The sequence below is a fragment of the Allobosea sp. FBZP-16 genome, assembly GCF_002831785.1.
Classification (GTDB): Bacteria; Pseudomonadota; Alphaproteobacteria; order Rhizobiales; family Beijerinckiaceae; genus Allobosea; species Allobosea lupini.
The window spans coordinates 1-57,127 of record NZ_LNCQ01000029.1; the positions used below are offsets into that span (position 1 = coordinate 1).

Genomic DNA, 57,127 nt, shown 5'->3' on the forward strand with positions numbered 1-57,127 from the left:
CCTTCTCAGGTTGGGCAGACTCTACATCACAGCGAGGGAACTTCCGGGGGGCAGGTCATCATCTGCGACCCGAGCATATTGATTCTCGCCGACCTTCAAGGCGACCTGATGCTCGAGACCGACGACGGTGGGCGGTGCCATATCAGGATCACGTCGATCGGCGCGGACCATCTGACGTTTACAGGGCGTGTGATTGAACGCGTCTGAGGTGAGGTTTCGGCGATAGCCGGTGTCTCAGCTCTGCTGACGATCGGACTGCGGAAGTCACTTAGCGAACGGAACCAGGCAGTGCGCCGTCGTGTGAGCTTGGCAGGCATGATTTCCGAGCCCGGTTCAAAATCGCGCCGCGAATGCAAGGGCTGGGCATATTCGCCAGAGCAGAATTTCGGAACCAGCAATGACCAACGTCATGTCGCAAGCGATTTATCATTGAGTTCCAATATGTTGAAAGCATTCAACGTTGGCGTCTCTGACAGCCCTGCTGCGCCCGTGTTCAAATTGAACGGTCACGCCAAACTTGTAGGCGCCCGCCGATCTCGAAGGCCCGCGAACCGCTTAATCTGCAACCGCCGTGTAACCCTGCCGATTTCACCCGATTTCTCATCCTAATTGTGGCGAGGCGCCCCGCATGTTTCCTTCCTCGGAGAGGTCAATACTCTTGAAGGAAACGCTTCGTGGAACTCCGAGAAAGCGAGAAGCTGATTACCCTGAAGCAGGCATCCGAGGCGCTCGGACTGCCGCTCTTCAAATTTTATCGGGCAGCCAAGGCGGGACAAATTCCGACCTACACGCTCTTCAACTCTCGAAAGTACGTCAAACTTCGTGAGATTAGCGAAATTATCGAGAAGAGTAGGACTTCGGTAGACATCTCAGCGAGCTTATGGAATCCTCCGGATCTGTGGCCTGCTGCCGGTTCTGTGGACGGTCAGCTAAGCTAATCCAACAACGAATGAGGGGAACGGCATTCAATCGATTGTCAGTTCCCGCTGTCTCGGCAAGACTGTCAATGAAAAAAACAATTCCATCATACGCACTTATTCGACTGTTACGGCAAAATTAAATCTCGCGCAGCCCGAACCCCATAATTCTTTTCCGCAAATGTATAAGACATAATTGTCTTTCCCGAGAAAATTCATTTTCGGAATATAATAGTATGTCGTTTCTCCAATTTGCTTGAGCGTGCCATTCGACGGCTGCTTCATGACAACGATCCGATGTAATTCACGCCCATTGAGCATTCGAGAAAACGAGTGCCCGCACCCCTCCTGATCTGTAGTAACAACCATTTCGATCTTGTCGTTCGAATGCATGTACCATTGTATTGGTCCGCTGGCATGGCATTTCGCCGCTGCTCCTGTGGGCAGACTTGTCAGCACGATCAATAATAGGGCAATCAATGCCTGATGGATATTTGCAGCAAAGCGCCGTGAAGACTGTATACTTTTATGGAGTATCATGCAATCATCCGGCGACAAATCGATATTCGACGACCGTGTAACTTTACCGGATTTCAATTACGCTCCAGTAAATTCACAATTGGACGAGTTAATTATCTTGCGTCAGATTCGCAGATTTAACAAGCGAATCCGAGCCCTCTTCTATGCAGCTCCACCTCGATCGCCCGGTGCTCTAGGATCCGGACTCACAACCAGTAGTTGACAGTGGCCGCGATGCAGACGGCTTCGAGGAAGTTGACGGCTTTTCGGTCGTATCGCGTGGCGACGCGTCGGAAGTCCTTGATACGGCAGAACATGCGCTCGATTGCGTTTCGGTCGCGGTAGAGCACGGGCGAGAAGCAGTTCTTCCAGCGGCGGTTCGCCTTGGGCGGGATGTTCGGCATGGTGCCGTTTTCCTCGATCTGTCGGCGGATGGCGTTGCTGTCGTAGTCCTTGTCACCATGCAGGATGCGAGCAGCCGGCATCTGCTCCAACAGGGGCGAACCTGCCGTGCAATCGGCAACCTGGCCGCCGGTGAGCAGGAACGCGATGGGCCGGCAGTCGCAGTCGGTCAGCGCGTGGATCTTGGTCGTGCGGCCGCCACGCGAGCGCCCGATGGCTTGGTTCCGCTCCCCCCTTTTCCGCCCGAGGCCGAGCGGTGCGCCTTCACAGCGGAGGAGTCGATGAGCACCTGGGCGGGAGGACCACCGGCGCTGGCCAGCACATGGAAGAGATCGACCCAGATGCCCTTGGCGGCCCAGCGCACATAGCGATTGTAGAGCGTTTTGCTTGGCCCGTAATCCGGCGGCGCATCGATCCAGCGCCCGCCGGACTTCAGGACATGGACGATGCCGCTGATCACCCGGCGGTCATCAATGCGCGGCTTGCCCCGTGTGTCGATTGGCAAATGCGGCTCGATCCGCGCGAATTGCACATCCGTCAGCCAGAAGCGATCGGGGTTCATCATGACTTCCTTTCGGAAGTCGTGAATCACGCCATGACGGGGGCGCCAACAATTTTATGGGTCCGGACCCTAGCGGGGCGCATTTGAGGAGCCCGGCACGACTTCGAGCCTAACTTGTTACCGCGCGGTAACCACGGGCTTTCGGGGCACTTCGGAAATCGTCGCAAATCCCACAGGCTCAAAAAGCAAAAAGCGCCGGGAACCCCGACGCTTACGTGCCTTGACCTGCCACTGCGTTTTTCCTCCAGGGAGATTTAGAGTCCGGCCTTCTCAAGGACGGACAGATGAAGCGAGCGCGGTTCACGGAAGAGCAGATCATCGCGGTTTTGCGCGAGCATGAGGCCGGCGCGAAGAGCGCCGATCTGGCGCGCAAGCACGGTGTCTCCGAGGCGACCCTCTACAACTGGAAAGCCAAGTTCGGAGGCATGGACGTGTCCGAAGCCAAGCGTCTTAAGCAGCTTGAGGACGAGAACGCCAAGCTGAAGAAGCTGCTGGCCGAGCAGATGCTGGACGTGGCGGCGATGCGGGAGCTTCTGTCAAAAAAATGGTAGGGCCCGCCGTGCAGCGCGACGCTGTCGCGCATCTGCAGGCCGTCATGGGCCTGTGGGAACGTCGGGCCTGCACCATCGTCGGCGCGGATCGCAAGATGGTCCGCTATCGGTCATGTCGGCCTCCCGACACCGAGCTTCGCACCCGGTTGCGCGATTTGGCGAACGAGCGAAGGCGGTTCGGCTATCGGCGGCTGTTCATCCTGCTCAGGCGGGAAGGCGAGCCCTCGGGCGTCAACCGCATCCACCGCCTCTATCGCGAGGAAGGGCTCTCGGTTCGCAAGCGACGTGCCCGCCGCAAGGCCGTCGGCACGCGGGCGCCGATCCTGGTCGAGGCCAGGCCGAATGCGCGATGGTCGACGGACTTTGTGCACGACCAATTCGCGAACGGCCGGCGCTTCCGCATCCTGAACATCGTCGACGACGTCACCAAGCAGTGCCTGGGCGCAATTCCGGACACCTCGATCTCAGGGCGCCGCGTGGCCCGCGAACTGACGGCGATCATCGAGCGGCACGGCAAGCCGGGGATGACCGTCAGCGACCACGGCACGGAGTTCACCTGCAACGCCATGCTCGCCTGGTGCCGCGACAGCGGTATCGACTGGCACTTCATCGCGCCGGGCAAGCCGATGCAGAACGGGTTCGCCGAGAGCTTCAATGGCCGCATGCGCGACGAGCTTCTCAATGAGACGCTGTTCTTCGACCTCGACGACGCCCGCGCGAAGATCGCGGTCTGGATCGCCGACTACAACCAACAGCGCCCGCATTCGTCGCTCGGCTACCTGACGCCTGCGGCCTACGCCGCCAACTTCACCGCAACGAACGATCGGCTGCGCAACCCCGACCAGCTCCGCCGATCGCCCGTTGCTCCCACCGCGCCACACGGCGTAAAACCTGCCGAGGCTCTAATCGCCGCTGGATGACAAACCAGTGGCAGGTCAAATTGTTTCAAGCAGTGAGGGTTTTCGCGAGCCGGCCGAGAGGTCCTGTGCCGCTCCGGATCGTACTTGTAACCGCGAGGTAACCACGGGCTTTTGGAGCCCCTCGGAATTCGCCCCGAACCACTCAGACCCAAAAAGCAAAAAGCGCCGGGAAACCCGACGCTTACGTGCCTCTCAAGCCTTGATATTGTCTGGAGTGGGCGAAGGGATTCGAACCCTCGACCCCAACCTTGGCAAGGGAATTACTATAGTGTTCCTATATTTCACTGGCGTTCATGGCTGTCAATTGGAATTCACGTGGCTCGCTCCTTTGCAAATTACACCGGCGCGACTGGCGTGAACCTGGTAGACGACCGTGGAATAGCGTGGACGCGAAACGCTGCAACCGTGAGGTAACCGCGGGCCTCTTCGGCCCTCTGGCCTCGCGAAAATCCGATTGAGACGGCACGCTGACCGCGATCCCTCTGCTGCGATTCGGCTGTCGACATGACCTCTCATCTGACCCGCCGCCAACTCTACGACCTGCTCTGGTCGCATGAGGTGCCGCAGATTGCGGTGCACCTCAGGCCCACGTCCAATGGTATTACATTGCGCCAGGCAAGCCGATGCAGAACGGCTTTATCGAAAGCTTCAACGGTCGCCTCCGCCTGGCGGTCAATAGCTACCCTCGACGATGCTGATCGTGTCGCATACTCCGATCAGGCCGGTGAACGCATTTCCAACCTGATTCTGATCATAAAGCGACGCGCCGTTGATGAGTATTCGGTAGCTCGGAAACCGGTTGTGACATCCAGAGATCCAGATCTTTTTCTGCACTCGGTTAAGGATGACCGAGAACTGGTAGTCAATATCGGGCATGAACAGCACCGGCGAAGCGGTCTGGCCCTTCGCAATGAACGTGATCCGGGGGCTGCCGAAGGTGACGTTCTTAAGTTCGAATTTGTCGCGCACGCTTCCCCAGTCCCACCCGGGAACGACCTGCGTGACGCCGGTGCTAACAGTGGAACTCGCGCGACTGTTGGCCAAGTCGATGGAGATTGCCTGACGCGATTTTTCCCCTGCCTGCACATGCGGCGGCCGGATCTCCGTGATGATTTCAAGCTTCAGCACCTGCCCACACGCCGGCTGCACTCCCATCAGCAATAGGCCGGCGGCGGGTACTCCAATCCATCCTCCCATATCATCCTCCCGAGTTGCACAAATACCCCGTATTTCGGGTCACGACGAAGCTCTGTTGTTTGGAAGTCTCTGGCGCCTTTTGTTCCGCTTTCGTGCGTTCCGGCGGCGTTGCGGTGGCGGTTTCATGGTTTTGGGGGGGCGTGGATGGCTCCATGGCTCCGCCGGCAGTATTTGCTCAAACAAGAAGCGTGGGCCGCTTTGCGTCATTGTGGGCCTTGAATTGGGCAGCGCCAGCTCATCCGCGGTCGAAGGAAAGCGCTCAGTTTCCTCGAGCGTGAGGCGATAGCGACCGTCATCCTTACCGAGTTTTGGAAGAACAAATCGGGCATACCAACCGCACTTTATTGGTGTCCCCGCAGAGGTGTCGATAAGCCCGCGGAGGACTATGCGTTCGCAGTCGGCTTCGTCTACCGCATCGCGCGGGACGTAGTCGAATGGCAGGGAGGCCGCGGTTCGACCGAACCTCCGGATAGTGAATTGCATCTCGCCGGGCCTGTCGCCGACGTCGCCGCTCGCGAGGGTGTCTTCCGGCCCGTGAACGACGACTTTGTATTCGATATGTTGCTTTGTCTTCCCGTCGGCGGTCCGCAGATAGATGGCAGCGCTCCGGACCTCGACGGTACGCTGCGACGGGGTCTGCGCCCATGTGACGACGGGAGCCGACGCCTCAAGGAAGGGCAGGGCGTGCTTCTGATAGCGAACCAGTCCAAGCCGGACAAAGGGTTCAGCATAGGGCCCAAGGTTGAGTCTCAGATCCACGAACCACTTCTCGCGTTCCACATCGAAGCGGGGCACGAATGTCACCAGCGAAACCAGCAGCGTTTCGCTGCCGCGCTTGAGTGGAGGCGGCTTCTTCGGACCTTGCTCGTCGTCCTCATTCTTGTTTGGCTCGTCATCCTCGGAGGACGCCGGCATCGGGACGGAGCTGACCAGCTTCGGAACCTGCGGGTCGACCGTTGTGGGGCCATCCGGAGCGAAATCGGGAAATGCCAAAAGCGTCAGGAATGGCCCGATGGGCGACGGCCCACCAGGGCGTCCGCGGGTGGCGTCTGGCCGTTCGAGAATGGGGTTGGTCCGGATCGGATCCACTCCCATGCGGGTGACGAAGCGACCCGCCTCTCCCAAATCCGAATCCGCGAAATTCTCCCAGAGATCCATGTCTCGGTCGTGTAGCGCACCCTTCTGCTTGCGAACGATCCCCGCCGCAAGTGCGGCCTGATCCAGGCTCTCGATGTCTGGCGGCCAGAGCACGATACCAAGCCTCTCACCCTCGCCAGAGGAAAACCACGGGCGATCGAGATAAACACGCAGTATCGTGGAGACCCGACGAGCGACCCAGCCTTCGTCGCGGACCGTGGGGTTCACCTCTTCAGTCAAGAAGACCGGCGAGACCGCATGGACAATGGGTTTGTCCGGTCTGCGGGTAGCAGGTACCCAAACCTCCTGTTGCTCCTTGTCGTTTGAACGCGCCGACAGCATGCCGGCTGCCTGGGGGACATAGTGAGTTTCCGGCGCATGGCCGGTCGCTTGCGTGGCCACGACCCTAAGAAAATGGGAATCGTAGCGCGTCGTGGATCTTAGCGAAAGTTCGAGCCTGCGAGCCAGGTGGTCGTTGAAAGGCTCGAAGGAGATCGTGCGATTCTTCTGGTCCAGTTTCTCGCTCGTCTTCAATGCGCGTAACTGCTCCTCTGCGAGGTCAACCTGCTCCAGCGTATGGTTTAGCGGTGGGTAGTCTGGGTCGAGCGCACCGATCGCATCAACTTGAAGGATACAGACTTCCGACTTCGGCAGTGTGACGACGCCGTTGGGCGCGACCTCGAAGCCATAGAGCAACCGAGTCAGGGAAAGTTTGTTGTGGTCGTTGGCGCGGGCATTGTGGATGTTCGCGATCTCCTTCCTGTTTGGCTTGCTCGACACATCGCCGGATGCGCTTGCATCCTGCAGGTTCCATTCGCCGGCTAGCCGCTCCTCGGGCGTGCGCCCACGTTTCGGATCGTCGAAGCCGATGCCGGGACTGGTGACGAGACGGGCAAGAACCTCAAGCTGCCGAGACGTGTCGCGGTCAAATAACGCCTTTCCGGCTAGGGCAATTCCGGTATCTCCAGGCTGCGCGATCGGAGGAGGTTGATTTTTCCGGAGCTGGTCCAGTGCCGAGGTTCGGGCCATGTCGGTCGCTGCAACGCGGTATGCCTTGATCACCTCGTTCTTCTTCCATTCAGGGGCGCGCGGCTTGTCCGTCGCATGGCTGGCCTTGATCGTTTCGAGGCTCGCGATCTCAGGAATGGGGCGATACTTTAGGAATTGATGGAGGTAACTGGCGACTATCTGTATCATCCACGCCTGAACTTCGACATCGCCGTGACTGCTCCAGCGCGTCTGAGCGGTGTCCGGAAGGAGTGGATTGGGCGCATTCCAGGTTCGGAAACTGTGCTGGGGTAACAGGGCGTCCAGCGCTTTGCGGAGGGCGGCGTGGCCCGGATGCTCGTTGGCTTTCAGTCCCCTGCGAGCCAGCATCATCGCCTCCACCGCGATCGCTTCTGGCAAATCGAAAATTCGCGCGAGAGCTTTCTCCGATGGTATCGACCAGACATCGAGCTCAACAGCGTCGCCCGGCGCGAGCTCGAAGGTTACAAGCCGCGCCGGATGGCGCTTGCCCTTCCCGCTGGTCGGGTTCGTTTCGTCTCCGACTGCCACGTCGATATAGCCGTCCTTGCGCGCGGCATCGGAGCGGAAGTGCTCTTGACGAGTTTCCTTGCCCGCGGCCCGCTTGAGGTCCGCTGCGGCGACAAAATGCACTGCGACCGGAAGCAGGTCAGACGATTTCCGCAACGGGACGACCACGGGCGCGCCCCGAAAGTAGCCGGTGCCCGTGCGGGTGCCGGCACGGCGAAGCGCCATCACCATGAACTCGGCGGCCGGATCGGCGTAGTAGATTCCCTTGGTAGCTTCCGCCATAGCCTTCACACGGGCGGCTGGGTCAGCTGCGTTCCTTATCCGGAACATCAGCTCGCCTTGCATCTCAGGTGGGGCGCGGCGACTACGCTCCTGGCCTAGAGAGCCTTGGGTGACCAGCCTCGCTTTGCGAATCTCCGCACGTTTTTCGGACGGTTGCCCTTCGGCGGTGGTCTGCTCGACAGCAAGCGGAAACCCGCCCCATTCCGCGTCGAAGTCGACAAGGCCGAAATCGCCGTCCGGCAAGCGCTGCTTGTGGTCGCCCGCATCGAAGCGGCCGTGGCGAGAAGCCTCTTCCAACCCTATTTCCGCAGGCAAGATGATCCGCCATGTGTCTTGCGGGAGGCTGCGTGAGGGCTCGCCTTGTGCGGTCCGCAGCGTCACAACGGTGGCGGATTGCTTGGCGAGCAGGTCGGGCATGAGGGCGATGCCCTGAGGGAGCAGGACCTGTGGTTTAAGCACGCGCTCAAGCCGCAGGAAGCGCCGGAACGGGCTCACGCGACCGGCCTCACTCGATGGCAAGGCCATGTCCCGCACGTGTTGTGATTGATAGCGGCTGCGCGCCTGGTCGAGGGTCAGCGAGACCCCGCCGTACCAGACTGGTCGTAGGGCGAAGGAATAGGCCCAGCCATATCGTAACGGCCAGGGTTTGTGGGCGTGCTCGTCGGCTTCATCCGGAAGTCGGAAGGTCCGGGTTACCGCGAGGTCGGCACCTGCTACAACGGGCACCTTCGACGGATAGCAGCCGACACCAAGCGGATCGCCCTCCCAGGTCGTAAGCGCTTCCTCGACGTGGAGCATCTCTCCAGACGGATCAAGGCCGCGGCGCCGGACGCCCGGAACCAGAACGGACGCGTCGAGTTCGCGCCGGCGCTCGGTTTCCGATTGCAGCCCGAGAGCCTCGAACCATGGTACCGTCCTGTCGGTCGCGGGGTCGTCCAGATTGTCACTTGGATGGAAGAACCGGATCTCGCGCTCGTTCAGGCTGCGCCAAGCCCCGTGCTGCCCTGTCGACTCCCGATAGGAGACGTCGAGCCGATAGCCGATCGTGAGATCATCGGCATCCAGGATCGGCAGGGCGCCGTCGTTCCACGGAGCGTCCGCGCCCGCGATCTCTGCGGCAACAGCGCTCGCCCGCCAGCGGTCGATGAGCGTAAAGCCCCGGGTGAGGGCGTTGGTCTCATGGCGGCGAGCGTTCTCGGGCGCCGTTTCGCCCTCGCCCGTAGCTTGCAGCGAGCGAGCGAGGTCCTCGGCGCGGTTCGCGGCGCGAATTCGAGTCTCCGCCGCGAGCGCCGGATCGATCGTCACGAGCGCGAAGCGCGGATTGACGGTCTGGGCCGCGCCTTCCCCCGTCATTTGCCGGACGGAGAGGTCGATGATGCCGCCGAGGCTCGTCGCAGCACCAGAGGCGCGAACCGAGGACGTCGACAACCCCGCATAACGAAGGTCGAGCTCTTCCCGCGTCGCCGGCCAGAGATCGACGATATCTCCTGGCCGGGTTTCGAGCCGAGCCAGCGTCGCCACCCGCTTCTTGTCAGTGCCAGCACCGAGGAAGAGAAAGCGGAACTCCTCCTTCTCGGCATCGCCCGCGAAAGGCCGTGCGCTCTGCGCGGCCTTGAGTACGACTGTGGCATCGACCTCGACGTCGACGACGAGCCGGAACAGCCGCGCGAGCGTTGGATAGGAGCGCAAGGCGAATAGCAGGTTGCGGGCTTGGAGCCCAACTTCCTTGACCTCGGCCCCGCCCTCTGCCAGGGGCCGCCCGTCAAGGGACGGGATCTTGTTCTCGGGATCCGGCCACACAGCTGCCAAGTGCAGAGCCCGAATATTGCGGCAAAGACTTTCCCGGCTGAGCGGATCGAAAAACTGCTCTCGAGGTGCCGTTCCGGCGGTCTTCAGCGAGGCTTCGATGAGCGCGGCCTTCGTTTCCTCGGCAAGCTTGCTTGTGAGATAGGATTTCCTGGCGTTGAAGACCTTGGCTTCCTGCTCCACGCGTGGACCAAGCACGAGTTCGAACGCCGCCTTCGCGCGCCTTCGGTCCTCCTCTAGCAGCGCCTTGTAGTTCTCCTGCGAGGGCTCCGCGTCGGCCTTGATGGCGGCAGCCCCGCGTTCGACGAGGTCGCTCGCGGCGGCGATCGGCCGGCTCAGCCCTTCCGCCGCAAGCGTATGGATGACGCGCTCCGCCCGATCGAGCAAATGCAACAAAGCGGCGTCGGCCCGTCCCGTCGGGGCGATCTGCGGACGCCCATCTTTGAGGTACGGTGCCGGCGGTTCGCTTTCGACGTCGAGGACATCGACGAGGGCCGACCAGACGGTTTCCTCGCCATCAGGCGGGATCAACTCCTGCCAGAAGTCGTTGACGGCGCCCTGCTCTTTCTCTGCCTGCGGTGGAATACCATGGGCCGGAAGCGGGATGCAGGCACCACCAAAGCGTGGCCGGCTGATCTTGCCGTCGTGACTGTCCTCCACTGGAGCCGATGCCCAGAGCTCGAGAGCGTTCTCGCTAGAACGAAGCAGCCTCTCGATCTCGATCGGCCAGTCGCGAAGCAGGATTTTGGGCGCTCCATCTTCGTGCTTGACCGGCATAAGGTTGACCGTCAGGCGGATGCGGCCTGGCTTTCCCTTGACCATTCCGGCCGCGACGACGCGTGCCCCGAAGCTCGCGAAGCAATCCGATGGTGGCCGGCTCGTCACCATGTGAGTTCCCATGCTTTGGAGGGATTCGCGGCAGGCGCCTTATTCGGCTTCGCCGGGCGCTTGCCTTGCGATGCCGGGCGCCCAGGCGCCGTGCCCGGGTACGCGAAGTAACGCTTGTAGATACGGTAATCGATCGCCTTGCAGGTGTTCTGATTTATCAGAAGGGGAACAGGACGTGTGGGCTGCCGATCCGCGAGCAGCGAATATTCAGACGGATTGAGGTCGAGGCCATGGCGAAAATTTGTTGAAACAACCTCGGCATCTGCTTTGCTTGATTGACGCGATCCTTGCTCGTCCTTCTCAACCTTGACGGAGAAGCGGATGTCGGCGAGTCCTACGCGGAAGCTGTAGGTGAAGATCGCGACGCCATTTAGGTTCGAACCACGCTGAGTTAGGCGTACGTAAAGAGAGGCGCAGCCGAGCGAGAAGCTGGCGATCCGAGCCTCGCCCCCGGCGAAGAAGATGCCGTAAAGCTCGGTGAAGCCGTCCATGGTCCGAATGAAGACACCGACCGTGATCCGTCCTTCGCCCCTGAGCGGGCCGAAGTTGAAGCCTGAACCGCCGCCGTACTCGAACGAGGCTTCGAAGCCCACGATGCGGCGCGAATTGGCTATCAGTCCTAAATATCCGCAGCCGGCAAAGGGTAGCACCGAAATCATGAACGGCGTTTCCGGGCGACCGATCCCGATCACGAAGCGCGCGTCGCCGCCGCTGAACGGCAACTCAGCAGCGGCCGACAACGACAGGTTCGAGATGTACATCGAGCCGACGCTCAGGGCGCCAAGCGCGATCGAATACCCGGCGACGATCCCGATTTCGCCGCGGCCGGTCAGTGGACGCAGGAAGAATCCCGTCCCGTCCTTGGGGCTGCCGAGATAGCTCTGAAGATCCTTGATGAACCCGACCGTGCTGCCGAGTTCAACTTCCTCGACCTTGATCGACAGGCTGAAGCCATCGCCGGGCGACGCACTGAAATGGCTCGGCGGCATTTTGAGTTTGACGATGTCGAGGCTGCCCAGCAGCTTGATCGTCATGCCTGGCAGGAAGCCGGCCGCATGGGCGGTGGCGGCCTTGGGGTTCAGCAGGTCGATCGAACCGCCAGCACGGAGTACAAGCCTTCCGACCTTGCCCTCTGGATGCGCGACGGGCCGGAATTCAACGAGCTTCTGAAGTGCGTCGGGGACTTTCAGCTCGACGTCGCAATCATAGCTGCGGGTGATCTTCACGGGAACGAGGCTGCGAAGCGTGGCTTCGATCTCGTCGCGAAGCAGGTTGAAGTCGACAAGCGCGGCGATGTCGCCGCGCAGGAACTTCTGCATGATCGTCGTGAAGTTCTCGGCAAGCCGCAGCGGGGCTGCATGTCTTTGCTGATAGGCATGGAACAGTTTCAGGATGCCGCGCATGGCGTCGGGGCTAAACGCAGGCTTCGGCCCGGCCGCGAGGATACTGGCCAATTCAGCGCGCTCGATCTCCATGCCGTCGCGTTTGTCTTCCCCGTTGGTTGGAAGGAACGGTGCGACCGGCGCCACCTGGAATACGTCGACGAGGGATTGCGGCGAGGCCCCGTCCGAAAGCCGAATAAGGCTCAGCATGAAGGCGACGAGGCGGCTGGTCAGCGGATCGGGCGTCCCGAGTCTGCTGCGCGCGTCGAGGATGGCGTCATAGACTTGCCGGATCCCTTCGAGCACTGGGCGGAGCAACGGGCCGGCTGCATCGCCGATCGCGACCAGAAATTCGTTCTCGGTTGCGCGCAACAGGCTCGAGAGACGCCCGAGGCCGAAGAATATCGCCTCGCGTCCGCTCTCCTGGAGCGTCGATAGCGCCGCGTCGATCGCCGCGGCGAATGCGCGAACGGGGCTCTCCGCCGTTGCTTTGCGCTTATCCACCTCGGTTCGGAGTGCGAGCCCAAGCGTCTGCAAGGCCGCGACGGACTGCTGCAAGCCCACGACGACAGACAGGAGCTCCGGGATTGCACTTAGTTGGGGTTTGATTGCTTCGATCGACGTATCGATCGATTTCCGCGCCTCGGCATTCAGGAGGTTCGAGAGATAGGACGCGAACGCGTTGGCGAAGGCCAAGAGGTCGGCTGAGATGCTACTCCGTTCGTCTAGATCGGCAGTGCGTAGCACCTCGCTGAAATCGCGAAGGTCGGTGGGCAAAAGTGCGAGCGTGTCGATGAAGCTCGCGATATGTGCGCCAGCGTCTTCTGCAGCACGTGTGACCTGCACCACCGCTGCAAGCGGTGCGCCTATGGTCTCGCTCGCGGGGTCGAAGCAACCTTGTTTCAGTGCGTCCGGTGCACTGGCAATGATCCCCTGTACCTGTCTGAGCCCCGCCAGGGCGAGGCGCAGCCGTCGCAGATTGAAGCTGAAACGATCCCGTACTGCGGCAAAACCAGAGCTCAGAGACAGGCCGGCGAGCTTCGTTTCGAGGTCGGCGATCTTTTGGTCAAGCTCCTCGGAGTCGGGCAGAAGATCACTGACGAAGCGGACGCCAAGCCCTAGCAACTGGCCGCAAGTGGCATTCCAATCCGCGATCGGCCCGGCATAGGCCTGCAGCAAGGAAAGGGCTTGATCGCGGACCAGTGCTTCTCCCAGTTCACGAAGCAGGATGAATGCGCGCCGGCCAGCATCGCTTTGATTGTCGCGCACCAGCAGCACGATCCGGATCACCGTCGCCACGCTGCCGGTCTTGCCGAGGATCGGCTCGAATTGCGGGCCGGCGATCGCGAGCAGCACGCCCCGGAGCCGCGGCGCGCCGGCAGCCAGGTCGACATTGACCTCGTCCGGTTTCGGCAATGCTTTCGCCAGCCGCTCGATTTCGTCGATATACGGCTTCAGGGTGTCGAGGTCGGTTGCCTTCCTCAGTTCGGCGTTATAGGCGGCCAGGAAGCTGTCCAGCAGCTCCCGGATCGCTTCTCCGGCCTTGGCATTTTGCGGTCCCGAGACCGTCAGGATGTCGAGAAATCCACGCGCGAGAGCGTCGACGAGATCCGAGTCGACCTTGAGTTCCTTCAACAGACCAATTGCCGCTTTGGCTTTGGCTGCCTCGACACGGCGTGCGAGGTCGTGCTCCAGCGCCACGGGATCGAGGATCGGGGGCAAGCGGACCAGTGCCGCGAAGAAGGCCAGGCGCTGATCGATCGTTGCTTGCGTGTCATCAAGGATTCCCGACACTGCCGCGTCGGTATTGGCGAAGACCTGTTGGAGCGCTTTTGCGATCAGCGAGCGGATGTCGGACAACGCTCCCAGCAGCCGCCGGATCCGCTCCCGGAGCTCCGCCTTGATCGGCCCGACCGGATCTGACGTAATCCTCCGCAGAGCATTAATCAGCCGCTGTCCTGCGGTGCGAAGGGTCGCAAATGCACGTATGGCAATGATGACATCTTCGTTTTCGGCGTCGGTGATGGCTTGGCGTAGTGCATCGAGGCTCGTATCGAGCTCCGGATAGATCAGCCGCAGATCGAGCGTCGAAATATCTCCGGCGATGTCCGTCGTCTTGGCCAGCCGGTTGCGGGCATCGTCCCAAGCTTGGTCGAACCTGACGATGGCCCGTCGCAGTGGCGGAAGGACGAGGCTGCGCAATTCGTCGAGCTTGTCCTCGACGACGCTGTCGACCTGCTCGCGCATCTCGGGAAAGGAGGACCCGATTCCCCGCAACAGTTCAGAGAAGGTGAACAGGCCGAGGATCTTGGATTTACTGTTGAAGCAGGAGTCGAAGTTGAAATCTCTCCGCGGAATCGCCGCGCCGGCGACGGGAGGAGTTGCCGGAGGCGGCGCGCCGCCGATGGCGCCAAGCCGACGCGATACCCAGGTCACGTCGACGTCGGGGCGCGCAATCCCGCCCGAACGGTCGCCCGCATTCCCCATGCCCACCGCAAGCGGAGACAGCAACTCGAGATAGCGATCGCCCGGATCCGTGCTGCTCTTCGAACGGAAGCCGTCCTTCCTGTAGCTTTCGTCGAAGCGTACTAATGTTGAGGGAAGCGAGCGCCCGATGAAGCGTTCGTAAGGTCCAAGCTTGACCGCCGCTTTCGAGACATAGGGGTAGAACGGCGGCTGCTCCGCGCCTTCCAGAATCGGGTCGTTCTCGTAGCGGGTATTGGCGATGCCGGGCGTGACCCGATCCGAAATGCTTTCGGTTCCGCCTGGGCGGCCCTCAGCGCCGAGCGTCCAAGTCAGCGTTTCGAGCGTGCATTGCCCTTCCTGCTCCTCTTCCGCGTAGCGGCGGCGGGTGCCGGCATGTTGAGCTGTCCTCCACTCTTCCGGCACGTGCGAGTTGTAGTATCGTACGATGGCCGCCAGTATGTCCGGCTGGTTGACCGCGACGTTGTCGACGAACAGCATCGGTAGCTTTAGGGCGGAGGGATGGCCTTCCACCGCGAACTCGAACCCGATGCTGTCGGCATAGCCGGATCGCGTTCTCGGCCAGAACACAAGCCCGGATAGCAGCTTTTCCCGGGCGGCTGTCGAGTCCGGCGCCAGCGCCGAAGCCGGGGCGAAATCGATCCGTCCATTCGGTCGTTCTGCGAAATACGGCGCTTGCGCCGGCGCCTCGTTTAGCTTTTTAAACGATCCGGTGGGATCGTCGAGCGGGTCGACGATGTCTGGCGTCTGGTGCGTGAGCATTTCCAGCTGATGGGCGGGAAAGCGGCGGCTGCCATCCCCCTGGCCTGGAGCCGGATAGGTCTTGTGCCGCTTGCCGATCCGGATGAACTGGCGTTGCACGAGAAAGGCGGTCATCTGGCCGTTCTTGTCATTTCTGAAGAACAGCCGTTCCGTTAGCTTTACGAGCGATGCACGGATGCCGAGTGGAAACAGATATCCTTTGTAGACGACCTCGACCTCGATATCGCGACCCAAGGTGGTGACTTGTCGCCAACGCTCGACGGAGAACGAGTCGAAGAGCGGCAGCCGACCCTGATCCCGTAGCGCTGCGGCCGGCGGGTGGAAGGCGGTGTCGAGGTTGAGCGAGCCGCCGCGCCCCGTCAGCCTGAGCGCGGTGACATTGAGTGGCTCAGGCATGTAGATCGCCGAAAGGTCCTGCTGCGACCCGTCGGCGCCCGGAGTTCGTGCGAGTCCCTTGAGCGCATAATCCTTCGGCGGCTCGATCTGCGAGGTGTCGATGATGCGGAACGCGGAGCTACGCTTGCCGATGACCGGCATGCCGAAGACCGAGGAGAGCGCGACGATCTCGTGCCTGTCGTAGGAGTCGAGCGCCAGCCTGGCTTTCGCAGCCCCGTCGAGGCCGTCGCGCGGCACGTCCCAAGGCGCGAAATGCCCGCGCTTGGGCGCGGGCATCCCGGAGAAGACCTCCGGGTTGAAATCGGGCGACCAGACCGCCCGTAGTTGTGGTGGGCGGTTTTCCAGATCGAGCTGCGCCGACCATAATGGCGGCTGAACGCTCCAGGAAGCGCCGGCACCGCTGTCTTGCGCCGGTGCAAAGAGGGCGTCCGGTATTGGGCGAGACGTCAGGAACCTGCCGAACTGGCTCGGAGAAAGGACCAGACGGGAGGGCAATTCAATCGCGGTCTCGTCTGCCTCCGGCGCGCGTAGCGACATGCGAATATCGGCCAGCCGCCCCTCGATGGACCGCCCCGGCATGATGCCGTGGTGCGCGAGAATGCGTGCCGCGTCGCTTTCCGCCTCGCGAAGGCGCGGGTGGGCTTGCCGTCCTCCCGGAAGCGTTTCGAGTGTCTCGGCCCGGCGCGTCACCGAGAGATCGTACCGTCCCCAATCGGTCAGCTCGTCCAGGCAAAAATCCAGGTCCGGATTCAGGTCGTCGAAGGTAAGGCTGAAGACGAGCCGTGACGGCCCCGATAGCCGGGCCGGCGTGATGGCTTCGAACTCTTCGCGCTGGTTCATCCCCGCATGCAGCGCGGAAACAAGGCCTTCGAACGCGTGCTGCTCGGTGCTGCCGGTGAGGCCGCGTGCGATTTCGAGAAGGCGTTTCGCGCCGGGATACGCCGCGGGCAGTGCCGCGGGGTTCTCTTTGAGCGCGGAAAAATCGCCGCTCTTGTCCGGTTTTGCCTTAGTCAGCTCACTGTATAGCGCCGTAGCGCGTCCGAACGCCTCGGTTCGACGCGCCATCTCGGCGCGCAAGACTTCGCGAATTTCCGGCCGCCAGTCCGCGATCGGCTTGCCGATGACGTCGCCGTATCGTTCCTCGATCTCGTGCCGCAGGTTTGTGGGAGGATCGATCGTCGGGAGCCCGGCGATCTGAGCTTCCAGCCTGGCGCGCGGATCGGCCTTGCGCTTCGCCTCGGCCGAGTACCGGGCCAGATCGAGCAACACGCGCCGTGCATCGGGATCGAGCTCGAGCGGGTGCGTGCCGATAAAGATGCGCTGATTGTCAGGCAAACGAGACCATCGCGCTCGGATGGAAGCCACGATCTTGTCCGGCTCTGGCGGCGCGGCGAACTCGCCTACCTCGGTTTTGAACCGTTCCAGCAGTTCCTGAAAATCGCGAAATGCGACGACGGACGATCGGACGTCAGGGTGTGAATGACTACCAAGAGCAGCCGCATCTGTTTGAAGCTGCTGGCGCACCACGGGCTCATTGAGCTTTCCGTTCTGGGCCTCCTCGGACAGGCGCGCGAAGTAGCCATCCGGATCAGCGATCCACATCGGTGATGCAGGCAGCGAAACGCCGTCATTGATCTGGCGTGCATAGGCGTATTCGGCAACGTGTTGCGGAGGGAAATGCACCAGCAGCCGCGGACGGCTGTCGTTGCGGCGTGCGGGCTCGCCTTGCTCGCCCTTGCTGACGGTGATGCCCGCGCCGATGAGGTTGGCCGCCGGCGTGATACGGGCAAAGCGACCGTTGTCATTGAGGGGCTGGCCGAACTCGAGGACGAGATCGCGGAAGCCAAATGCCAGGGCGAGTTGGTCGCTGGGGCGGCGCACCGTCAACCGCGCACCGTCGAGAGCGAGCCGAACCGGCGGGCGTGCGCCGCTCGTCATGGTGCGAGGAGGCGTGCCGATTTCGATCCAGCCTCGGAGGCCGGCAAAGCCGATCTCCTTCGACACGCCGTCTATCTGGAGCCCGACCTCCGTGCCCGCCACGTCGATGCGGCTCCAAAGGCCTTCCGGGTTCGTTGTCCCCCGGCGATCGGGGAGTGGCAGGCCGACATGCGTGAGAAGCGCGCGCGCCGCGAAATGAGTGAGACGGTTTTGGGCGATCTCGGCAACGAAATGGGTCAAGCCTCGCTCGGGGCGTGCGATGTCGGAGATCGTTTGGACGGCCGGCTTTTTGAGATGCGACGCTGGCGGCAGCGGTTGCGGCGGAGCTGCGCCGCCGGCGGGAGCAGCCGCTGCGTCCGGTACCGGAGCCGGGGCCAGAGGCTCGGGGTCGCCGGATAGTTCAAAGCCGCCATAAGCGGTGTCGAGCTTGAAGGGCTTTGATGACAACCGCGCTCTGAGGCGATCCTGGAAAACGGCCTTTCCATTATCCAGCCGAGCGCGCTGACGCGTCAGCACGGCCGCTGAGAGCGGAAATCGACTTTCTGGTACTTTGCTGCCGTGGCGCAAGAGGGCTTCGCCGCTGGCCTGGAGCAGCGCGACGGTATCGTCCGGGGTGCCCCAATGACGGAATGCCAAGCGCGCATTCTTAAGCGCATTGTCCTTGTCGAAATCGGGCTCGAAGAAGAGTTGGTGATCGCCTTCAGTGTTGAGCTGGTATGCCCGGCGAGCGTGCGACAGCTCTGCTGTCGCGGCCCATTCGATTGCACGCGCGTGGCCGACGAGTGCGTAGTCGGCGCTATGCCGGGCGGCGCGGCTCTCCTCTGCCTGAATCTGCGCGCCCGCGCCCGCATCGGAGCGCACCCGCTCAAGGTCGAGATGATGAAAGATCAAGGCGCCCTTGAAGGCCCAGAAACCTTCCTTCGAGCTCAGTGCCCACCGACCTGCCGCACTCAGCGAGAGCGTCGCGGTCGGTGCGCTTGCGCCGCTGATGCGTTGTCCGAACATCCGCTGGGTGAGCTTGTCGAGCTTTCCCTTGTCCCGGAACGTGAACTCCGCAAGATTGCCCGGGCCTTCCGAGAAGAACGTCGCGACGTCCAATTTGGTCTCGACGCGGGTCCTGTCGCCAAGGTCGATCTCGATCTTCAATTTTGCCGTGCCGGCCTCGTCAACAATTGTGAAATTCAGCGCGAAAGTTTTCTCCTCGGGACTCCCGGAGCCCAGGAAGGCAGCTTTTGGGGCGGAAAACGAAGATAGCCGTCCGGTCGCATCCCGGCCGAACACGAAGGAGGCGTCACTGCCGCCGAACAGCGCCGGCGCGAGCTTGCCGACGGTTTCATAGCGGTAGGCGCGCTCCTTTTTATCGGTTTCGAACGCCGTGACGATCTGAATCTCGGCCTCGAGTCGGGCGCCTCGCTGGATGCTATCGGGCGAGGGCGACGGCCGGCGTGCGAAAAGTCGAAAAGCCGGGGAAGGAGGATTGGCCTCAACCGCGCCGGCCGCGCCCGCAGCAATCGCGGCGCCGACCGCGGCAATGCCACCGACGACGACGCGCCGGTCGACCATCATTGTGCCGGTGGAATTTTGTTCCGGTACCGGCACGATGTCAGAATGTCCCGCCCTCTCATCCACGCGCGCCCCCCGAGTGTAGTGTGGTGCCCGTACAAAGTAAAAATAGAGGCTTGCGTTCGCTATCGAGTCAACTAGTATTTGGTTGGACCGCAAAAACTCAACTTAAATGACATGCGAGTCAGTATGGTCTTCCCCAGGCGGATGAAATGGATGCCGGCTGCCTTTGCGTCGGCGATTGCTGCAACTGCCACGTATGCGCAGACGCAGCCAGCTGGGAAGGTCGTTCCTGGCACTGGAACCAGTTGCGATGCAGCAAAGGCCTATGTCAACGGTCCGTTGACTGCGCAAATGACTGCACTTGCGAAGGGGAGGGACGCAGGACGAGAAGAGCGTGTCAAGCAAGCGAAGGCTCTATTCGAGAAGGAGATTTCTGAGCTCGACAAGAGCTGGAGTAAATTTGACGATACGAAGAAGAAATATGCGGCTGGGCGGGCCGTGCTTATGGTTATTGCGTTCGTCGCCGGAAAATCCGCTAGGTCTGCCCAATCGGTAGCGGGGGCCACGGAAGCTGAAAAGCAGGTTTTGGAAGGCCTGCAGAAAAAGTCGGATGCACTCTCGACTGCCGTGCTCAAGGCCGGGGTCGGAGAAAAGGTCGATGTCGGTGACCTCGCCGATATCGCGATACCTAGCTATCTCATGCTTGGCTCACCGATCGGCGTCGGCATCGTCACCGTGGCGCTTGCTGCGAAGGGCGCTAGCGACGTGGCTTTGGACGTTGCGGATTACTATTTGGCGAGGGACACTTACACTAAGTCGGTCGATGACCTGCGGAAGCAAATCACTCGGCTTTCCGAAAAATCCACCGATGAGAAGACCGCGCGCCTGAAGCAATTTAAGGACGCCGTCGTCGCTGCTTGTCGATAATCTTGTGTGTCGACCCTATGCAGGTTGAGCCAGTGCTTCAGGGCCCTGCCAATGCGTCATCCCTTCAACGCCTGTGACTAGATGACCGACAATTTTTGGGATTCCGTGGGTGAGCCAGATGAACCGATTCTTCGTATGGGGTGGCATAATGCTGTTGGCCTCTGCATTCCCAGCAGTGGCTGTCGAAAAGAAATACATTGACAAGAAGATGAGATCGGAATCTGTCGAATATAGTATTGGTCTTGCAGCACAACGTGGGGACCTCGGTCATGCTTTTGTCATTTGGAACAAAGGCGACGATGCCGCAAGATTGACAATTCAGCAGGCTGTTGGATTTTATCCGACTGTAGATACAAAAAGTATGAGGCGGTATTTGGATCGAAGCCTGGTAAAATATTCGACGATGCGAGTGAGAAGCCAGATTATGTCTTATATGTCTCGGTGAATTCCGATTCTTATGAACGAGCTCGGCAGGTGTATGATAAATGGTTATCTAGAGGTAATTATCAGCTTGGGTTCAATGATTGTACGACATTTGCGTCCGAGATAGGCGCTGCGCTGAATCTTAAGATGCCGAATAGGCTATTTGCTCCGTACCCCATTGACTATATCAAAGCGGTGGCCTCAGCGAACTGAAATGCTGGGGGATGGGTAAGCGACTGAAATGGGGCCCTTCTTCGAGCGCCTCACCCTCGTGAGAATATGCCCGTTTAGGAGCGGATCCATTGTCGCGCTCCGAAATTACATTATCAGAGCCCCTTGACGAACTGCCCGTCAAGTGCGGCAGCAAAGGCCTCGTAGCGCTTGCCAGCTTTGACGCAAGCGACTTGAGCGGCGGACTCCTCCAGCAATGCTGGCGAATGATCACTGCCAGTAACCCGACGGTGATACCGCCTTCCCGCTCCGACCGGGTCATGCGCCGATCAGGCTGGTCGAGGCGCTTGTCGATGACCGCTGCGTACCATTCGGCAGCGTTAAGCGCTAGGAAAGAGGCCACCGCCGGCTCGGCGATCCGGGCAATGACCGATCGCGCCGCGTGCTTGACAAGCAACGCCATCACGCCCGGGTGAAGATAGATGAAAGACCTGCGCCTTCTTGTTGTGTGCGGTCATTGCGATCACAGCTCCATGCCATCGGCAGTGTTCATGGAACCCGACCAGATTCGGCGAGGCGCCGCGGCCATGCGGCCACGTGCATGCCATGCTGCGTATGCTGTGAATCATGATGCGGCGGCGACTACGCGCGCGCGGGCGCACAGGAGGTCTGTTTGGCTTAGCGGCCGCCGTTTGACGCGAGCTGGTCCAACATCCGGCGCTTGGCAGTTTTCGCAGGTGCTTGATACGACTCGGACGCCCGCCACCGGACCACTGATCAGTAATGCAAAACCGAACAAGACCTCCTCACCTGGATGAACCGACTCTCGTTGAGACAGGCCACAATATGGATGCAGACGACAGGTACTGGACAGGTAGAGATGGCGGACTCGATGTCGATAAGATGGCGGCCCAAGCGTACGCCTCAGAGATCGTTCTTCAGCAGATTTTGCTTCCTATCATCAATAGCCATAAGGCCACGAAAGGGCCAAAACTCGAAGGGCGTATGAACAGCGCGCTTCGAGCATTGCTTGCTGCTGAGACGCCGCCTGGTCGTAGCGTCTCACTAACAGACGAGAAGATCCTATTTCGTGTCGGCCAGAAATTTCACCGCGCGTGGGATCGCAAAAATCAGAACAATTTACAGATCGGTAAATTGTGCAGGGAAGCCCTTGAGGAATTGGATGGTTCTTTTGTCTCGAAGGATGCTGAGGCAAGGAAATCCACTGTGGACCGCCTGAAACAGAAGTTCGAGGATCAACTCGATTTTTATTGTTCCGTTGGTTCCGCGCTCGTCGATTACGATTTTCGCAGCAGGGAAGCGACCGTCGCACGAATTCTGGAGCTTTTTCGCGAGCTCGGACTCGTCAAGGGTGAAAACTGAGCTGATTTCACCCGCGATCACAGCGCCGGACTTGTCCAATTAGGTGGCTTCCTCTGTTCCGGGAGCCATTCGTGGACAAACTTCTCACCATTCAGCAGGCGGCTGACCTCGTCGGCGCAAAACCCTGGCAGGTCCGCCGGGCCGTCAATCGCGGCCTGATTCCCCATTTTGCCCCGTTCAATTCGCGGAAATTCGTCCGTCTTTCGGATGTGCTCGCCGTGATCGAAGCGTCGCGCAAGGGAGGTCAGTCGTGAAGAAAAAAGACATCCCGATCACGGTCCTCGACGAAGATCAGACCTCGCTGCGCCCGCCGGGCGAGCCGGGCTCGCTGATGAATCTGCTGCTCGCGGCGGGCACTCACAAGATCGTCCGGCCACGGGAAGGCGTCGTTCTGGTCGTGCCGGTCGACGCTGAAAACATCGACGAGGCCTTCGTCGTGAGGCGGAGGCGCGGCGATGGCGCTTGATATTCGGGGCGACACCGATGCTGCTATCAAATTCCTTGTGGCCCTCCACCCGGAGGGCCTTTGGCCTCTCGCGGCCATCAAGCCCACCGGCGAGCCTCCGACCGGTCGGGTCTTCGCGCCCCACGAACGCGAGCAGGCTGCCGGCTGGATCGATGCGCTCCAGGGCGTCGCCGGCCTCTATTACAGCGTCAACGAAGTGCGCTCGGACTTCCGCGGCGTGAAGGCGACCAAGGCTGACATCGTTGCTGCCCACTATGCCCATGTTGACATCGACCACATGGACGGCCTTCAGCGCCTGCGTGCCTACAAACTCCCGCCCTCGCTGATCGTCTTCTCCGGCGGCGGCTATCAGGCCTTCTGGAAATTCGCCGAGCCGACGACGGACCTCGACCGCGTCGCGCGCATCAATCGCCAGCTTGCTGCCGATCTCGGCGGCGACAACTGCCACAACATCGACCGGATCATGCGGCTGCCGGGCACGATCAACCTGCCGAACGCAAAGAAGCGCAAGGCCGGCCGGGTGCCGACGCTCGCCTATGTGGTCGAGGGGGTCTGAACCATGCGAACCTATCGACTCGATGAATTCACTGAATTCCGAGAGCCGGGCCCGCTTGTTTCCTCCGCGGCGGCCGTCGCCGCGCCGGATGCGGCTTCCATAGCCCTTGTTAGCATCGATCAGCTCCCCGCCTCGGTTTCGGAGGAAATCCGGCGCCTGATCATGCAAGGCGACGATCTCGATCATCGCATCGGCACGGAAGACGCCCGCTTCCCGTCGCGTAGCGAGGCGGTGTTCTGCGTCGCCTGCGCGCTCGCCCGCGCGGGCTGGGGCGAAGCGATGATCGCCGGGCTCCTGCTGAACCCTGCCTGCGGCATTTCCGAGTCGATCTTGGAAAAGAGCGCGCCTGGGAAATATGCCCTTAAGCAAGCCCGCTCGGCCCTGATCGCCGTCAGCAACGGCTGGCCCGACGTGACGGCGAAGGGCAACCCTCGGCCGACGCTGCGCAACGCTATCGTGGCCTTTCAGCGTCTCGGTGTTCAGGCCTCCGAGGACATCTTCCGGCGCCGGAAGATGGTGCAGGGTCTGAAGCTGGAGGTGTTCCAGGGCGAAATGACCGACGATATCTCGGCGGTGCTCCGCAAGGCCGTGCTCGATGAGTTCGGCTTTGATCCGGGCCGTGAGCACGTCCGCGACGCCCTGCACATGATGGCGCTCGAGAACCGTTTTCACCCGATCCGCGATTACCTGTCGGGGCTGGAATGGGACGGCCGGCTTCGGATGGACACCTTCCTCATCGACTATTTCGGCGCCGAGGACACGCCACTGAACAGGGCGATTTTACTCGGTTATAAACAAGGATCGTCCTGAGCCGGAGTATGAGGCCGCGCAGCAGGCTCGGCGCATGTTCTACTGCCGGCCGATTCATGGCGTCTTGGCTCTTCTGGCGCACTTCGCACGTCAGGGCGACACGGAGGGCCTTGACGCCCTCCTTCGTGAGAAGCTGGGAATCACCAGCTTTCACTCCGCGCTCGCTCACTTCAAGGAGCCGTCGTGGTTCAATCACGCCAACTGGAAAAAGGCCCACTCCGCGGAATTGGCGGCGCCAGGGCGTGGTCGGCGCGCCTATACCGAGCTTGCTGATCAGGCCCGGGATCTCTGGGGCGCCCGAGGTCCGGCCGGCACTTGTGCACGCAAGCTTCTGAATGCAGCGTTTCATCCTTTGGCGCTTACTGGAAAGGTGGTGGACGACTATCGGGACAAGCCGAAGACTGAAGCTCAGCTTGCATGCTTCCTCCGGGACGCCTCGGCGCTCAAGCAGTTTGCCGCGACCTACGCCAACGATCAGGAAGTGTTCGCCGCGCTCGAAGCCGCCGACATCTCGGATCTCTTTCGGGACATGATCGTTTGGGTCACCCGCACGAATGACGCGACCGGCGACGTGAGTTTTGGCGACCTTTCAGACGGCGAGCGCCAGCTGCTAATGGTGCTTGGCCTGATCCGCGTCTCACGTGGCAAGGAAGCGTTGTTTCTGCTCGACGAGCCTGACACCCATTTGAACCCAGCTTGGCAGCTGAACTACCTGGAGCTGATCGCCGACTGGACCGGCGTTGCAGCTGACCGGGACAAATGCCAGATCATTCTCACCTCGCATAATCCGCTCACAATTGCTGCGTTGGAGGCCAAACAGGTCCGCGTCATGTTAGTGAGCGACGATGACGCGGTAACAGTGAAGGCACCCTTTGTTGATCCACGCGGTCTTGGTTTCAGTGGCGTTCTCACCAATATTTTCGGTCTTTCATCATCGCTGGATCGCCCCACGCAAGAATTGATAGACAAACGCAACGAACTTGCGCGCTCAGAGGAACTGTCGCCGGCCATGGCGAGGGAATTTGAGAAGATCAACGCAGAACTTCGACACCTCGGCTTCCTCTATGAAGAGCGCGATCAGCTCTATAGCCAATTCCTTCGGCAATTGGACAATGTGGAGCTAGCCGACGCACCAATCTTGACGCCTGAACAGCTGCGTCAGCGAGAAGAAGAATCACTTGAGATCGTTAAAGAGATTTTGAGGCGAAAATGATTTATGTTCATCGAGATTGGACAAAAGTCTCAAATGAAAAGATCGATTATCTTAAATCACTCGCCGATGAGCTAAAAAAGATTGATGATAAAGCCACTCGTAAGAAATTTATAGACGAGAACAAAGGCGCGTGGTCGACAGTCAGAGAAGAACTCTCACCAATGTCGTATAATAAATGCTGGTATACTGAGTCCAGGGAATGCGTTTCTCGATATCACACTGATCATTATCGGCCGCACGGCCGCGTGAAGCAGGCTGAGAAGATATACTCGGAAGGGTATTGTTGGCTAGCTTTCGATATCGAGAATTACAGAATTGTTGGGATGTTATCAAACACGCAAAATCAAGAATATTCTGACGAGACAGTCGGCAAGGGCGATTGGTTTCCGCTTCAAAATCCTGCTTCCCGAGCAACTTGGGAAAATCGCGATCTAGGGGGTGAGACGCCAGTCCTTCTCGATCCGACCGATCTCGACGACGTCGAGAAGATCCTTTTTAATGACAATGGGGAAGCTGTCCCACGCCCAGAGCTGCCAGACGCTGAACAGGAGCGAGTCCAGGAGGCGATACGGCATCTTGGGATCAATCAAAGTCAGTTAAATGGCTCGCGCCGGGGCAAGTGGCGGGAATGCCTCCGCCGAATCAACAAGTACGACCGCTTCTTTCTAAAGCAGAAGGGGGAGCGAACGGCGGAAGAGAATGAAACGCTGAGGGAAATCACCGAAGAACTCGTTACCATGGCGTTGTCTCAATCTGAATTTAGCGCAGCAATGCGCTGCTGCCTCGAAAGTCGCCGTCTGGGAAAGCTCGTCGTGCGCGATGAACTCCTTCCCCTCAAACTTGAAATGTAGGGCAACCACCCGCTTCATCGGGACTATGACGCGTAGCTGACCGAGACTGCCTACTAATGCGCTGCTAGCGTCACACCGTTCCGACCAATTACACTGCGCGGAACGTTGAGCACGACCATCGTAGCGCGCGCATGTTCACTCGCACCCGCATTTTTTGCGGTGGCACCGGCAGACCGTTATCAAGATTCGGAGGTGGCGGTATGCCAGCACCGCTGAGATACCTTCGGAGCCTAAGCTGTAACCAGAGTGTAACCGCGGTCTTTCGCAGCGCCTCGAAAGCCTTCCGGATCGCCAGGCGCCCAAAAAGCAAAAAGCGCCGGGAAACCCGACGCTTACGTGCCTCTCAAGCCTTGAGATTGTCTGGAGCGGGCGAAGGGATTCGAACCCTCGACCCCAACCTTGGCAAGGTTGTGCTCTACCCCTGAGCTACACCCGCATCCGAGACAGTCGCGCCGTGTTGGCGGCGCGGCCGGTTTATTGCCCAACGGGACGAGAAGCGCAAGCGCCTTATTGCAATTTTCTGATGGTCGCGTGACAGGCCCGCAAAACCGCCGAAGAAACAGTGCCATAGCGCGGGCAAGCGCTGGATGCGCCTTCAGCTCTGTCCCGCCAGCGATATGATGGAAAAGCAGCTGTTATCCTGGGCGAGTCGGGCGCCATCTCGACGCGAGCGATGTCGCGTCGCTCTATGCCGCGCGGGGCGATGCGAAGGGGCATCTGACCTGTTTCACGCCTGGCATCGCTTGCCTGCGCCGGCCGGCGGCCTTAGGCATCGCGCAGCTTCCCTGTCCTGACCGGCCGAGCATGCCCACGCCTCTCACTCCCGACGCTCTCATCGCCAAGCTCGATGAGCTCGGCATCAAGACCGAGCGCATCGACCATGTCGCGGTCTTCACCGTCGCCGAATCGAAGGAACTGCGCGGCAAGGTTCCCGGCCATCACACCAAGAACCTGTTCCTGAAGGACAAGAAGGGCAGGCTCTTCCTGGTCTCGGCGCTGGAGAGCACGCGGATCGACCTGAAGCGGCTGCACGAGCGGCTTGGCGCCAGCGGGCGGCTGTCCTTCGGCTCTGCCGAGCTGCTGATGGAGACGCTCGGGGTGACGCCCGGCTCTGTCACCGCCTTCGCCGTCGTCAACGATCGCGCCGGAGACGTCACCATGGTGCTCGATGCCGCGCTGATGGATGGCGAGCGCCTGAATTTCCATCCTCTGGTCAACACTGCGACGCTCGGCATCTCCAGAGACGATATGCTCGCCTTCCTGCGTGCGGTCGGGCACGAGCCGATGATCATTGACCTTCCGACACCGCCGGATGATGGACAGAACGGCTGAAGCCACCCATCTATGGGGTGGCCCGCCATGCGGGCATCAGGTTTTTTCGATTTCCACGTCGACAGAGTGCTAGGTGAAGGACGAGCCATGCTGGTCAATGGCGATGCGGCCCCGGCAAAGGGGCTGATCAAGGACACGACGACGCAAGGCTTCCGCCAGGACGTCATCGCCGAATCGATGAACCAGCCGGTGCTGGTCGATTTCTGGGCGCCCTGGTGCGGCCCGTGCAAGCAATTGACCCCGGTGATCGAGAAGGTGGTCAACGAGGCCGGCGGCAAGGTCAAGCTGGTCAAGATGAACATCGACGAGCATCCGGCGATCGCAGGCCAGCTCGGCATCCAGTCGATTCCGGCGGTGATCGCCTTCCAGCGCGGCCAGCCGATCGACGGCTTCATGGGCGCGCAGCCGGAGAGCCAGGTGAAAGCCTTCATCGAGAAGCTCGTGGGGCCGATGGGGCCCGGGCCGATCGAGGAGGTTCTGGCGGCTGCGGCGGAGGCTTTGGAGGCGGGCGACGCGGCAGGCGCAAGCGAGCTCTATGCCGAGGTGCTGGCGGCCGAGCCCGAGAACATCACGGCGATCGCCGGCATGGCGCGCCTGCATCTCGACGCCGGCGATATCGAGGGGGCCAAGGGCTTCCTCGCCATGGTGCCGGAGGCGAAGGCGCAGGATCCGGCGGTGGCGGCGGTCCGGGCCGCGGTCGAGCTCGCCGAGCAGGCAGCCTCGCTCGGCGATACCGCCGAGCTCGAGGCCAAGGTCGCGGCCAACCCCAAGGACCATCAGGCCCGCTTCGATCTCGCCTTGGCGCTGAATGCGCGCGACAAGCGCGAGGAGGCGGTCGACCATCTGATCGCGATCATCAAGGCCGACCGCACATGGAACGATGACGGCGCGCGCAAGCAACTGCTGCAATTGTTCGAGGCCTGGGGGCCGATGGACGAGCACAGTGTTGCCGGTCGTCGCAAGCTATCGGTCCTGCTGTTTTCGTGAGGAGAGAGGAGCGCACGCTGATGGGCATGAACGCGGTCTATTCCGGGCCTGAAGACTGCCCGGCGGTGATCCCGCTGTTTCCGCTCGCCGGCGCGCTTCTGCTGCCGCGCGGGCAGATGCCGCTCAACATCTTCGAGCCGCGCTATCTTGCCATGATCGACGATGCGCTGCGCACGCACCGCGTCATCGGCATGATCCAGCCGGAGCCGGACAACGGACGCCAGGCGCAGGTGCCGCCGCTGCTGCAAGTCGGCTGCATCGGCCGGATCACGCAGTTCGCCGAGACGGGCGACGACCGCTACGTCATCACGCTGACCGGCATCTCGCGCTTCCGGCTGGAGGAGGAACTTTCCGTCACCACGCCCTATCGCCAAGGCCGGGTGTCCTATGGCGATTTCGCCGTCGATTTCGAGGCGCGTGCCGGCGAGGACGAGGTCGACCGCACCGGCCTCATCAAGGCACTGCGCAGTTTCGCCAAGGCGAACGAGCTCAAGATCGACTGGAAGGGCGTCAACGAGGCGCCGAACGAGGCGCTGGTCAACGCGCTGTCGATGATGTGTCCGTTCGGGCCGCGCGAGAAGCAGGCGCTGCTTGAGGCCCCGAGCTTGAAGACCCGGGCCGAGGTGCTGGTCGCGATCACCGAGATCGAGTTGGCGCGCGGCGGCTCCGACCCGGACACGACATTGCAGTGAGCGCCGCGTCCCTGCCTGCCGCCAGCGATCAGCCCGCGACCTATCCGCCGCGGCGCTCGGTCGTCGCCTGGATCTTCTTCGACTGGTCGGCGCAGCCCTTCTTCACCCTCGTCACCACCTTTGTCTTTGCGCCCTTCTTCGCCTCGGCCCTGGCGAGCGACCCGGCGGAGGGGCAAGCGCTCTGGGGCTATGCGACGGGCCTTGCCGGGCTCGCCATCGCGCTGCTCTCGCCGCTCCTGGGCGGCATCGCCGACCGCACCGGGCCGCGCAAGCCGTGGATCGCGGTGTTCGGCGCGATGCTGGTCCTGGGCTCAGGCATGCTCTGGTACGCCAAGCCCGGTTCGCCCTGGGCGGTGCCGATCGCGCTCGCCGGCTTCGTCATCGGCACGATCGGCGCCGAGTTCGCTACGACCTTCAACAATGCGATGATGACGCGGCTGGTGCCGCCGGAGCGGCTCGGGCGCCTCTCCGGCACCGGCTGGGCCGTCGGCTATCTCGGTGGCCTGGTCTCGCTGGCGCTGACGCTCGGCTTCCTCGCGGCCGATCCGCAGACCGGCAAGACATTGGCCGGCCTGTCGCCGCTGTTCGGGCTCGATGCCGCCGCTCGCGAGGGCGACCGCTTCTCCGGGCCGCTCACCGCACTCTGGTTCGTGATCTTCGTCACCCCGATGTTCCTGCTCACGCCGGACTCGCCGCGGACCGGCATCCCGCTGAAGGAGGCGGCGGCCGGTGGGTTCTCCCATCTCAAGGCGACGATCGCCGAACTGCCCTCGCTGCCCGGGCTCGGCCGCTTCCTGCTCGCGAACATGATCTACCAGGACGGGCTGGTCGCGCTCTTCGCCTTCGGCGGCATCTATGGCGCCGGCGTCTTCGGCTGGCAGACGATCGAGCTCGGTGTCTTCGGCATCCTGCTCACGGTCACCGGCACGCTCGGTGCCTGGGCCGGCGGCAAGCTCGACGATGCGATCGGCGGCAAAAAGGTGATCCTCGGCGCCATCGCCTGCCTGCTCTTCGCCTGCATCGGCATTCTCTCGCTCGGGCCGGGGCAGGTCGCCTTCGTCATCGAGGCGGCGCCGGCAGTGCCGGGCGACGGGCTTTTCGCCTCGCTGCCGGAGAAGGTCTATCTCGGGCTGGGTCTCCTGATCGGCTTGGTCGCCGGCCCCTTGCAGGCCTCTTCGCGCAGCCTGCTCGCGCGCATCGCGCCACCCGCCCGGATCGGCGAGTTCTTCGGACTGTTCGCACTCGCCGGGAAGGTGACCTCGTTCATGGGGCCGACGCTGGTCGCGCTGGCGACGACCGTTTTTGCGAGCCAACGCGCGGGCCTGGCGGTGCTGATCGGCTTCTTCCTGACAGGTGCGTGGCTGATCGCGGGCGTGAAGGTGAAACGGGGCGGCTGATCCGAGGCGCGAGGAACCCTCTCTTGGAAGGAGAGGGCAGGGTGAGGTGTGGGCGGTTTGACCAGTTCCGCGAGCGCTCACCGCGGCTACGGTGCAGCTAACGATTGCACTCCGAACACCTCACCCCTGCCCCTCTCCTTTCAGGAGAGGGGTTCCGTGTTGCGCCTTACGGCAGCGCCTTCAGATACCTGACCGGCCGGCCCGGGGCGGCGGCGTTCGCCGCGTGCACGATCGCGTTCGCGTCGATGCCGAAATGGCGGTAGAGGTCGGCGACGGTGCCGGTCTGGCCGAAATGCTCGACGCCGAGCGCCTTCTGCCGATGGCCGTGGACGCTGCCGAGCCAGGCCAAAGTCGCCGGATGCCCGTCCAGCACCGAGACGATGCCGCAATCGCGCTGGAGATCGCCAAGCAGGCGCTCGACATGGCTGGTCGCCTCATGGTTGCCGCGCTGGCGCGCCCGCTCGGCCGCCTGCCAGCCGGCATTCAGCCGGTCGGCCGAGGTGATCGCGAGCAGGCCGACATCGCGCCGGTCCTCGGCAAGCAGGCCGATAGCCTCGATCGCCTCGGGCGCGACAGCGCCGGTATAGGCGATGACGACGGAGGCATTCGGGCCGGGCTTCCGCAGCCAGTAGGCGCCGTCGATGATGTCGCGCTCCAGCTCCGGCGTCATGGCGCGCTTGGGCTGCTCGACCTGGCGGGTTGAGAGGCGCAGATAGACCGAGCCGCCGGTCTCGTCGCGCAGCCAGGTGCGCTCGTCCGGATCGCCCTCGCCATCCTTCTGCAGGTATTCGAACGACCAGCGCATCATCACCGCGAGCTCGTCGACGAAGGCCGGCTCGAAGGCGCAAAGCCCGTCCTGGCTCATGCCGATCAATGGCGTCGCGATCGACTGGTGCGCACCGCCCTCGGGCGCCAGCGTGACGCCGGCCGGCGTCGCCACGACCATGAAGCGGGCGTCCTGGTAGCAGGCATAGTTCAGCGCATCGAGCCCGCGCGAGATGAAGGGATCGTAGAGCGTGCCGATCGGGATCAGCCGCTCGCCGAAGATCGAGTGCGACAGGCCGAGCGCCGAGAGGTTGATGAACAGGTTCATCTCCGCAATGCCAAGCTCGATATGCTGGCCCTTCGGCGAGAACTCCCATTTCTGCATCGAGGGAATGCGCTCGTCCTTGAAGGTGTCGGCCATCGAGGCCCGCGCGAACAGGCCACGCCGGTTGACCCAGGGGCCGAGATTGGTCGAGACCGTGACGTCCGGCGCCGTCGTCACGATGCGGTCGGCGAGCGGGCCGCCGAGCTTCGCCAACTCGTCCAGCACCTTGCCGAAGCCCATCTGCGTCGACATCGTCGCCTGGATGCCGGCTTCGAGCTTGGCCGGGACCGGCAGGGCCGGAGCCGAATGGCGCCGGCGGCCTTGGGCGAAGAACGGCACCTTGTCGAGGAAGGCGCGGACCTCCTTCTCGGGCAGCGCCAGCCCCTCGAACATGTCCCATTCATGGCCGGGCCGGACCTTGTTGGCGGCCTTGAAGCCTTCCATCTGCTCCTTGGTCATCAGGCCGGCATGGTTGTCCTTGTGCCCGGCCAGCGGCAGGCCGAAGCCCTTGACCGTATAAGCGAGGAAGCAGACCGGCCGGTCATGCGTGATGCCCTCGAACGCCTCGAGCAGCGAAGGCAGGTCGTGGCCGCCGAGATTGCACATCAGCGCCGAGAGCTCGGCATCGGAGCGCGTCTCGATCAGCCTGGTGACCGGGCCCTGGTCGCCGAGATCGTCCATCAGCCGCTTGCGCCAGGCGGCGCCGCCCTGGAAGGTCAGGGCCGAATAGAGCTGGTTCGGGCAGGAATCGATCCAGGCCTTCAGCCGCTCGCCGCCCTTCTCCTTGAACGCCGCCTGCTGCAGCGAGCCGTATTTCAGCGTGACGACGTCCCAGCCGAAGGCGCGGAACATCTGCTCGATCCGGTCATAGAGGCCCTCGCGGACGACGGCGTCGAGCGACTGGCGGTTATAGTCGATCACCCACCAGGTGTTGCGCACGCCATGCTTCCAGCCCTCCATCAGGGCCTCGAAGATGTTGCCCTCGTCGAGCTCGGCATCGCCGATCAGCGCGACCATGCGGCCCTCGGGCGCGTCCTTGCCCCAGCCATGCGCCTTCACATAATCCTGGACCAGGGAGGAGAAGAGCGTCTGCGCGACACCGAGGCCGACCGAGCCGGTCGAGAAATCGACGTCGTCGATGTCCTTGGTGCGCGAGGGATAGCTCTGCGCGCCCTTGTAGCCGCGGAAGTTCTCGAGCTTCTCCCGCGTCTGCAGGCCCATCAGATAGTTGATGGCGTGGAAAATGGGCGAGGCGTGCGGCTTCACCGCGACCCGGTCCTGCGGCTTCAGCGCGGCCATGTAGAGCGCCGTCATGATCGTCGCCAGCGAGGCCGAGGAGGCCTGGTGGCCGCCGACCTTCATCCCGTCCTCGTTGGCGCGGATGTGGTTGGCGTTGTGGATCGTCCACGAGGCCAGCCAGAGAATCGTCTTCTCAAGCTCGGCGAGGATGGGCAGACGGGGATCGGACATCGCGGTGCTCCTTGGGCCGGGACATCATGCACAATTGCCTTGGGGAAGGCAGCTAAAGACCGCCTCGCCGGCTGACGGAATTGGCGGTTTCCGCTAAGCTGTCATGACGAGGCGAGGGAAAATGCCAGAGTTCAAGCTCGACGAGATCGATCGCCGCATCGTCCAGGCCTTGCAGGTTGACGGTCGCATCAGCGTTCAGGAACTGGCCGGCAAGGTCGGGCTCTCGCCCAGCCCCTGTGCCAGGCGGGTGCGCCTGCTGGAGGAGGCCGGGATCATCGAGGGCTATGTCGCCATCGTGAACCAGGAGAAGCTCGGCCTGCCCGTCTCGGTCTTCGCCTCGATCAAGCTGGAGCGCCAGCGCGAGGAGGAGCTCGACCGCTTCGCCGCGGCGGTGTCGCGCTGGCCCGAGGTCGCCGACTGCTATCTGATGACCGGGCAGCGCGACTATCTCCTGCGCATCATCGTCAGCGATCTCGCCGCTTATGAGCGCTTCCTCAAGGACAAGCTGACAAGGCTCGATAACGTCGCCTCGATCGAATCGAGCTTCGCACTCGGGCGGGTGAAGCGCTCCTATTCGGTGCCGGTGGAGCTGGGGCGGGGCTAGGTGGTTCGCGCGTTTCCGAAGCGTGTCCGGTATTCGCCCGGCGCGACGCCATAACGGCGCAGGAAGGCGCGGCGCAGGCGCTCGTCGTCGCCGAAGCCGGCGCGCACCGCGACCTGCTGGATGCCGATATCCGTTTCTTCCAGCAGATCGCGTGCGAGGTCGAGCCGGACCGCCTCGACCGCCTTGGCAGGGCTGATGCCGGTCTCCTGCGCATAGACCCGGGCGAAATGGCGTGGGCTCATCGCCATCACGCGGGCAAGCTCCGGCACCGAGAGGTCGCCGGCGGCGTGCTCGCGCATATGGGCGTGCAGGGCGTCGAAGCGCCCGGCGGCATCGCGCGACTGGCGCTGCAATTCGCCGCTGAACTGTGCCTGGCCGCCGGGGCGCTTGAGATAGAGCACGAGGTCGCGGGCCAGATCGAGCGCGGTCTTGCGGCCGAGATCCTCCTCGACCATGGCGAGCGCCATGTCGATCCCGGTGGAGACGCCGGCCGAGGTCCAGATCCTTCCATTGCTGACGAAGATTGCGTCCGGCCTGACCGTCGTCGCCGGATGGGCCGTGCTCAGGCGCTCGGTGTATTCCCAATGCGTCGTCGCCTCGCAGCCGTCGAGCAGGCCGGCGGCGGCGAGGATGAAGGCGCCGAGACAGATCGAGCCGAGGCGGCGGACCTTGCCGCTCTGATCGCGCAGGAAGGCGAGCAGCGCCGCCGAGCCGGCAGCGTCCAGCGCCGAGCGCCCGCCTGAGACCAGCAACGTATCGATTGGCCGGGCCGCAGCCTCGGCGAGGCGGATGCTCGGCAGCGGCACGCCGGCATCGGTCTCGACCGGGCCGCCGTCCTCGGAGGTCAGGATGATCTCATAGACCGCGCTGCCGTCGGCGCGTTTCGCGTCGTTGAAGACCTGCAGAGGGCCGGTGACGTCGAGCAGCTTGGTGCGCGGGAAGAGCACGATGACGACGCGGATCGGCGTCGTGAGAGTGGTGGCAGGAAACGAGGTCATCTTGTCATTTATGACATCGTCCCCTCATGGCATCCAGTCCCTGCGACGAGAGGGAAAGACGCCATGCTGGAGCTGCGGCCGAACTGCGAACTCTGCGATTGCGACCTGCCGCCAAACTCGCTGGAGGCGCGGATCTGCAGCTATGAATGCACCTATTGCGCGGAGTGCGCCGAGAAGACGCTCGAAAACGTCTGCCCGAGCTGCGGCGGGGGCTTCGTGCAGCGGCCGATCCGGCCGGTTGGCGACTGGGGCGGGCTTGGCCTTGGCCTGGCGAACCGCCCCGCCGGCACGAAGCGACACCATTCGCAATGGACGCAAGAGCAGCGGCGCGAGCGGACCGAGCTGCTCCGCAACACGCCGCCGCAGGAGCGTTGACGCTCAGCGCCGCTCGAAATCGCGATGGACGTCGTGGGTGACGATCCCCGCGCCATCCGGCGGGATCGTCAGCCAGTCCTTGCGGGTCAGCGTCTGCTTGGTGTCCTCGTAGCCGGAGTGCCAGTGGTCGCTCATCGAGGTCCGCGAGAACTCGTGGTCCTTGGCATGGCTCTCATAGCTCTTCTGCTGGTAGATCAGCTGCAGGATGGTGTGCTCGGGGATCAAGGCGAGCTCATCGCGGAGCTTGCGATCCTCCTCGCTCAGGGCGTCCTCGGGGATGTGACTGAGAGCGTCATGGGTCTTCTTCTTCCAGCCCTGCAGGGTCTGGAACAGGTCGGTGACCATGCGGGTGCGCGAGGAGTACATGATGTCCTTGTGGCGCCCCATGACGTCCTGCATTGTCCGCGGGATCGGGCCGCGCGAGGAGAACAGGTCGACCTGGAAGATCAGCGAGTTCAGCGTGTCCTCCTGGGCGAGCAGATGCGACAGCGGCGTGTTCGAGACGATGCCGCCATCCCAGTAATGCTCGGTGCCGATCTGGACGGTCGGAAATGCCGGCGGCAGGGCGCCCGAGGCCATGACGTGCTCGGGCGCGATCTCCTCCTGGGTGTTGTCGAAATAGACGAAATTTCCCGAGAGCGCGTTGACGGCGCCGACCGAGAAATGGACCTTCTTGCTGTTGATCAGGTCGAAATCGACCAGCTCGAGCAGGGTCTCGCGGAGCGGTGCGGTGTCGTAGAAGCTGGTCGCGTCGGTGGCTCCGGCCGGCGCCAGCCAGGCATTGGTGCGCCGCGGCTCGAAGAAGCCGGGCTGGCCGAGCATGGTGGTCAGGAAGGACGAGGTCGCATTGCGCGCCTGACGGAAGATGTCGCCCTCGGGCGTGAACCACCAGACCTTGCGGTCGGTGATGCGGTCCCAGAACTCCTGTAGCCGTTCGATGCGCCGCTCGCGCGGATTGCCGGCGATGATCGCCGCGTTGATCGCGCCGATCGAGACGCCGGAGACCCAGTCCGGGGCGATATCGGCCTCGTGCAGCGCCTGATAGACGCCGGCCTGGTAGGCGCCGAGCGCGCCGCCGCCCTGGAGCACCAGCGCGACGCGGTCGCAGCGCTCCGGGCGCCAGCCGAGATAGCGGTCGGTAGAGGACGGCGCAAAAGGGGCGTTCATGGCGCGTATTCCGTTCGCTCGATCGTCAGGAAGAGCTGGAGTTGCCCATGTCTGGGGGGCGGGCGGTGACAGGCATGTGACGCGGGTGGCACCAGATATCGGTGTCATTGTCCCGTCAGGCAAGCTTCATCGCCCCGTCAGCTTGCTCTTCCACCTCAGCGGCATGGACCTTGCGACGCAGCTTCGCGTCGCAGCCTCGTGGCTGGGGAGATCACGCATGCTCAAAGGCAAGACGGCCGTCGTCACCGGCTCGACCTCCGGCATCGGCCTCGCCATCGCCCGCGCCTATGCGGCGGAGGGCGCGAACATCGTCATCAACGGCTTTGGCGCGCCGGAGGCGATCGAGCAGGAGCGCGTTGGCATCGAGGCTGATTTCGGCGTGAAGGCACGCTATTCGCCGGCCGACATGGCCCATGGCGGGGCGATCGCCGCGATGATTGCCGAGGCGGAAGCCGAGTTCGGCGGCGTCGACATCCTCGTCAACAATGCCGGCATCCAGTTCGTTGCAGCTGTAGAGGAGTTCCCGGTCGAGAAATGGGACGCGATCATCGCGATCAACCTCTCGGCCGCCTTCCATGCCATCCGTGCGGCGCTGCCGGGCATGAAGCAACGCAAATGGGGCCGGATCATCAACACGGCCTCGGCCCATGCGCTGGTCGCCTCGCCGTTCAAATCGGCCTATGTCGCGGCCAAGCATGGCATCGCCGGGCTGACCAAGACGGTCGCGCTGGAAGCGGCGACCTTCGGTATTACCGCCAACGCGATCTGTCCCGGCTATGTCTGGACGCCGCTGGTCGAGAAGCAGATCCCCGAGACCATGGCGGCGCGCGGGCTGACCAAGGAGCAGGTCGTCAACGACGTGCTGCTGCACGCGCAGCCGACCAAGCAGTTCGTCACCAGCGAGGACGTGGCGGCGCTCGCTGTCTTCCTGGCTTCCGATGCGGCAAAGTCGATCACCGGCGTCATCCTGCCGGTCGATGGCGGCTGGACCGCGCAGTGAGGGCATCGCCATGAACCGCCAGCAGATCCTCGACCTGCCCTCGATGCCGCTCGCCGGGCCGAGCTATCCGGCCGGGCCCTATCGCTTCATCGACCGCGAATACATGGTGATCAGCTACGAGACCGATCCGGAACTGATCCGCCATCACCTGCCCGAGCCGCTGATGCCGACGGCGCAGCCGATCGTGCATTACGAATGGATCAAGATGCCGGATTCCTCCGGCTTCGGCACCTATACCGAGACCGGCATCGTCATCCCCTGCCTGTTCGGCGAGGAGGAGGTCAGCTTCGTCTCGCAGATGTATCTCGACATCGAGCCGCCGATCTCGGCCGGCCGCGAGATCTGGGGCTTCCCGAAGAAGTACGCCCATCCCAAGCTCGAAGTGGTCAAGGACACCCTGACCGGCACGCTCGAATATGCCGGCCAGCAAGTCGCGATGGGCACGATGGGCTACAAGCACGAAAGCCTCGCCGGCAACGGCGTCAAGACCACGGCGATGCTGACCAAGACGCAGGTCAACCTGAAGATCATTCCCGGCGTCGACGGCGAGCCGGAGATCTGCCAGCTCGTCGCGCTCAACCTCACCGACATCACGGTGAAGGGTTCCTGGATCGGCCCGGGCCGGCTCCACCTGATCCCGCATGTCAACGCGCCGGTCGCCGATCTGCCGGTGCGCAAGGTGCTGGGCGCGCATCACTTCATCGCCGACCTGACGCTGCCCTTCGGCCGCAAGATCCACGACTACATGAAAGGCTGATACTGCGGGTTGCACTCGCGGCCGCGCCGACTATCTTGCCGCGCCGGGGGCGCGAAGGATCTCAGTGCGCGCATGATTGTCTCCTGGCTGGCGGGCTTGCGCCAGGCCGTCAGCTCGAAGCTCACCATCGGCATCGGCGGATTGCTGGCGCTCGCCATCACCTCCGGCCAAAGCCTGCTCGAAGCGCTGGAGCCGCCGGTTCTGCCGGCGCTCGCCGCGGGCGCGCCGCTCGATGCAGGCCGCTGGCGCATTGCGCTGCATGAGGCCAGGCTGACGACGCAGTCGCGGCCGGACGGACCGCCAGCGTCCGACGGCGCGCAGTTCCTGGCGCTCGATCTCGACGTCGGCAATCGCAGCTCTGAAACCGACAATACCTTCGCGCGCATCCTCATCGTCGATCCACCGGTCGAGGGGCTGCAGCCCAATCCGACCATCTGGCTGATGCGCGACAAGGCCATGCTGAGCGCCTTGCAGCCGGGCTTGCCCGAGCGCGTGCAGGTGATCTGGCGGCTGGCGCCCGGCGCGAAGCCGCCGGAGCGATTGCGCCTCGTCGTCATTGGCGAGACCTTCAAGCCGCGCGACAATCTGCTCGCCGCGCCGGGCTGGTTCAACCGCAAGCCGATCGCGGCTGCCACCCTGCCGGTGGCTCGCGCCGAGATAAGGCCGTGAGCGGTGCTTGCGCCAAGCTCGGCGCGCTGGTGCTGGCGGCCGTGCTGCTTGTCGGCATGCAGCGCTACACGCCGGGCTATGCCGAGATCACCGGGCCGATCCCGCTCAAGGGCGGTCTCGGCGAGACGCTGACCGGCCGGACCTTCTCGGTGCGGGCCGATAAGGTGCTGCTCGCCGAGAGACTGCGCTTCAAGGCCTATGGCCGCGAGGTCGAGCGCGATACGGGCGGAGTGTTCGCTCTGGTGATCGCCGGTCTCGAAGCCCAGCCCGCATCAGTCAATGTCGGGAGTGCGATCTGGCGCAGCGCGCAGGGCGCGCGCTTTCTCGCGAGCCCGCGCTTTCAGGGCGCGCCGCGCCTGCTCGGAACCGACCGGCTCGAGCCCGGCCTGCCGCAGCGAGGCCTCTTCATCTTCGAGATCCCGCGCGAATCGGTCGCGGGCGCGACGCTGCTGGTGGCCGCCTCGCGCTGGCCGCGGCTGGATACGCAGGCGGAGATTGCCTTGCCCGCGACGCTGGACGCGCCTGCGCCGCTGATCGACCTGAGCGAGCTCGCCTATGAGTGAGGTTGTCGTCTCACCGGGTGCCGCGCGGATGCGGCGTCTCAGTCTTTGGGCGCTGCCGATGGCGCTGGCGCTCGGCATTGTCCTGCAATCCCATGAGAATGCGTGGGAGTGGTGGCGCTCGCGAGAGCTCTTCGCGCGGGAGGTCCCGGCCAGCACCGCAGCGAGCCTCGGAGGCGCCGACTGGAAGCTGATGGGTCTGCGCCGTGTCGCCGAGCGAGCGGATGGCCGGGCCGTGATGCTGCTCGACATCGAAGCGGTGGTGCGCGATCCCGAGGCCTTCGCCGTGCTGCAGTGCCGGCTGGTGCTGGAAGCGCCGGACGGACGGCGCTGGTCGCCGCAATTCCTGACGCCGAGCGAGGTCAATCGCCTGCCGGAGCGGCGTGGTCAGACCATTCCGACCTGCACGCAGGCGCTGGCGAGCAAGCCGACCGCCGGCGCGACACTCAGAGTCAGCGAGGGCTTCGTGCTGCCGGCCGGGATGGACCGGCAAGTCAGGCCGGTGCTCAGCCTGCCGGCCGGGCGGCCGCACTATCTGCGCTTCGAGATTCCGGGCTAGCGCCGCTGCGGCTCTGCGCGGCGACGGCGGTTTCCATCACTGCCGCCAGCAGGCAGATGCGCAGGCTCTCGACCAGGATGCCGCCGCGAATTTCGCTGGGGCCGCCGAGCAGGAAGGCGATGGCGTTGGCGATCACCTGCCAACTGTCGAGATCGAGCGGGCCGATCAGGCGAGTGAGGCCGATCCAGAGCCAGGCTGCGGCGAAGCCGATGAAGCGATAGCCGACAACAAGCGCGATCAGCACCGAGAGACTGGCGCCGAAGGCGAGTCGGACGCTGTTGACGACCGGCAGATAGCGCGAGCGATAGCCGCCGATGAAATGCTCGGCGAAGTCGCGGATGGCCTTCGGCGCCGACTGCCAGCGCGCCAGGGCAGCGGCAGCGCGCCGGTCGCGGGCGAGCGCGGACGGGTCCTTGGCATCGTAGCCATAGATCGTCGCGGCCATCAGCAGCCAGACCAGCGGTAGCAATGCATAGAGGAAGAGGCTCTGCAGGCTGGTGCTGAAAGGTGGCGCAGCGAGGTCGATCGCCTCCGGCGTCGCCGCCTGGGCCTTGCCGATCAGCGACAGCGTCCAGTCCTGGATGAGCCGGAGATAGGGCAGGGCGACGGTCTTGAGCCAGGTCCAGGCCGTGTCCTTCCAGCGGGACAGGGCGTAGAGGCCGACGAAGATCCAGTTGGCATCGCAAGCGATCACCAGGAACTGCCAGAAGGGCGAGGGCCGACAGCTCTGGGCGGCTTTGGCGAGCTTGCGCACCAGCCAGGCAAGGCCGATGGCGAGCGCGAGCCAGAGTGAAAGCGGCACGGCGAGGACATCGACCTTCTCGCCGAAGCCGGCTTCCGACAGCGCCCTGACCGAATAGTCGCGGACGGTGTCGCCGAGAAAGCCCCAGGCGGCGTAGTAGGCGAAGAACGGGACGAGGGCGAGAGCAACGAGCCCGATCACGGCGCGCGCACCGGCGGGCTGCGGTGTGTCGGGTTGCTGGCTCGCGCCGGCGATCTGTAGGGCCGAGACCGCCGGCAGATAGGGCCGCAAGGCGATGAACATCAGCACGGTGACGACGAGCTTGGCGAGGACCAGCAGCGCGAGCATGGCGAAGCCCGCGAGGCTGTTGAGATAGCCGAGCCTCACTGCCAGCGGCAGCAACAGCTCATTGGCAATGGAGCCGAGCGTCGCGAGCAGCAGCAGGACGGGCCCGGCCTGGCGCCAGAGCCGGAGGAAGAGGCGGGCGAGGCCGGCGGTCTCTTGCATGGGCTGGGTTGTACAGGCTCATAGCCCCGGAATGAACCCCGCCAGTCTTGGGCGAAGCGCAGACCCGGGAATCTCGTGACGAGAACGCGCTGGTCGGAGCCTCCTCCCGCCCGAGATGCTCGGGTCAAGCCCGGAGCACGACGGCGAGAGCTTACCGCCCTCGCTTGGTCTCCAGGCTCCGGCTCCAGCGCGAGAGCGCAAAGCAGATCAGCCAGTAGATGGCGCCGGAGAAGACGTAGGCCTCCATGTTCATGCCGACCCAGGCGGGATCGGCGAGCGAGGCCTGCGCGATGCCGAGCAGGTCGAGGATCGAGACCACCAGCACCAGTGTGGTGTTCTTGACCAGCGCGATGAACTCGTTGGTGATCGCCGGCAGCGAGATGCGCAGCGCCTGCGGCAGGATGATGAACCAGGTCGCCTTCCAGTAGGACAGGCCAAGCGCGGTCGCCGCCTCGCGCTGGCCCCTCGGCAGCGCCTGCAGGCCGCCGCGCACGGCTTCGGCCATATAGGCGGCGATGCAGAAGCCGAGGCCGATGACGGCGCGGGCCAGCCGGTCGACGCCGATGCCGGCCGGCATGATCAGCGGCAGCAGCAGCGAGGCCAGGAAGATCACCGCGATGATCGGAACGCCGCGCCAGAACTCGATGAACAGCACCGAGATCAGCTTGACCACCTTGAGCTCGGACTGGCGGCCGAGCGCCAGCAGGATGCCGAGCGGGATCGCGATCAGGCTGGCATAGATCGAGATGAAGACGGTCAGCATCAGCCCGCCCCATTCGCGCGTCTCGATCGGCCTGAGGCCGAAGCCGCCGGCGAGCAGCCAGATTCCGAGCGGTGGCAGGATGACGAGCGCAGCGAGGCCGAGGCCCAGCTTCAGCCGCTTCGGCGCGAAGACGATCGCGGCGCCGGAGAGCGCGAAGAGGATGCCGGCAAGGTTCGGCCGCCAGCGCTCCTCGATGGGATAGAAGCCGTACATGAACTGGCCGAAGCGGGCCTTGATGAAGACCCAGCAGGCGCCGGTGCCGGCGCAGTCGGCGCGGGTCTGGCCGCTCCAGGTCGCGTCGATCAGGGCCCAGCGGATGATCGGCACGGCGATCCAGGCGATCAACGCGGCAAGCAGCAGCGTCACCACGGTGATGGTCGGCGATCCGAACAGGCGCTCGCGCCAGTTGGTCGGGAGGGATGCGGCGGCGCTCATCTGGTCACCAGCGCGATGCGAGCATTGTACCAGTTCATGAAGGCCGAGACCGCGAGGCCGATGACGAGATAGACCGCAAGCGTCATGGCGATGATCTCGATCGCCTGGCCGGTGTTGTTGAGCGCCGAGCCCATGAACAGGCTGACCACGTCGGGATAGGCGATGGCGGCGCCGAAGGACGAGTTCTTGAGAACGTTGAGGTACTGGTTGGTCATCGGCGGCGTCATCACTCGCAGTGCCTGCGGGATGGTGACGAGCCGCAGCGTCGGGCCGGGGCGCAGGCCCAGCGCGCTCGACGCCTCGATCTGGCCATGCGGCACCGACTGGATGCCGCCGCGCACGATCTCGGCGATGAAGCCGGCGGTGTAGGTGACCAGCGCCGCGAGCAGCGCGACGAATTCAGGGATGACGACGAAGCCGCCGCGATAATTGAAGCCGCGCAGCACGGGAATGTCCCAGCGCGTCGCCAGCGTCGCCCAGGCGAGCGCGAGGGCGGGGATGAGCAGCAGCAGGACGAGACCGACGCGCAGGATCGGCGCGTCCTGTCCGGTCTCCTCCTTGCGTCGCCTGGCCCAGCGCAGGAAGAGCCAGTGCAGCAGGCAGGAGATCGCGATCGCGATGAAGGCGTATTTGAAGTTCGCGCCGGCATCGGGCAGCGGAATGGTCAGGCCGCGATTGTTGAGGAAGGCGACGCCGAAGACCGAGAGGCTCTCACGCGGGGCGGGCAGAGCGGCGATGACGCCGAAATACCAGAACAGCACGAAGAACAAGAGCGGGATGTTGCGGACGAACTCGACATAGGCGCCGGCGATGGCTTGGACGAGCCAGATCGAGGAGAGCCTGGCGATGCCGATCAGGAAGCCGAGCGCGGTCGACAGCACCAGCGCGATCACCGTCACCAGCATCGTATTGGCGACGCCGGCCCAGAACAGCGCGAGGATGTTGTCGGACTGGGTGTAGTTGGTCAGGACGAAGGGCACCTCGATGCCCGAGGTGCGCCAGAGGAAGTCGAAGCCCGAGGCGATGCCGGCCTGGACCATGTTCTGCGAGGCGTTGCGGATGAAATAGACCAGCAGCGCCACGAGGCCGATCAATAGCGCCGCCTGGTAGAAGACGTCGCGGACGCGCTTGTCGTTGATGAAGGCGAAGGCTTTGCTCAAGGGGCGGCCGTCCGGCTTGGGGCGTCATTCTCGGGCGCAGCTAAGCTGCGACCCGAGAATCTCCTGACACGAAGGCTGGTTTCCGAGATGGTCGGGTCAAGCCCGACCATCTCGGGAGCATCTCACTGGAACGGCGGGGTGAAGAGCAGGCCGCCCTTGGTCCAGAGCTGGTTCTGGCCGCGCTCGAGCTTCAGCGGCGACTCCATGCCAACGGTACGCTCGAAGCTTTCGCCATAGTTGCCGACCTGCTTGATCGCCTTGTACATCCAGTCGTCAGGCAGGCCCATCATCGCGCCGAAGCCGCCCTCGGCGCCGAGCAGGCGGCGGACCTCGGTGTTCTTCGAGTTGGCCTTCATCTCGTCGACGTTCTTGGAGGTGACGCCGAGCATCTCGGCGGCAATGGTGCCGTTCAGCACCCAGCGCACGATCAGCTGCCAGCGCTCGTCGCCATAGCGGGTGACCGGGCCCTGCGGATCGTTCGAGATCGGCTTGGTCAGGATGACGTGGTCGTCCGGAACCTTGAGCTTGGCGCGCTGGCCGGCGAGGGCGCCGACGCCGGCGGTATAAGCGTCGCAGCGGCCGCTGTCATAGGCCGTGATCGCGTCGTCGTTCTTCTGGAAGTTGGTGATGGTGACCTTGAGGTTGCGCTCGCGGAACCAGTCGGCGGCGTTCTTCTCCTCGGTCGAGCCGGCGGCGACGCAGACCGAGGCGCCGTCGAGCTCCTCGGCCGACTTCACGTTCGCCTTCTTGCGGACGATGAAGGTCTGGCCCTCGTAGAAGTTGATGCCCTGGAAGTTCAGGCCGAGCGTGGCGTTGCGCGAGAAGGTGATGGTCGAGTTGCGCGAGAGCAGGTCGACCTGGCCCGATTGCAGGATCGGCCAGCGCTGCTGCACCGAGGTCGGCGTGAACTTGACCTTGGTGGCGTCGCCGAGCACGGCGGCCGCGAGCGCCTTGCAGTAATCGACGTCGAGACCGGTCCATTCGCCCTTGTCATTGGCGAAGGAGAAGCCGGGCAGGCCGAGATGCACGCCGCATTCGAGATGGCCACGCGCCTTGATGGCGTCGAGCGTCGGGCTGGGCGCGAGCTGCTGCGCGGAAGCGGCGAGGGTGCCGCCGGCGAGCAGCGCCGCGGCGAGAGCTAAGGTCTTCATGTCCATTCCCCATCCTGTGGCGTCATGACGCCACGTCCGGGCGACTATGCAACAGCCCGATGGGGAAAGGTAAGGGGGGTGGGACGGTTTCCTGCCAATCCCTGACGTAGCCGCCGCAACGCCGGCTATCTACCAGCCGCGCTGGGCCTTGATCGCCCGCTTCTGCGCGTCCTTCTGCTGGCGCCAGTAATCCTTCTGGGCGTCGAGCTGCATGCGCTGCCAGTCGCGGATACGGTCCTTGCGCGAGGTCGCGTCGCGATAATCGTTCCAGTCGTAGTGATCATCGTTGACGTCGTCGTCGCCGAGCGCGTCGAAGAACTTGCGCAGGGCCGAGCGGGCAGGCTCCACCGGCAGTGCGGAGGCGACCCCGGAGAGAGGCGCGAAGGCCGGCGCGGCCGAGACACTGGAGCCGACGGCAAGAGCGGCGGCGAACGACAGGAGGGCGATACGGATCGTCATGGTGATGCTCCCCCTCGTCACTGGGCCGAGCGCGCGAAGCTATGCGGCAGCTCGGGGCTGAGCCAGCGCATCTGGCTGATCTTGCCGGCGGCGTCGGTCTCGAAGCGCAGGCGGACGAAGGGCTCGCCGCCGGACATCTCGGCCGGTGCGACGAAGGCGCCGACCGGGGCCAGCCGCGCCTGGAACAGGTAGGGATCGTCCCTGTTCGGCTCCAGCAGGAGCTGCGCCTCGGTCTTCTCCAGCGTCAGGCCGAGCTTCCCGCCCGTGAGCGCCACGGTGGCGTCGCCCAGGATCGGCGAGCCGTAGCTGCCGGCAAACCCGGCGGCGAGTGGCGAGATCGGGCCGGGTACGAAACCGGCAGCTTCCGCCTGCGCCGCTTCGCGACGGGTCTTGGCGGCGGCGGCTGCGAGGCCGACATTGTCGACGGCGGGATTGCCGAGCACGCGGTCGTAGAACCACATCGCCAGCGCGTCCGGCAGGCCGAGATTCTCGAGATTGGTCAGGATGACGATGCCGGTCTTGCCGTCGGGCAGGAAACCGGCATGGGCGCCGAAGCCGGCCGTGCCGCCATTGTGCCAGATGATCCGACCGCGCGGCGTCGCGGTCGCGACCCAGCCGACGGCATAGGAGCTGCGCTCGTTCATGGCGACGCGCGGGGTCCAGGTGACGTCGAGATTGTCCTCGGAGACCAGGAGCTTGCCCTCGAAATGGCCGCGGCCGAGTTGCAGGCGCAGCCATTTCGCCATGTCGGGGATGTTCGAGTTGAGCGCTCCGGCCGGCCCGAGCGCATAGGGGAACGAGGGATGAAAGGGCACGGCGACCGGCGGCTCGGCGAAACGATGGCCCTGCGCATGGTTGGGCACTGCGGTGATCGCCTCGGCCGTGGCGGTCGTCTCGCCCATGCCGAGCGGGGTCAGCAGGCTGGTCTTCAGCGAGTCGAACCAGGATGGCGTGCCGTTGACCTTGGCGACGATCTCGCCGCCGACGACATGCGGGATGTTGAGATAGCGGAAATCGGAGCGGAACAGCCCGAGTTGCGGCGCGACCCGCAGCGAGCGGATCAGCGTCTGTCTGTCGTAGCCCAGCATGGTGAGCGCGTCGTTGACGTAAGCCGTCAGGCCCGAGCGCTGGGCGGCGATATCGAGCACGCGGAAATCGCGGGTGACCCAGGGATCGGCGAGCTGGAATTCAGGGACATGGTCGATGACCGGATCAGTCCACCCGAGCCGGCCGGCATCGACCGCCTGCGCCAGCGTGGTGGTGAAGAAGGCCTTGGTGGTCGAACCGATCTGGAAGATCGTCTCCGGCGTGACCTGCTCTGGCTTGCCGAGCGCGCGGACGCCGAAGCCCTTGGCGAAGATCAGCTTGTCCTCGTGGATCACGCCGACGGCGACGCCCGGCACCGAAAAGGCCTTCATGCCCTCAACGACCTGCTTCTCGAAGTCCGGCAGTAGCGTTTCGATCGAGGCTTGCGAGGGCTGCTGCGCTTGCACCGAGGCATCGGACATGACGGCCAGGCCGACGACGAGCGCGGCCGCGATAATGCGCTTCATGCGGATGTCCCCCGTATCCAAAAGGCCGGCAGATCGAGCCGCCGAAAGCGGGGTCGACCGCCGGCGCGCCAAACTCCCACGCCATGTCCTGCCTTAAGGTAAACTTCATCAGGACATTGTGACGGGATTGGGCCGTTCAGCCCGGCAGGAAGGCGAGCTTCCCGTCCTCGCCCCTGACGGTCTCGATCGCAACGCCATAGAGCGCGGCGAGCCGCTCCGGCGTCATGAGTTCGCGTGCCTTGCCGCTGGCGAGGGCCTGGCCGTCGCGCAGCAGCATCGCCCGGTCGGCATAGCGCAGCGCCTGGTTTGGGTCGTGGCTGGTGAAGAGCACGCCGAGGCCCTCGCCGGCGAGGCGGCGGATCTGGTTCATCACCTTGCCCTGATTGCCGAAATCGAGGCTCGCCGTCGGTTCGTCCAAGATGACGTAGCGCGGCTCCTGCGCCAGCGCGCGGGCAATCATCACGAGCTGACGCTCCCCGCCTGAGATCTCGGTATAGGCGCGCTGCGCCAGATGCGCGATGCCGAGCCGGTCCAGCATCGCCCGTACCACGTCCCGGTCATGGCCCGACGGTGCCGCGAACAGGCTGGAGCGCGCGGTCCGCCCCATCAGAACGACCTCGCTCACGGCGAAGGCGAAGGTGCCGGCATGGACCTGCGGCACATAGGCGAGGGCACGGGCCCGCTCGCCTATGGAGAGCGCCGCCAACGGTTTGCCATCGAGTCTGAGCGTGCCGCCCTTTGTCGGCAGCAGGCCGAGCAGGGTCTTCAGCAGCGTCGTCTTGCCATGGCCGTTGGGGCCGAGCAGGGCCAAGACCTCGCCGCCAGCAAGGTCGAGCGCGATGTCGCGGCCGATCTCGCGCTCACGGTAGCCATAGGCCAGGGCGGAGGCTTCCAGGCTCACGACCAGCCTCCGCGCGCCGAGGCGAGCAGCCAGATGAAGAATGGCGTGCCGATCACCGCGGTGAGGATGCCGAGCGGCGTTTCGACCGGGGCGGCGGTGCGCGCCAGCGTGTCGATGGCGAGCAGGTAGCCGCCACCGAGCAGCGCTGCCGTCGGCATGAGGCGGCCGAAATCGGGACCGACCAGGAAGCGCGCGAGATGCGGCACGACGAGGCCGACCCAGCCGATGATGCCGGCAGCCGCGACGCTCGCCGCCGTCACCAGCGTCGCGGCGGCGACGATGGCGATCCGTAGCGGGCCGGTGGCGAGGCCAAGCGCGCGCGCCTCTTCCTCCGGCAGCGACATCACGTTCATGCGCCAGCGCAGCGCCAGCAAGATGACGGCGCCGATCAGGACCGGGCCGAGCAAAGGGATGAGATCGGGCTTGGCCGTTCCCGCGAGGCTGCCGAGCAGCCAGAAGGTCATGGCCGGAAGCTGGTTGTAGGGATCGGCCCAGTACTTCACCAGGCCGATACCGGCGCCGAGCAGCGAGCCGACGACGACGCCGGTCAGCACCAATACGAGCACGGGGTCACCGCGCCGGATCGTCGAGCCGACGGCATAGACGGCGCCGACCGCGACGAGCCCGCCGACGAAGGCGGCGAGCTGGATGCCGAACAGGCCGAGCGAGAGATAGATGCCGATGACCGCGCCGAGCGCTGCGCCCGAGGAGGCCCCGAGGATATCGGGCGAGACCAGCGGATTGCGGAACAGGCCCTGGAAGGCGCAGCCGGCAATGGCGAGCGCCGATCCGCACAGGATTGCCGCGACGATGCGCGGGCCGCGGATGTTCCAGACCACGGTCTCGACCTGGGCCGGAAGGCCGGAGGGCTCGCCGGTGAGAACCGACCAGGCGAGGCGGCCGAGATCGCCGGGAGCGACCGGAAAGCGCCCGAGCGCGAAGGCGGCGAGCACGGCGAGCGCCAGCAGGAGAAGGGCGATCAGGTTGCCGCGCAGGGAGGAGGTCATCGGATCAACGGCGTTTCGCCGGCCAAGTGACCACGACATGGTCATCCCGGACAAGCGGCGAAGCCGCGCCGATCCGGGGTCCATTCCGGAACGGTTCAGGCATGGATCCCGGGTCTCCCTCCGGCCGCCCGGGATGACTGAGATGGTGAACCATCACCCCCGCCCGGCCAGCACGCGGTCGAGCTGCGCCTCGCTCGGCGTCACCTGGTAGAACAGCGTGTGGAAGTCGCGGGCGAGCTTGCGGATGTCCTCGGGGAATTGCGCGGGATAGAGCAGCTTTGCCAGCCACCACAGGCCGATCGCCCGGTTGACCGAGGGCGGGAAGTCGACCCAGCCGAAGGGCAGCTTCGGCGAGAGATGGACGCGGCCCTCGCGCACCGCCTTCACGCCGGCCCAGTTCGGATCGCTGCGCACGCTTTCGGAGAAGGCGAGGTCGATGGTGACGATGACGTCCGGGTTCCAGGCCAGCACCTGTTCGAGCGAGACCTGGGCGAGACCGCTGCCCTGCTGTTCGGCTGCGGCGTTTCGGGCGCCGAGGAAGGAGAGCGTCTCTACATTGATCGAGCCGCCGAGCCCGGTCTCGAGCCCCCGCGGGCCGCGCGCATAATAGACGCTCGGGCGCTTCTCGGCCGGGATCGCGGCGATGCGGCCGCGGATTGTCGCGAAACTGTCCTCGCACCAGCGCGCCAGCGTCTCGGCGCGCTCGGCCCGGCCGGTGAGCTGGCCGAGAATGCGATAGCTCGCCGGGGTCTCCCCGAAGCGGCCGTCAAGCAGGGCATAGGGGATGCCGGCCTGCTGCTGCACGCGCTCGGCGAGCTCGATATAGGTGCGGCCGGTCGAGCCGGAATCGACGATGAGGTCCGGCCTGGTCTGCAGCACGGCTTCGAGATTGGCGCTGTTGCCGCGGCCAGTGATGCGGCCGATCTCGGGCCGGTCGCCGATGCCGGGCAGCAGGAATTCGCGCTCCTCCGGCCGGTTGGCGCGCGGCCAGCCGATCAGCAGGTCGGGCGCGAGCGTGTAGACCAGGATTGCCGCCGGCGGCCCGGCGGGGAAGATGCGCTCGACCTTGCCGGGAATTGTGATCTCGCGACCGGCGCCATCGCGAATGGTCGCGGCGCGGGCGAGGCGCGGGGCCGCGATCGTCGCGCCGAGGCCAGCGAGGACGGCGCGGCGATCAGGATGCGGCATGGGAGGTTTCCGTCGCGCCGTGCGAATGGCTGCAGCGAAAAGGCTTGATGTCGATGAGCGGCGTGCCGTCGAGGCAGTCGAGTCCGCGCACCAGCAGGACGCCATTCTCGACGCCTTCGAGCTTCACCCGCGACAATGCGATCGGGTTCGGTCGCACCGGCGAGCGCAGCGCGAAAGTTCCTAGCGTATCGCCGCCGCGCGGCGTCTGCGTCAGCAGATCGCGCCGCGCCTCGTGCATCCAGTAAAGCAAATCGAGTTCGGCGAAGGTCTCGATGCCCTTGAGCGCCGCCTGCCAATGTGGGTCGATCTCGACGCGGCAGAGCGGCCCGTCCTGCCGGCCCTGGCGTGGGCAGTCGTCACGCGTCGCGAAGGGCGTGCGGATGCGGCCGATGAAGACGAGGCGGGCGTCGCTGCGCTCGGGCAGAGGTGCTTCGGTTTCGCCGGGCCGGGTCGCTTGCCAGTCCATGATCTTGCTCTTCCCGCTATCCCTCGCGCGGCAGGCCCGGCACCGTGAAGCCGTGCCTTGCCAGAATCGCTTGCCCCTGCGGCGAGAGAATGAACATGGCGAACCGGTAGCCGCTCAGCGAGGCCCTGTTCAGCACCGTCAGTCCGTAATCGGCGCCGACAGCGAGCTGGTCCGGCAGGCGCAGCATCGCGATCCCTGGCTGCTCCTTCGCAAGCGGCCGGGCATTGGTGCAATAGGCCAGGAAGATGTCGGCCTCGCCGCTCGCCAGCTTGTGACCGTAGACGTTGAGGCCTTCGGGCGCCGGTAGGCAGTCCGGTGCACCGGTGAGCTTCAGGGCCTTGGCTTCGAGCGCGGCCCTGGCGCCGGGCTTCATCGCTTCGGCCCTGGCGAATATGGCGAAGGCATAGTCGCCCGACGGATCGGCCTTTGGCGTCGACGTACCGAGCTTCACCTTCGGATCGAGCATCAAATCGAGCAGAGTGGCGCGCGTCGCCACCAGTCCCGGCCGCAGGAAGGCGCAGAGCTCGTTGCGGGCGAAGAGCACGGCCGGGCCGGCCAGCCCGCCGCGCGCCAACGCCTGCGGATGCTCCAGATTGGCCGAGGCGAAGACCTCGCCGGCCTCGCCCCCGATGAGCCGGTCCTTAAGCAGGCCGGAGGCGCCGAATTTCCCGGAGATGGGGATCCCCGTCTCGGCCTCGAAGGCGTCGGCGATGTCGAGCAGGGCCCCGCGCAGGCTGCCGGCGGCGTACAGGCTAACCGGGGACGCCGCGACCAAGATCTCACTTCCCTTCGCGCGGCAGGCCGGGCGCGACGAAGCCGTGCCGCGCCAGGATGCGCTGCCCATCCGGCGAGAGAATGAACATCGCCAGCTTGTTGGCGTTCGGCGAAGCGCCGTTCATCACCGTCAGCCCGTAATCCGCCCCGACCAGCAGCTTCTCAGGCAGCCGGACCATGCGGATGCCCGGCTGCTCGCGCGCGATCGGATCGGCATTGGTGCAGTAACCGAGGAAGAGATCGGCGGCGCCCGTCGCCAGCAGATGGCCGGTGCTGTTGCGATCCGGCGGGGTCGGGGCGCTGTTCGGGCCGCCGACGAGCTGCAGCGCCTTGGCTTCCAGCGTTGCCTTGGCCCCGGGCTTCAGCGCCTCGGCCCTGGCGAAGACCTGCCAGGCATAGTCGCCTGACGGATCGGCCTTTGGCGTCGAGGTGCCGAGCTTGAGCTTGGGATCGAGCATCTGCGCGAGCAGGGTGTTGCTGGTCACGTCGAGCCCGGGACGGGCGAAGGCGCAGGTCTCGTTGCGGACGAAGAGCACGACCGGGCCAGCCTTGCCGTCCTTCGCCAGCGCAAGTGGGTGTTCCATGTTCGCCGAGGCGAAGACCTCGGCCGCCTCGCCCTTGGCGAGAGCCTCGCGCAGCAGGCCGGAGGGGCGGAAGCTGGTCGTGACCGGAATCCGTGCGGAGGCTTCGAAGGCCTTGGAGACCTCGGTCAGAGCATTCTTCAGGCTGCCGGCGGCGTGGAGGAGCACGGGCTTCTGCGCCTGCTGCGCCGGTGCGAGTGCCGGCCACAGGCTGACGAGGGCGGCGAGCGCGAGCCTCCGCATCAGGTTATGCCCCCGCCTGGCCGGCATTGGGGAAGAACAGCTGCTGGCCGTCGATCTTATAGTCGGCGATCGCTTTCTGGCCTTCCGGGCTGGTCAGCCAGTCGGCGAAGAGCTTGCCGTCGGCGACCTTCACATGCGGGTGCTTGGCCGGGTTCACCGACATCACGCCGTACTGGTTGAACAGGCGCTGGTCACCCTCGACCGAGATGACGAGATCGCCGCGGTTCTTGAACGAGATCCAGGTGGCGCGGTCGGAGAGGACATAGGCGCCCATCGCACCGGAGGTGTTGAGCGCCGCACCCATGCCCTGGCCGATCTCGCGATACCAGGAGCCCTTCTGCGCGGCGATGTCGATGCCCGCGACCTTCCAGAGATTGAGCTCGGCGGCATGGGTGCCGGACTTGTCGCCGCGCGAGACGAAGGGCGCGGCCTTCTCCTGGATCTTCTTCAGCGCGGCGACGATGTCCTTGCTGCCGGCGACGCCGGCGGGATCGCTCTTGGGGCCGATCAGGACGAAGTCGTTGTACATCACCGGGCGGCGCTCGGTCGAAAAGCCCTCCTCGACGAATTTCAGCTCCTGCGCCCTGGCGTGGACGAAGACGACGTCGGCGTCGCCACGGCGGGCAGTGTCGAGCGCCTGGCCGGTGCCCTGCGAGATGACGCGAACCTCGATGCCGGTCCTGGCCTTGAACAGCGGCAGGATGTGGTTGAACAGGCCGGAATCCTGGGTCGAGGTGGTCGAGGCCACGGTGATGAAGCGCTCGCCTGCTGGGGCCTGGGCGAGCGTAATACCGGTCAGGCTGAGGAACAGGCCGGCAGCGAGGAGAGAGCGGCGGGGCAAGGTTGTCATCGGGCGTTTCTCCAGTTGTCGTCTTTGTGGGTCACCAGAGCAGCTCTCCTGCCAGGAAGGCACGCGCCTCGGCCGAATGGGGGCCGGCGAAGAAATCCTTGGCCAGTGCGTCCTCGACCAGGCGGCCGCGATGCAGGAAGAGCACGCGGTCGGCGAGGCGGCGGGCCTGGCCGAGATCATGGGTCGACATCATCACGGTGATGCCCTCGGCGACGAGGCCGGAGAGCAATTCCTCGATCTGGCGCGTCGCGGCGGGGTCGAGCTGCGAGGTCGGCTCGTCCAGGAAGAGCAGTTCGGGCCGCAGCGCCCAGGCGCGGGCGATGGCGAGCCGCTGCTGCTCGCCGCCGGAGAGCAGGCGGGCCGGCTGGCCGGCGCGTTCCGCGAGGCCGAAACGCTGAAGCGCCTGTGCCGCACGCGCCTTGCGCTCGGCGCCATTGCTGCCAGCAGCGGCGAGGGCATGGGTGATGTTGGCCTCGACCGAGCGGCGCAGCATGATCGGTTTCTGGAAGACCATCGCATGGCCTTTCCTCTGTCCCTTGGCGCGGGCTTCGGCTCCGGCGGCCCAGCGCACAGTGCCGCGGCTCGGCGTCAGCAGGCCGTGGCAGAGGCGCAAGGTCAGCGACTTGCCGGCGCCGTTCGGCCCGAGCAGCACGGTCAGCCCGCCGGCCGGAATGACGAAGCTGTTGGGCGCGACCAGCAGCTTGCCGTCACCGAAGAAGGCGGCGGCCTCGACGGTGAGCGGCAGGATCGAGGATACGCTCAGCATGGTGGCTCAACCCGCATAGCGCGCTCCGATACGGCTGGCGCCGAAGGCTATGGCGTTGATCATGAGCGTCAGCGAGAGCAGGACGAGACCGAGGCCGAGGGCCAGCGGCAGGTCGCCTTTCGAGGTCTCCAGCGTGATTGCCGTCGTCATGGTGCGGGTGTAGCCGGCGATGTTGCCGCCGACGATCAGGACGGCGCCGACCTCGGCGCTGGCCCGGCCGAAACCGGCGAGCAGAGCCGTCGCCAGCGCGAAGCGTCCGTCGAAGAGCAGGGTGGGGATGGCGCGCAGGCCGTCCAGGCCGACCGAGCGCAAATGGTCGCGATATTCGCTCCAGAGATCCTCGATCACCTGCCGGGTCAGCGCGATCACGATCGGCAGCACCAGGATCACCTGTGCGATGATCATCGCTGTCGGCGTGAACAGCAGGCCCAGTGGTCCGAGCGGGCCGGAGCGCGAGAGCAGGAGGAAGACGGCGAGGCCGGCGACGACCGGCGGCAGCCCCATCAGCGCATTGAGGCAGACGATGATGGCAGCGCGGCCAGGAAAGCGTGCCAGCGCCAGGGCGGCACCGAGCGGCAGGCCGATCAGCGCCGCGATCAGCACGGCGGTCAGGGTGACGCGCAGCGACAGGAAGACGATGCCGAGAAAGCCCGGATCGAGCCCGACCACCAAGGCAAAAGCCGCCTGAAAGATCGCGCCGACGTCCAAAGCCTGCTCCCTGCGCTTGCCTTGAGATTGCAAGCATTTGCAATTGGTAGAGTTCAATGCGACCAAATGCCAATGTCGTAATCAGCGCAGGCATGTGCAGGTTGATGCAGGATCAGATCTGGCTCACTACCGAGGAAGCGGCCTCATATCTGCGCCTCAAGGAGCGGAAGCTCTATGAACTGGTCGGGCAGGGCGCGGTGCCCTGCACCAAGGTCTCCGGCAAATGGCTGTTCCCGCGTGGCGGCCTCGATCGCTGGCTCGAGGCCGGGTTGTCGCGCCCGGCCGGGTTCGACGCGGTCCCGCCACCTCCGATCGTCGGTGGCAGCCAGGATTCGCTGCTGGAGCTCGCGATCCGCGAATCCGGCTGCGGGCTGGCGCTGCTGGCCGAGGGCTCGCAGGCCGGGCTCGACCGGCTGGTGCGCGGCGAGGTCGCCATCGCGGCGCTGCATCTCCACGCGACGCCGGATGACGACGCCGCCAATCTCGCCGCAATCCACGCCGAGCCCTCCCTGCACGATGCGGTGGTGATCAATTTCGCCCGGCGCGAGCAGGGGCTGCTGATCGCACCCGATAATCCGATCGGGATCGACGGGCTCGGCACGGCGATCGCCAAAGGCGCCCGCTTCGCCCAGCGCCAGCGCGGCGCCGGCGCGCAATTGCTGCTGCTGAGCTTGCTCGAACGCGCCGGGGTTCCCTCCGGTCGGATGATCGTCGCCGACGGCATCTGCGCCACCGGCCAGGATCTGGCGCTGGCGATCCGTTCCGGACGGGCCGATTGCGGCATTGCGGCGCGCGCCATCGCCATGGCCTTCGGCCTTGCCTTCCTCCCCTTGGTCTGGGAGCACGTCGATCTGGTGATGCGCCGGCGGAGCTATTTCGAGCCGGCGACCCAGAAGCTGCTCGCCTGGATGCGTAGCCCGGACATGGCGGCGCGGGCGAAGGAGTTCGGTGGCTACGACCTCTCGATCAGTGGAAGCGTGCGGCTCAACCGCTGAATCGATCGAGCAAGATGCGATGGAGACCGTAATGTCGTTCGATAGCGAAGCCCTGATCGCGGCGGCCTTCCAGGTCGCCGGTGATTTCACCTGTTCAGAAGATTGCTCCGCCGGCGGCGTGGCGTCAGCGCTGCTCACCGCCGCGGGCAGTGTCCATACCGGCATCTGCATCGACACCGCCTGCAGCCTCGGCTTCTGCGCCGAGCATGCGGCGATCGCCGAGATGCTGAAAAGCCGGCAGACGAAAATCAGGGCGATCGTCGCCGTCAATGCCGATGGCGAGATCATGCCGCCCTGCGGGCGCTGCCGCCAGCTGATCCGTCAGGTCGACCCGGAGAACTGGCGCACCTCGGTGATCGTGGCGACGGGCACGGTCGTCCCGCTGGCGGAACTGCTGCCCTATGGCGAGGCGAGCGCGCCGCCAGCCTAGGCGCCGTCCGCGAAACAAGCTTGCAAATCATCAGGGCAATTGCAGCGCCTGTTGCACTGGTGCCGGCATAGTCTTCCGGCTGAGTGAAGCAGGCGAGGACAGCCCGTGACGACCGATCTCGACAAGCTCGTGCAGGAGATGACCGGCTGGCGGCGCAATCTGCACGCCCATCCGGAGTTCGGCTTCGAGGAGACGCGCACCAGTGCCTTCGTAGCGGCCAAGCTGCGCGAGTTCGGGCTGGACGATGTCGCCGAGGGCATCGGGGGCACCGGCGTCGTCGGCACGCTGACGCGCGGCAGCGGCAACCGGGCGATCGCGCTGCGGGCCGATATGGATGCGCTGCGCATAGCCGAGCAAAGCGAGTTTTCCCACCGCTCCGGCAATCCCGGCGTCATGCATGCCTGCGGCCATGATGGCCATACCGCCATGCTGCTGGGCGCCGCGAAGCTGCTGGCGGAGGAAGGTGGCTTCGACGGCACCGTGCGCTTCGTCTTCCAGCCGGCCGAGGAATGGGGGCGCGGCGCACTCGCCATGCTCGCTGACGGGCTGATGGAGCGCTTTCCGTTCGAGGAGATCTACGGGCTGCACAATGCGCCGAAGCTGCCGGTCGGCAAGTTCCAGACCCGGACCGGCCCGATCATGTCGGCGGAGGACAATTTCGAGATCGTCCTCACCGGCGTCGGCGGCCACGCCGCCCGCCCGCATGTCGGCAACGAGACCCTGGTCGCCGCCTGTGCCCTGGTCACCAGTCTGCAGACGATCGTCTCGCGCCGCCTGAGCCCGGCTGAGATCGCCGTCGTCTCGGTGACGGAGCTGATCACCGACGGCACCCGCAACGCCCTGCCGGGGCAGGCACGCATCCTCGGCGATGCCCGCAGCTTCCACCCCGAGGTCAGCGCGGATATCGAGGCGCAGATGCGCGTGATCAGCGAAGGCATCGCCCGCGCCTACAATGTCGAGCAGTCGGTGAGCTATACGCGTGAATTCGTGCCGCTGCTCAACCAGCCGGCCCAGACCGAGGCGGCACTGGAGGCGGCGCGGAACGCGCTCGGGCCCGAGAACGTCTCGGTGGTGTCCGAGCCTTTCACCGGCTCGGAAGACTTCGCTCGCTTCCTGGCGCATGTGCCGGGCTGCTTCTCCTTCGTCGGCAATGGCGATAGCGCGCCGTTGCATAACCCGCGCTACGACTTCAACGACGAAGGCCTGATCCACGGTGCGCGTTTCCACGCCGAGATCGTCAGGCGGCGGTTGACGTTGGGGTGAGGCAAACATGAAAGCTCTGGTCATCATCGACATGCAGATGGAGATGCAGCACCGGATCGATGCCGGCAGGGATTGCGTCAATTCCGACGCGCCGGACCGGCTCGCCATGCTGTCTGAAGCGTTCCGCAAACGCGGGCAGCCTGTCATCCACATCCGTCATAGCGCGGATGACCCGGCTTCGCCGTTCCATGCCGACGCCGCGGGCCATCAACCCATGCCATGTGCCAAAGCGGTTGAGGGCGAGCCGATCTTCCTGAAGCGGACATCATCCGGGTTCGCCTCGACTGACCTCGAAGCCTATCTGCGTGAGAATGGCATCACGGATCTGCTGGTCACCGGCGGGGTGGCCGGGTACTGCGTCAACTCCACGGTTCGGGCTGGAGCCGATCTCGGCTTCAACATGACCGTGGTAGGCGATGCGGTGATCACCTTCGATCTACCCGGGCTGTCGGCACGCACGATTTTCGACGTGACGATGGCGCA

The 57,127-nt window shown here is 64.3% G+C and carries 50 protein-coding genes, 1 tRNA gene and 1 pseudogene (1 of these 52 cut by a window edge); 28 read left to right on the forward strand and 24 right to left on the reverse strand.

Annotated features, from left to right (window positions below; translation table 11 throughout):
• Positions 1–207 (forward strand): hypothetical protein (locus CXY91_RS30715; RefSeq protein ID WP_210202605.1); only part of this gene is annotated, 207 nt, incomplete at its 5' end.
• 467 nt (positions 208–674) lie between these two features.
• A complete protein-coding gene (locus CXY91_RS30200; protein WP_158673419.1) occupies positions 675–938 on the forward strand; it encodes a hypothetical protein in 264 nt (87 codons plus the stop codon).
• A gap of 96 nt (positions 939–1,034) precedes the next feature.
• On the opposite strand, the gene CXY91_RS30205 is transcribed toward CXY91_RS30200, so the two are convergent.
• On the reverse strand, positions 1,035–1,457 hold the full coding sequence (locus CXY91_RS30205; RefSeq protein ID WP_158673420.1) for a hypothetical protein: 423 nt from the start codon (positions 1,455–1,457) through the stop codon (positions 1,035–1,037).
• 185 nt (positions 1,458–1,642) lie between these two features.
• Positions 1,643–2,400, reverse strand: a protein-coding gene (locus CXY91_RS14750; RefSeq protein WP_100962110.1) for an IS5 family transposase whose coding sequence is annotated in 2 segments (ribosomal slippage) — positions 1,643–2,067 and positions 2,067–2,400 — 759 coding nt in all. Because the reading frame shifts where the segments join, the coding sequence is not laid out codon by codon here.
• Positions 2,401–2,684: 284 nt separating this feature from the next.
• Between CXY91_RS14750 and CXY91_RS14755 the strand changes: the two genes are divergently transcribed.
• Together CXY91_RS14755 and CXY91_RS14760 are read left to right on the forward strand one after the other, a co-directional pair.
• A protein-coding gene (locus tag CXY91_RS14755; RefSeq protein WP_100962111.1) for an IS3 family transposase occupies positions 2,685–3,871 on the forward strand; the annotation gives its coding sequence in 2 pieces (ribosomal slippage) (positions 2,685–2,937 and positions 2,937–3,871; 1,188 coding nt in all).
• 590 nt (positions 3,872–4,461) lie between these two features.
• Positions 4,462–4,536: pseudogene (locus CXY91_RS14760) on the forward strand (integrase core domain-containing protein); the annotation flags it as partial.
• Between the two features lie 7 nt (positions 4,537–4,543).
• On the opposite strand, the gene CXY91_RS14765 reads toward CXY91_RS14760, so the two are convergent.
• The 3 genes from CXY91_RS14765 to CXY91_RS14775 are packed head-to-tail and all read right to left on the reverse strand — an operon-like array spanning position 4,544 to position 19,308.
• Positions 4,544–5,068 (reverse strand): hypothetical protein, encoded by a 525-nt coding sequence (locus CXY91_RS14765; RefSeq protein WP_158673421.1) that lies wholly within the window; start codon positions 5,066–5,068, stop codon positions 4,544–4,546.
• Positions 5,069–5,107: 39 nt separating this feature from the next.
• Positions 5,108–10,717, reverse strand: a complete 5,610-nt coding sequence (locus tag CXY91_RS14770; protein ID WP_100962113.1) for a hypothetical protein — start codon at positions 10,715–10,717, stop codon at positions 5,108–5,110.
• Positions 10,711–19,308 carry a coiled-coil domain-containing protein gene (locus tag CXY91_RS14775; protein ID WP_158673422.1) on the reverse strand — a complete coding sequence of 2,866 codons (8,598 nt, stop codon included), beginning with the start codon at positions 19,306–19,308 and terminating at the stop codon, positions 10,711–10,713. Before CXY91_RS14775 ends, CXY91_RS14770 begins: the two co-directional genes overlap by 7 nt.
• Positions 19,309–19,458: 150 nt before the next feature.
• Here CXY91_RS14775 and CXY91_RS14780 point away from each other — a divergent pair, with 150 nt between their 5' ends.
• The 9 genes from CXY91_RS14780 to CXY91_RS30220 all read left to right on the forward strand — a co-directional run bounded on the left by CXY91_RS14780 (position 19,459) and on the right by CXY91_RS30220 (position 26,045).
• Positions 19,459–20,172: a hypothetical protein gene (locus tag CXY91_RS14780; RefSeq protein ID WP_158673423.1), complete on the forward strand. Its 714-nt coding sequence runs from the start codon at positions 19,459–19,461 to the stop codon at positions 20,170–20,172.
• A 109-nt stretch (positions 20,173–20,281) separates the two neighbouring features.
• Entirely contained in the window at positions 20,282–20,617 is a 336-nt protein-coding gene (locus tag CXY91_RS30210; protein ID WP_158673424.1) for a hypothetical protein, read from the forward strand.
• Between the two features lie 995 nt (positions 20,618–21,612).
• Positions 21,613–22,149: a hypothetical protein gene (locus tag CXY91_RS30215; protein ID WP_158673425.1), complete on the forward strand. Its 537-nt coding sequence runs from the start codon at positions 21,613–21,615 to the stop codon at positions 22,147–22,149.
• A 71-nt stretch (positions 22,150–22,220) separates the two neighbouring features.
• The gene (locus CXY91_RS14790; protein WP_100962117.1) at positions 22,221–22,403 is read left to right on the forward strand and encodes a helix-turn-helix domain-containing protein; all 183 of its coding nucleotides are present in this window, start codon (positions 22,221–22,223) and stop codon (positions 22,401–22,403) included.
• On the forward strand, positions 22,400–22,615 hold the full coding sequence (locus CXY91_RS14795) for a hypothetical protein (RefSeq protein ID WP_100962118.1): 216 nt from the start codon (positions 22,400–22,402) through the stop codon (positions 22,613–22,615). The genes CXY91_RS14790 and CXY91_RS14795 overlap by 4 nt, the downstream gene beginning before the upstream one ends.
• Positions 22,605–23,171 (forward strand): DNA-primase RepB domain-containing protein, encoded by a 567-nt coding sequence (locus CXY91_RS14800; RefSeq protein ID WP_100962119.1) that lies wholly within the window; start codon positions 22,605–22,607, stop codon positions 23,169–23,171. The genes CXY91_RS14795 and CXY91_RS14800 overlap by 11 nt, the downstream gene beginning before the upstream one ends.
• A 3-nt stretch (positions 23,172–23,174) precedes the next feature.
• Positions 23,175–23,981 (forward strand): virulence-associated E family protein, encoded by an 807-nt coding sequence (locus CXY91_RS14805; protein ID WP_100962120.1) that lies wholly within the window; start codon positions 23,175–23,177, stop codon positions 23,979–23,981.
• A gap of 34 nt (positions 23,982–24,015) precedes the next feature.
• Entirely contained in the window at positions 24,016–25,194 is a 1,179-nt protein-coding gene (locus CXY91_RS14810; protein WP_100962121.1) for an AAA family ATPase, read from the forward strand.
• Complete coding sequence (locus CXY91_RS30220; protein ID WP_158673426.1) at positions 25,191–26,045, forward strand: hypothetical protein; 855 nt, start codon at positions 25,191–25,193, stop codon at positions 26,043–26,045. The genes CXY91_RS14810 and CXY91_RS30220 overlap by 4 nt, the downstream gene beginning before the upstream one ends.
• A gap of 361 nt (positions 26,046–26,406) precedes the next feature.
• Here the strand turns inward: CXY91_RS30220 and CXY91_RS14820 are convergent.
• Positions 26,407–26,481 (reverse strand) — tRNA-Gly (locus tag CXY91_RS14820).
• A gap of 368 nt (positions 26,482–26,849) precedes the next feature.
• On the opposite strand from CXY91_RS14820, the gene CXY91_RS14825 reads away from it, so the two are divergent.
• The 4 genes from CXY91_RS14825 to CXY91_RS14840 all read left to right on the forward strand — a co-directional run bounded on the left by CXY91_RS14825 (position 26,850) and on the right by CXY91_RS14840 (position 30,453).
• Positions 26,850–27,377, forward strand: a complete 528-nt coding sequence (locus CXY91_RS14825) for a prolyl-tRNA synthetase associated domain-containing protein (protein ID WP_100962123.1) — start codon at positions 26,850–26,852, stop codon at positions 27,375–27,377.
• An 87-nt stretch (positions 27,378–27,464) separates the two neighbouring features.
• On the forward strand, positions 27,465–28,364 hold the full coding sequence (gene trxA, locus CXY91_RS14830; protein WP_100962124.1) for a thioredoxin: 900 nt from the start codon (positions 27,465–27,467) through the stop codon (positions 28,362–28,364).
• A gap of 20 nt (positions 28,365–28,384) precedes the next feature.
• Positions 28,385–29,056, forward strand: coding sequence for an LON peptidase substrate-binding domain-containing protein (locus CXY91_RS14835; protein WP_091842429.1), 672 nt, complete (start codon positions 28,385–28,387; stop codon positions 29,054–29,056).
• Positions 29,047–30,453 (forward strand): MFS transporter, encoded by a 1,407-nt coding sequence (locus CXY91_RS14840; RefSeq protein WP_100962125.1) that lies wholly within the window; start codon positions 29,047–29,049, stop codon positions 30,451–30,453. Before CXY91_RS14835 ends, CXY91_RS14840 begins: the two co-directional genes overlap by 10 nt.
• 166 nt (positions 30,454–30,619) lie before the next feature.
• Here the strand turns inward: CXY91_RS14840 and CXY91_RS14845 are convergent, their stop codons facing one another.
• Positions 30,620–33,013 carry a transketolase-like TK C-terminal-containing protein gene (locus CXY91_RS14845; RefSeq protein WP_100962126.1) on the reverse strand — a complete coding sequence of 798 codons (2,394 nt, stop codon included), beginning with the start codon at positions 33,011–33,013 and terminating at the stop codon, positions 30,620–30,622.
• Between the two features lie 121 nt (positions 33,014–33,134).
• Between CXY91_RS14845 and CXY91_RS14850 the strand changes: the two genes are divergently transcribed.
• Entirely contained in the window at positions 33,135–33,617 is a 483-nt protein-coding gene (locus CXY91_RS14850) for an Lrp/AsnC family transcriptional regulator (RefSeq protein ID WP_100962127.1), read from the forward strand.
• Here the strand turns inward: CXY91_RS14850 and CXY91_RS14855 are convergent.
• Positions 33,614–34,615 carry a GlxA family transcriptional regulator gene (locus tag CXY91_RS14855; RefSeq protein ID WP_100962128.1) on the reverse strand — a complete coding sequence of 334 codons (1,002 nt, stop codon included), beginning with the start codon at positions 34,613–34,615 and terminating at the stop codon, positions 33,614–33,616. The two genes, CXY91_RS14850 and CXY91_RS14855, sit on opposite strands and share 4 nt — an antisense overlap.
• A gap of 63 nt (positions 34,616–34,678) precedes the next feature.
• Here CXY91_RS14855 and CXY91_RS14860 point away from each other — a divergent pair, with 63 nt between their 5' ends.
• The gene (locus CXY91_RS14860) at positions 34,679–34,990 is read left to right on the forward strand and encodes a DUF1272 domain-containing protein (protein WP_100962129.1); all 312 of its coding nucleotides are present in this window, start codon (positions 34,679–34,681) and stop codon (positions 34,988–34,990) included.
• A gap of 3 nt (positions 34,991–34,993) precedes the next feature.
• Here the strand turns inward: CXY91_RS14860 and CXY91_RS14865 are convergent, their stop codons facing one another.
• Positions 34,994–36,157 carry a patatin-like phospholipase family protein gene (locus CXY91_RS14865; protein WP_100962130.1) on the reverse strand — a complete coding sequence of 388 codons (1,164 nt, stop codon included), beginning with the start codon at positions 36,155–36,157 and terminating at the stop codon, positions 34,994–34,996.
• A 217-nt stretch (positions 36,158–36,374) separates the two neighbouring features.
• Here CXY91_RS14865 and CXY91_RS14870 point away from each other — a divergent pair, with 217 nt between their 5' ends.
• From CXY91_RS14870 to CXY91_RS14890, 5 genes are all read left to right on the forward strand, one after another.
• Complete coding sequence (locus tag CXY91_RS14870; protein WP_100962131.1) at positions 36,375–37,157, forward strand: 3-hydroxybutyrate dehydrogenase; 783 nt, start codon at positions 36,375–36,377, stop codon at positions 37,155–37,157.
• Positions 37,158–37,167: 10 nt separating this feature from the next.
• Positions 37,168–37,914 (forward strand): acetoacetate decarboxylase, encoded by a 747-nt coding sequence (locus CXY91_RS14875; protein ID WP_091842536.1) that lies wholly within the window; start codon positions 37,168–37,170, stop codon positions 37,912–37,914.
• Between the two features lie 72 nt (positions 37,915–37,986).
• Positions 37,987–38,583: a hypothetical protein gene (locus CXY91_RS14880; RefSeq protein WP_100962132.1), complete on the forward strand. Its 597-nt coding sequence runs from the start codon at positions 37,987–37,989 to the stop codon at positions 38,581–38,583.
• Positions 38,580–39,146 (forward strand): hypothetical protein, encoded by a 567-nt coding sequence (locus tag CXY91_RS14885; RefSeq protein ID WP_100962133.1) that lies wholly within the window; start codon positions 38,580–38,582, stop codon positions 39,144–39,146. Before CXY91_RS14880 ends, CXY91_RS14885 begins: the two co-directional genes overlap by 4 nt.
• Complete coding sequence (locus CXY91_RS14890; RefSeq protein WP_158673427.1) at positions 39,139–39,702, forward strand: hypothetical protein; 564 nt, start codon at positions 39,139–39,141, stop codon at positions 39,700–39,702. Before CXY91_RS14885 ends, CXY91_RS14890 begins: the two co-directional genes overlap by 8 nt.
• On the opposite strand, the gene CXY91_RS14895 is transcribed toward CXY91_RS14890, so the two are convergent.
• From CXY91_RS14895 to CXY91_RS14965, 15 genes are all read right to left on the reverse strand, one after another.
• Complete coding sequence (locus tag CXY91_RS14895; RefSeq protein WP_100962135.1) at positions 39,650–40,951, reverse strand: hypothetical protein; 1,302 nt, start codon at positions 40,949–40,951, stop codon at positions 39,650–39,652. The two genes, CXY91_RS14890 and CXY91_RS14895, sit on opposite strands and share 53 nt — an antisense overlap.
• Positions 40,952–41,102: 151 nt before the next feature.
• The gene (locus CXY91_RS14900; RefSeq protein ID WP_100962136.1) at positions 41,103–42,149 is read right to left on the reverse strand and encodes an amino acid ABC transporter permease; all 1,047 of its coding nucleotides are present in this window, start codon (positions 42,147–42,149) and stop codon (positions 41,103–41,105) included.
• A complete protein-coding gene (locus CXY91_RS14905; protein WP_199777451.1) occupies positions 42,146–43,309 on the reverse strand; it encodes an amino acid ABC transporter permease in 1,164 nt (387 codons plus the stop codon). The genes CXY91_RS14900 and CXY91_RS14905 overlap by 4 nt, the downstream gene beginning before the upstream one ends.
• Positions 43,310–43,431: 122 nt before the next feature.
• The gene (locus tag CXY91_RS14910) at positions 43,432–44,466 is read right to left on the reverse strand and encodes an amino acid ABC transporter substrate-binding protein (RefSeq protein ID WP_199777452.1); all 1,035 of its coding nucleotides are present in this window, start codon (positions 44,464–44,466) and stop codon (positions 43,432–43,434) included.
• A gap of 123 nt (positions 44,467–44,589) precedes the next feature.
• Complete coding sequence (locus CXY91_RS14915) at positions 44,590–44,919, reverse strand: hypothetical protein (protein ID WP_091842397.1); 330 nt, start codon at positions 44,917–44,919, stop codon at positions 44,590–44,592.
• A 17-nt stretch (positions 44,920–44,936) separates the two neighbouring features.
• Entirely contained in the window at positions 44,937–46,472 is a 1,536-nt protein-coding gene (locus CXY91_RS14920) for a serine hydrolase (RefSeq protein ID WP_100962137.1), read from the reverse strand.
• A gap of 136 nt (positions 46,473–46,608) precedes the next feature.
• On the reverse strand, positions 46,609–47,373 hold the full coding sequence (locus CXY91_RS14925) for an ABC transporter ATP-binding protein (RefSeq protein ID WP_100962138.1): 765 nt from the start codon (positions 47,371–47,373) through the stop codon (positions 46,609–46,611).
• A complete protein-coding gene (locus CXY91_RS14930; protein ID WP_248307499.1) occupies positions 47,370–48,380 on the reverse strand; it encodes a FecCD family ABC transporter permease in 1,011 nt (336 codons plus the stop codon). The genes CXY91_RS14925 and CXY91_RS14930 overlap by 4 nt, the downstream gene beginning before the upstream one ends.
• A gap of 153 nt (positions 48,381–48,533) precedes the next feature.
• Positions 48,534–49,568: an iron ABC transporter substrate-binding protein gene (locus CXY91_RS14935; protein WP_100962139.1), complete on the reverse strand. Its 1,035-nt coding sequence runs from the start codon at positions 49,566–49,568 to the stop codon at positions 48,534–48,536.
• Positions 49,555–50,034: a tRNA (N6-threonylcarbamoyladenosine(37)-N6)-methyltransferase TrmO gene (gene tsaA / locus CXY91_RS14940; protein WP_100962140.1), complete on the reverse strand. Its 480-nt coding sequence runs from the start codon at positions 50,032–50,034 to the stop codon at positions 49,555–49,557. Before tsaA ends, CXY91_RS14935 begins: the two co-directional genes overlap by 14 nt.
• 16 nt (positions 50,035–50,050) lie before the next feature.
• Positions 50,051–50,809 (reverse strand): molybdate ABC transporter substrate-binding protein, encoded by a 759-nt coding sequence (locus tag CXY91_RS14945; RefSeq protein ID WP_199777453.1) that lies wholly within the window; start codon positions 50,807–50,809, stop codon positions 50,051–50,053.
• Between the two features lie 4 nt (positions 50,810–50,813).
• Complete coding sequence (locus CXY91_RS14950; protein ID WP_199777454.1) at positions 50,814–51,632, reverse strand: molybdate ABC transporter substrate-binding protein; 819 nt, start codon at positions 51,630–51,632, stop codon at positions 50,814–50,816.
• A gap of 4 nt (positions 51,633–51,636) precedes the next feature.
• Entirely contained in the window at positions 51,637–52,482 is an 846-nt protein-coding gene (locus CXY91_RS14955; RefSeq protein ID WP_100962142.1) for an ABC transporter substrate-binding protein, read from the reverse strand.
• Positions 52,483–52,513: 31 nt separating this feature from the next.
• Entirely contained in the window at positions 52,514–53,248 is a 735-nt protein-coding gene (locus CXY91_RS14960; RefSeq protein ID WP_100962143.1) for an ATP-binding cassette domain-containing protein, read from the reverse strand.
• A 6-nt stretch (positions 53,249–53,254) separates the two neighbouring features.
• On the reverse strand, positions 53,255–53,956 hold the full coding sequence (locus CXY91_RS14965; RefSeq protein ID WP_425285478.1) for an ABC transporter permease: 702 nt from the start codon (positions 53,954–53,956) through the stop codon (positions 53,255–53,257).
• Positions 53,957–54,060: 104 nt separating this feature from the next.
• Here CXY91_RS14965 and CXY91_RS14970 point away from each other — a divergent pair, with 104 nt between their 5' ends.
• The 4 genes from CXY91_RS14970 to CXY91_RS14985 all read left to right on the forward strand — a co-directional run.
• Positions 54,061–54,951 (forward strand): helix-turn-helix transcriptional regulator, encoded by an 891-nt coding sequence (locus CXY91_RS14970; protein ID WP_100962144.1) that lies wholly within the window; start codon positions 54,061–54,063, stop codon positions 54,949–54,951.
• A 31-nt stretch (positions 54,952–54,982) separates the two neighbouring features.
• Positions 54,983–55,381 carry a cytidine deaminase family protein gene (locus CXY91_RS14975; RefSeq protein WP_100962145.1) on the forward strand — a complete coding sequence of 133 codons (399 nt, stop codon included), beginning with the start codon at positions 54,983–54,985 and terminating at the stop codon, positions 55,379–55,381.
• A 138-nt stretch (positions 55,382–55,519) separates the two neighbouring features.
• Positions 55,520–56,644, forward strand: a complete 1,125-nt coding sequence (locus tag CXY91_RS14980) for a M20 aminoacylase family protein (protein ID WP_100962350.1) — start codon at positions 55,520–55,522, stop codon at positions 56,642–56,644.
• A 7-nt stretch (positions 56,645–56,651) separates the two neighbouring features.
• A protein-coding gene (locus CXY91_RS14985) for an isochorismatase family protein (RefSeq protein ID WP_100962146.1) crosses the window boundary here: on the forward strand, positions 56,652–57,127 show its 5' portion. It continues 70 nt past the right edge of the window; only the first 476 of its 546 coding nucleotides appear in the window; its start codon is at positions 56,652–56,654; its stop codon lies off the right edge, out of view.

What these genes read in the sequence shown, in the direction of transcription:
- CXY91_RS30205 (WP_158673420.1), bottom strand. Translation starts at nt 1,457, where the DNA reads ATGATACTCCATAAAAGTATACAGTCTTCACGGCGCTTTGCTGCAAAT.
- CXY91_RS14765 (WP_158673421.1), bottom strand. Translation starts at nt 5,068, where the DNA reads ATGGGAGGATGGATTGGAGTACCCGCCGCCGGCCTATTGCTGATGGGA.
- CXY91_RS14770 (WP_100962113.1), bottom strand. Translation starts at nt 10,717, where the DNA reads ATGGTGACGAGCCGGCCACCATCGGATTGCTTCGCGAGCTTCGGGGCA.
- CXY91_RS14780 (WP_158673423.1), top strand. Translation starts at nt 19,459, where the DNA reads ATGCCGGCTGCCTTTGCGTCGGCGATTGCTGCAACTGCCACGTATGCG.
- CXY91_RS30215 (WP_158673425.1), top strand. Translation starts at nt 21,613, where the DNA reads ATGGATGCAGACGACAGGTACTGGACAGGTAGAGATGGCGGACTCGAT.
- CXY91_RS14800 (WP_100962119.1), top strand. Translation starts at nt 22,605, where the DNA reads ATGGCGCTTGATATTCGGGGCGACACCGATGCTGCTATCAAATTCCTT.
- CXY91_RS14805 (WP_100962120.1), top strand. Translation starts at nt 23,175, where the DNA reads ATGCGAACCTATCGACTCGATGAATTCACTGAATTCCGAGAGCCGGGC.
- CXY91_RS14810 (WP_100962121.1), top strand. Translation starts at nt 24,016, where the DNA reads ATGTTCTACTGCCGGCCGATTCATGGCGTCTTGGCTCTTCTGGCGCAC.
- CXY91_RS30220 (WP_158673426.1), top strand. Translation starts at nt 25,191, where the DNA reads ATGATTTATGTTCATCGAGATTGGACAAAAGTCTCAAATGAAAAGATC.
- CXY91_RS14825 (WP_100962123.1), top strand. Translation starts at nt 26,850, where the DNA reads ATGCCCACGCCTCTCACTCCCGACGCTCTCATCGCCAAGCTCGATGAG.
- trxA (WP_100962124.1), top strand. Translation starts at nt 27,465, where the DNA reads ATGCTGGTCAATGGCGATGCGGCCCCGGCAAAGGGGCTGATCAAGGAC.
- CXY91_RS14835 (WP_091842429.1), top strand. Translation starts at nt 28,385, where the DNA reads ATGGGCATGAACGCGGTCTATTCCGGGCCTGAAGACTGCCCGGCGGTG.
- CXY91_RS14845 (WP_100962126.1), bottom strand. Translation starts at nt 33,013, where the DNA reads ATGTCCGATCCCCGTCTGCCCATCCTCGCCGAGCTTGAGAAGACGATT.
- CXY91_RS14850 (WP_100962127.1), top strand. Translation starts at nt 33,135, where the DNA reads ATGCCAGAGTTCAAGCTCGACGAGATCGATCGCCGCATCGTCCAGGCC.
- CXY91_RS14855 (WP_100962128.1), bottom strand. Translation starts at nt 34,615, where the DNA reads ATGACCTCGTTTCCTGCCACCACTCTCACGACGCCGATCCGCGTCGTC.
- CXY91_RS14860 (WP_100962129.1), top strand. Translation starts at nt 34,679, where the DNA reads ATGCTGGAGCTGCGGCCGAACTGCGAACTCTGCGATTGCGACCTGCCG.
- CXY91_RS14865 (WP_100962130.1), bottom strand. Translation starts at nt 36,157, where the DNA reads ATGAACGCCCCTTTTGCGCCGTCCTCTACCGACCGCTATCTCGGCTGG.
- CXY91_RS14870 (WP_100962131.1), top strand. Translation starts at nt 36,375, where the DNA reads ATGCTCAAAGGCAAGACGGCCGTCGTCACCGGCTCGACCTCCGGCATC.
- CXY91_RS14875 (WP_091842536.1), top strand. Translation starts at nt 37,168, where the DNA reads ATGAACCGCCAGCAGATCCTCGACCTGCCCTCGATGCCGCTCGCCGGG.
- CXY91_RS14880 (WP_100962132.1), top strand. Translation starts at nt 37,987, where the DNA reads ATGATTGTCTCCTGGCTGGCGGGCTTGCGCCAGGCCGTCAGCTCGAAG.
- CXY91_RS14890 (WP_158673427.1), top strand. Translation starts at nt 39,139, where the DNA reads ATGAGTGAGGTTGTCGTCTCACCGGGTGCCGCGCGGATGCGGCGTCTC.
- CXY91_RS14895 (WP_100962135.1), bottom strand. Translation starts at nt 40,951, where the DNA reads ATGCAAGAGACCGCCGGCCTCGCCCGCCTCTTCCTCCGGCTCTGGCGC.
- CXY91_RS14900 (WP_100962136.1), bottom strand. Translation starts at nt 42,149, where the DNA reads ATGAGCGCCGCCGCATCCCTCCCGACCAACTGGCGCGAGCGCCTGTTC.
- CXY91_RS14910 (WP_199777452.1), bottom strand. Translation starts at nt 44,466, where the DNA reads ATGGACATGAAGACCTTAGCTCTCGCCGCGGCGCTGCTCGCCGGCGGC.
- CXY91_RS14915 (WP_091842397.1), bottom strand. Translation starts at nt 44,919, where the DNA reads ATGACGATCCGTATCGCCCTCCTGTCGTTCGCCGCCGCTCTTGCCGTC.
- CXY91_RS14920 (WP_100962137.1), bottom strand. Translation starts at nt 46,472, where the DNA reads ATGAAGCGCATTATCGCGGCCGCGCTCGTCGTCGGCCTGGCCGTCATG.
- CXY91_RS14930 (WP_248307499.1), bottom strand. Translation starts at nt 48,380, where the DNA reads ATGACCTCCTCCCTGCGCGGCAACCTGATCGCCCTTCTCCTGCTGGCG.
- CXY91_RS14935 (WP_100962139.1), bottom strand. Translation starts at nt 49,568, where the DNA reads ATGCCGCATCCTGATCGCCGCGCCGTCCTCGCTGGCCTCGGCGCGACG.
- tsaA (WP_100962140.1), bottom strand. Translation starts at nt 50,034, where the DNA reads ATGGACTGGCAAGCGACCCGGCCCGGCGAAACCGAAGCACCTCTGCCC.
- CXY91_RS14950 (WP_199777454.1), bottom strand. Translation starts at nt 51,632, where the DNA reads ATGCGGAGGCTCGCGCTCGCCGCCCTCGTCAGCCTGTGGCCGGCACTC.
- CXY91_RS14955 (WP_100962142.1), bottom strand. Translation starts at nt 52,482, where the DNA reads ATGACAACCTTGCCCCGCCGCTCTCTCCTCGCTGCCGGCCTGTTCCTC.
- CXY91_RS14960 (WP_100962143.1), bottom strand. Translation starts at nt 53,248, where the DNA reads ATGCTGAGCGTATCCTCGATCCTGCCGCTCACCGTCGAGGCCGCCGCC.
- CXY91_RS14970 (WP_100962144.1), top strand. Translation starts at nt 54,061, where the DNA reads ATGCAGGATCAGATCTGGCTCACTACCGAGGAAGCGGCCTCATATCTG.
- CXY91_RS14975 (WP_100962145.1), top strand. Translation starts at nt 54,983, where the DNA reads ATGTCGTTCGATAGCGAAGCCCTGATCGCGGCGGCCTTCCAGGTCGCC.
- CXY91_RS14980 (WP_100962350.1), top strand. Translation starts at nt 55,520, where the DNA reads ATGACCGGCTGGCGGCGCAATCTGCACGCCCATCCGGAGTTCGGCTTC.